Annotated in this window: 49 protein-coding genes, 20 tRNA genes, 2 rRNA genes, 1 pseudogene, 1 riboswitch and 2 other annotated features; of the genes and pseudogenes, 58 read left to right on the top strand and 14 right to left on the bottom strand. The window is 36.8% G+C overall.

Going from position 1 to position 52,576, the window contains the following annotated elements:
• The 25 genes from FG384_RS17015 to FG384_RS16895 all read left to right on the top strand — a co-directional run.
• Window positions 1-103 (top strand): 23S ribosomal RNA (locus FG384_RS17015); the annotation flags it as partial.
• 118 nt (window positions 104-221) lie between these two features.
• A 5S ribosomal RNA gene (gene rrf / locus FG384_RS17010) occupies window positions 222-337 on the top strand.
• A 58-nt stretch (window positions 338-395) separates the two neighbouring features.
• Window positions 396-471: transfer RNA gene (locus tag FG384_RS17005), tRNA-Val, on the top strand.
• Window positions 472-486: 15 nt separating this feature from the next.
• Window positions 487-562 (top strand) — tRNA-Thr (locus FG384_RS17000).
• Window positions 563-572: 10 nt separating this feature from the next.
• Window positions 573-648: transfer RNA gene (locus tag FG384_RS16995), tRNA-Lys, on the top strand.
• A gap of 21 nt (window positions 649-669) precedes the next feature.
• Window positions 670-754 (top strand) — tRNA-Leu (locus FG384_RS16990).
• A gap of 17 nt (window positions 755-771) precedes the next feature.
• Window positions 772-846: transfer RNA gene (locus FG384_RS16985), tRNA-Gly, on the top strand.
• A gap of 15 nt (window positions 847-861) precedes the next feature.
• Window positions 862-950, top strand: a tRNA-Leu gene (locus tag FG384_RS16980).
• 19 nt (window positions 951-969) lie between these two features.
• A tRNA-Arg gene (locus FG384_RS16975) sits at window positions 970-1,046 on the top strand.
• Between the two features lie 6 nt (window positions 1,047-1,052).
• Window positions 1,053-1,129 (top strand) — tRNA-Pro (locus FG384_RS16970).
• A gap of 13 nt (window positions 1,130-1,142) precedes the next feature.
• Window positions 1,143-1,218: transfer RNA gene (locus tag FG384_RS16965), tRNA-Ala, on the top strand.
• Between the two features lie 22 nt (window positions 1,219-1,240).
• Window positions 1,241-1,314, top strand: a tRNA-Met gene (locus tag FG384_RS16960).
• Between the two features lie 6 nt (window positions 1,315-1,320).
• A tRNA-Ile gene (locus FG384_RS16955) sits at window positions 1,321-1,397 on the top strand.
• 10 nt (window positions 1,398-1,407) lie between these two features.
• Window positions 1,408-1,500, top strand: a tRNA-Ser gene (locus FG384_RS16950).
• A 241-nt stretch (window positions 1,501-1,741) separates the two neighbouring features.
• A tRNA-Met gene (locus FG384_RS16945) sits at window positions 1,742-1,818 on the top strand.
• A gap of 3 nt (window positions 1,819-1,821) precedes the next feature.
• Window positions 1,822-1,897, top strand: a tRNA-Asp gene (locus FG384_RS16940).
• A 164-nt stretch (window positions 1,898-2,061) separates the two neighbouring features.
• Window positions 2,062-2,137: transfer RNA gene (locus tag FG384_RS16935), tRNA-Phe, on the top strand.
• Window positions 2,138-2,143: 6 nt separating this feature from the next.
• Window positions 2,144-2,217: transfer RNA gene (locus FG384_RS16930), tRNA-Gly, on the top strand.
• Window positions 2,218-2,222: 5 nt separating this feature from the next.
• Window positions 2,223-2,299 (top strand) — tRNA-Ile (locus FG384_RS16925).
• A gap of 4 nt (window positions 2,300-2,303) precedes the next feature.
• A tRNA-Asn gene (locus FG384_RS16920) sits at window positions 2,304-2,378 on the top strand.
• 3 nt (window positions 2,379-2,381) lie between these two features.
• Window positions 2,382-2,472, top strand: a tRNA-Ser gene (locus FG384_RS16915).
• Between the two features lie 6 nt (window positions 2,473-2,478).
• Window positions 2,479-2,550: transfer RNA gene (locus tag FG384_RS16910), tRNA-Glu, on the top strand.
• Between the two features lie 383 nt (window positions 2,551-2,933).
• Entirely contained in the window at window positions 2,934-3,395 is a 462-nt protein-coding gene (locus tag FG384_RS16905) for a hypothetical protein (protein ID WP_142643885.1), read from the top strand.
• 137 nt (window positions 3,396-3,532) lie between these two features.
• A complete protein-coding gene (locus FG384_RS16900) occupies window positions 3,533-4,084 on the top strand; it encodes an RNA polymerase sigma factor (protein WP_142643884.1) in 552 nt (183 codons plus the stop codon).
• The gene (locus tag FG384_RS16895) at window positions 4,077-4,745 is read left to right on the top strand and encodes an anti-sigma factor (RefSeq protein WP_142643883.1); all 669 of its coding nucleotides are present in this window, start codon (window positions 4,077-4,079) and stop codon (window positions 4,743-4,745) included. The genes FG384_RS16900 and FG384_RS16895 overlap by 8 nt, the downstream gene beginning before the upstream one ends.
• Window positions 4,746-4,941: 196 nt before the next feature.
• On the opposite strand, the gene FG384_RS16890 is transcribed toward FG384_RS16895, so the two are convergent.
• Window positions 4,942-5,850 (bottom strand): 1,4-dihydroxy-2-naphthoate polyprenyltransferase, encoded by a 909-nt coding sequence (locus tag FG384_RS16890; RefSeq protein ID WP_142643882.1) that lies wholly within the window; start codon window positions 5,848-5,850, stop codon window positions 4,942-4,944.
• A gap of 255 nt (window positions 5,851-6,105) precedes the next feature.
• On the opposite strand from FG384_RS16890, the gene FG384_RS16885 reads away from it, so the two are divergent.
• From FG384_RS16885 to FG384_RS16855, 7 genes and pseudogenes are all read left to right on the top strand, one after another.
• On the top strand, window positions 6,106-7,467 hold the full coding sequence (locus FG384_RS16885) for an isochorismate synthase (protein ID WP_142643881.1): 1,362 nt from the start codon (window positions 6,106-6,108) through the stop codon (window positions 7,465-7,467).
• A complete protein-coding gene (menD, locus tag FG384_RS16880; protein WP_142643880.1) occupies window positions 7,460-9,172 on the top strand; it encodes a 2-succinyl-5-enolpyruvyl-6-hydroxy-3-cyclohexene-1-carboxylic-acid synthase in 1,713 nt (570 codons plus the stop codon). Before FG384_RS16885 ends, menD begins: the two co-directional genes overlap by 8 nt.
• Complete coding sequence (menH, locus tag FG384_RS16875) at window positions 9,160-9,981, top strand: 2-succinyl-6-hydroxy-2,4-cyclohexadiene-1-carboxylate synthase (protein ID WP_240793461.1); 822 nt, start codon at window positions 9,160-9,162, stop codon at window positions 9,979-9,981. Before menD ends, menH begins: the two co-directional genes overlap by 13 nt.
• Window positions 9,982-9,983: 2 nt before the next feature.
• Window positions 9,984-10,802, top strand: a complete 819-nt coding sequence (menB, locus tag FG384_RS16870) for a 1,4-dihydroxy-2-naphthoyl-CoA synthase (protein ID WP_142643878.1) — start codon at window positions 9,984-9,986, stop codon at window positions 10,800-10,802.
• Between the two features lie 118 nt (window positions 10,803-10,920).
• Window positions 10,921-12,351 carry an o-succinylbenzoate--CoA ligase gene (locus FG384_RS16865; RefSeq protein ID WP_142643877.1) on the top strand — a complete coding sequence of 477 codons (1,431 nt, stop codon included), beginning with the start codon at window positions 10,921-10,923 and terminating at the stop codon, window positions 12,349-12,351.
• A gap of 940 nt (window positions 12,352-13,291) precedes the next feature.
• Window positions 13,292-13,712, top strand: a pseudogene (locus tag FG384_RS16860) (transposase); the annotation flags it as partial.
• A gap of 373 nt (window positions 13,713-14,085) precedes the next feature.
• Window positions 14,086-14,292 (top strand): hypothetical protein, encoded by a 207-nt coding sequence (locus FG384_RS16855; protein ID WP_142643876.1) that lies wholly within the window; start codon window positions 14,086-14,088, stop codon window positions 14,290-14,292.
• Window positions 14,293-14,394: 102 nt separating this feature from the next.
• On the opposite strand, the gene FG384_RS16850 is transcribed toward FG384_RS16855, so the two are convergent.
• The 3 genes from FG384_RS16850 to FG384_RS20345 all read right to left on the bottom strand — a co-directional run bounded on the left by FG384_RS16850 (window position 14,395) and on the right by FG384_RS20345 (window position 15,911).
• Window positions 14,395-15,453, bottom strand: coding sequence for a metal ABC transporter solute-binding protein, Zn/Mn family (locus FG384_RS16850; RefSeq protein WP_205961813.1), 1,059 nt, complete (start codon window positions 15,451-15,453; stop codon window positions 14,395-14,397).
• 99 nt (window positions 15,454-15,552) lie between these two features.
• Window positions 15,553-15,786, bottom strand: a complete 234-nt coding sequence (gene yidD, locus FG384_RS16845; protein ID WP_142643874.1) for a membrane protein insertion efficiency factor YidD — start codon at window positions 15,784-15,786, stop codon at window positions 15,553-15,555.
• Window positions 15,787-15,788: 2 nt separating this feature from the next.
• The gene (locus FG384_RS20345) at window positions 15,789-15,911 is read right to left on the bottom strand and encodes a hypothetical protein (RefSeq protein ID WP_276612771.1); all 123 of its coding nucleotides are present in this window, start codon (window positions 15,909-15,911) and stop codon (window positions 15,789-15,791) included.
• Window positions 15,912-16,014: 103 nt separating this feature from the next.
• Between FG384_RS20345 and FG384_RS16840 the strand changes: the two genes are divergently transcribed.
• The 8 genes from FG384_RS16840 (at window position 16,015) to FG384_RS16810 (ending at window position 20,548) form a co-directional block, all read left to right on the top strand.
• Window positions 16,015-16,464: a Dps family protein gene (locus tag FG384_RS16840; RefSeq protein ID WP_142643873.1), complete on the top strand. Its 450-nt coding sequence runs from the start codon at window positions 16,015-16,017 to the stop codon at window positions 16,462-16,464.
• Window positions 16,465-16,573: 109 nt separating this feature from the next.
• Window positions 16,574-17,503, top strand: a complete 930-nt coding sequence (locus tag FG384_RS16835) for a c-type cytochrome (RefSeq protein ID WP_142643872.1) — start codon at window positions 16,574-16,576, stop codon at window positions 17,501-17,503.
• Between the two features lie 49 nt (window positions 17,504-17,552).
• A complete protein-coding gene (locus tag FG384_RS16830) occupies window positions 17,553-17,732 on the top strand; it encodes a YjfB family protein (protein WP_142643871.1) in 180 nt (59 codons plus the stop codon).
• 267 nt (window positions 17,733-17,999) lie between these two features.
• Window positions 18,000-18,332 (top strand): transposase, encoded by a 333-nt coding sequence (locus tag FG384_RS16825; protein WP_142643870.1) that lies wholly within the window; start codon window positions 18,000-18,002, stop codon window positions 18,330-18,332.
• Window positions 18,325-18,489 (top strand): hypothetical protein, encoded by a 165-nt coding sequence (locus tag FG384_RS19890; protein ID WP_166462472.1) that lies wholly within the window; start codon window positions 18,325-18,327, stop codon window positions 18,487-18,489. The genes FG384_RS16825 and FG384_RS19890 overlap by 8 nt, the downstream gene beginning before the upstream one ends.
• Before the next feature lie 94 nt (window positions 18,490-18,583).
• Window positions 18,584-19,237, top strand: coding sequence for a CPBP family intramembrane glutamic endopeptidase (locus FG384_RS16820; RefSeq protein WP_142643869.1), 654 nt, complete (start codon window positions 18,584-18,586; stop codon window positions 19,235-19,237).
• Window positions 19,238-19,308: 71 nt separating this feature from the next.
• On the top strand, window positions 19,309-19,782 hold the full coding sequence (locus tag FG384_RS16815) for an NUDIX domain-containing protein (protein ID WP_142643868.1): 474 nt from the start codon (window positions 19,309-19,311) through the stop codon (window positions 19,780-19,782).
• Window positions 19,760-20,548, top strand: coding sequence for an alpha/beta hydrolase family protein (locus FG384_RS16810; RefSeq protein WP_142643867.1), 789 nt, complete (start codon window positions 19,760-19,762; stop codon window positions 20,546-20,548). Before FG384_RS16815 ends, FG384_RS16810 begins: the two co-directional genes overlap by 23 nt.
• A 634-nt stretch (window positions 20,549-21,182) precedes the next feature.
• On the opposite strand, the gene pckA is transcribed toward FG384_RS16810, so the two are convergent.
• Window positions 21,183-22,769: a phosphoenolpyruvate carboxykinase (ATP) gene (pckA, locus tag FG384_RS16805; RefSeq protein ID WP_142643866.1), complete on the bottom strand. Its 1,587-nt coding sequence runs from the start codon at window positions 22,767-22,769 to the stop codon at window positions 21,183-21,185.
• 192 nt (window positions 22,770-22,961) lie between these two features.
• A riboswitch (SAM riboswitch) is annotated at window positions 22,962-23,079 on the top strand.
• Between the two features lie 200 nt (window positions 23,080-23,279).
• Here pckA and metK point away from each other — a divergent pair.
• Window positions 23,280-24,476, top strand: coding sequence for a methionine adenosyltransferase (gene metK / locus FG384_RS16800; protein ID WP_142643865.1), 1,197 nt, complete (start codon window positions 23,280-23,282; stop codon window positions 24,474-24,476).
• Between the two features lie 114 nt (window positions 24,477-24,590).
• Here the strand turns inward: metK and FG384_RS16795 are convergent, their stop codons facing one another.
• A complete protein-coding gene (locus FG384_RS16795) occupies window positions 24,591-25,103 on the bottom strand; it encodes a gamma carbonic anhydrase (protein ID WP_142643864.1) in 513 nt (170 codons plus the stop codon).
• Between the two features lie 105 nt (window positions 25,104-25,208).
• On the opposite strand from FG384_RS16795, the gene FG384_RS16790 reads away from it, so the two are divergent.
• The 3 genes from FG384_RS16790 to FG384_RS16780 all read left to right on the top strand — a co-directional run bounded on the left by FG384_RS16790 (window position 25,209) and on the right by FG384_RS16780 (window position 28,146).
• Window positions 25,209-26,000 carry an alpha/beta hydrolase gene (locus tag FG384_RS16790; RefSeq protein ID WP_142643863.1) on the top strand — a complete coding sequence of 264 codons (792 nt, stop codon included), beginning with the start codon at window positions 25,209-25,211 and terminating at the stop codon, window positions 25,998-26,000.
• Between the two features lie 54 nt (window positions 26,001-26,054).
• Window positions 26,055-26,738, top strand: a complete 684-nt coding sequence (locus FG384_RS16785) for a phosphoribosylaminoimidazolesuccinocarboxamide synthase (protein WP_142643862.1) — start codon at window positions 26,055-26,057, stop codon at window positions 26,736-26,738.
• An 85-nt stretch (window positions 26,739-26,823) separates the two neighbouring features.
• Window positions 26,824-28,146 carry an NAD-dependent malic enzyme gene (locus tag FG384_RS16780; protein ID WP_142643861.1) on the top strand — a complete coding sequence of 441 codons (1,323 nt, stop codon included), beginning with the start codon at window positions 26,824-26,826 and terminating at the stop codon, window positions 28,144-28,146.
• 65 nt (window positions 28,147-28,211) lie between these two features.
• On the opposite strand, the gene FG384_RS16775 is transcribed toward FG384_RS16780, so the two are convergent.
• The 4 genes from FG384_RS16775 to mnmL form a co-directional block, all read right to left on the bottom strand.
• The gene (locus FG384_RS16775; protein WP_142643860.1) at window positions 28,212-28,754 is read right to left on the bottom strand and encodes an isoprenylcysteine carboxyl methyltransferase family protein; all 543 of its coding nucleotides are present in this window, start codon (window positions 28,752-28,754) and stop codon (window positions 28,212-28,214) included.
• A gap of 1 nt (window position 28,755) precedes the next feature.
• Entirely contained in the window at window positions 28,756-29,838 is a 1,083-nt protein-coding gene (locus tag FG384_RS16770) for a type III polyketide synthase (protein ID WP_142643859.1), read from the bottom strand.
• Between the two features lie 221 nt (window positions 29,839-30,059).
• Window positions 30,060-30,629 (bottom strand): tRNA 5-(aminomethyl)-2-thiouridylate-methyltransferase MnmM, encoded by a 570-nt coding sequence (gene mnmM / locus FG384_RS16765; protein WP_142643858.1) that lies wholly within the window; start codon window positions 30,627-30,629, stop codon window positions 30,060-30,062.
• On the bottom strand, window positions 30,626-31,585 hold the full coding sequence (mnmL, locus tag FG384_RS16760; protein WP_142643857.1) for a tRNA modification radical SAM protein MnmL/YtqA: 960 nt from the start codon (window positions 31,583-31,585) through the stop codon (window positions 30,626-30,628). Before mnmL ends, mnmM begins: the two co-directional genes overlap by 4 nt.
• A 316-nt stretch (window positions 31,586-31,901) precedes the next feature.
• Here mnmL and FG384_RS16755 point away from each other — a divergent pair, with 316 nt between their 5' ends.
• The 5 genes from FG384_RS16755 to FG384_RS16730 all read left to right on the top strand — a co-directional run bounded on the left by FG384_RS16755 (window position 31,902) and on the right by FG384_RS16730 (window position 38,508).
• Entirely contained in the window at window positions 31,902-33,083 is a 1,182-nt protein-coding gene (locus FG384_RS16755) for an MDR family MFS transporter (protein ID WP_142643856.1), read from the top strand.
• 102 nt (window positions 33,084-33,185) lie between these two features.
• A complete protein-coding gene (locus FG384_RS16750; protein WP_142643855.1) occupies window positions 33,186-33,875 on the top strand; it encodes a CoA transferase subunit A in 690 nt (229 codons plus the stop codon).
• A 7-nt stretch (window positions 33,876-33,882) separates the two neighbouring features.
• Window positions 33,883-34,542 (top strand): 3-oxoacid CoA-transferase subunit B, encoded by a 660-nt coding sequence (locus FG384_RS16745; RefSeq protein ID WP_142643854.1) that lies wholly within the window; start codon window positions 33,883-33,885, stop codon window positions 34,540-34,542.
• A gap of 47 nt (window positions 34,543-34,589) precedes the next feature.
• Window positions 34,590-34,806 (top strand) — a binding site (T-box leader).
• A gap of 43 nt (window positions 34,807-34,849) precedes the next feature.
• Entirely contained in the window at window positions 34,850-37,261 is a 2,412-nt protein-coding gene (gene leuS / locus FG384_RS16740) for a leucine--tRNA ligase (protein WP_142643853.1), read from the top strand.
• Window positions 37,262-38,049: 788 nt separating this feature from the next.
• Window positions 38,050-38,508, top strand: coding sequence for a DUF2691 family protein (locus FG384_RS16730; RefSeq protein ID WP_142643851.1), 459 nt, complete (start codon window positions 38,050-38,052; stop codon window positions 38,506-38,508).
• Window positions 38,509-39,005: 497 nt separating this feature from the next.
• On the opposite strand, the gene FG384_RS16725 is transcribed toward FG384_RS16730, so the two are convergent.
• The 3 genes from FG384_RS16725 to FG384_RS16715 all read right to left on the bottom strand — a co-directional run bounded on the left by FG384_RS16725 (window position 39,006) and on the right by FG384_RS16715 (window position 43,078).
• Complete coding sequence (locus FG384_RS16725; protein WP_142643850.1) at window positions 39,006-39,599, bottom strand: anthranilate synthase component II; 594 nt, start codon at window positions 39,597-39,599, stop codon at window positions 39,006-39,008.
• Window positions 39,596-40,984 carry an anthranilate synthase component I gene (trpE, locus tag FG384_RS16720; protein WP_142643849.1) on the bottom strand — a complete coding sequence of 463 codons (1,389 nt, stop codon included), beginning with the start codon at window positions 40,982-40,984 and terminating at the stop codon, window positions 39,596-39,598. The genes FG384_RS16725 and trpE overlap by 4 nt, the downstream gene beginning before the upstream one ends.
• 46 nt (window positions 40,985-41,030) lie before the next feature.
• Window positions 41,031-41,258, bottom strand: a binding site (T-box leader).
• A gap of 563 nt (window positions 41,259-41,821) precedes the next feature.
• Window positions 41,822-43,078 (bottom strand): BaiN/RdsA family NAD(P)/FAD-dependent oxidoreductase, encoded by a 1,257-nt coding sequence (locus FG384_RS16715; protein ID WP_142643848.1) that lies wholly within the window; start codon window positions 43,076-43,078, stop codon window positions 41,822-41,824.
• Between the two features lie 103 nt (window positions 43,079-43,181).
• Here FG384_RS16715 and FG384_RS16710 point away from each other — a divergent pair, with 103 nt between their 5' ends.
• Complete coding sequence (locus FG384_RS16710; RefSeq protein ID WP_142643847.1) at window positions 43,182-44,795, top strand: putative polysaccharide biosynthesis protein; 1,614 nt, start codon at window positions 43,182-43,184, stop codon at window positions 44,793-44,795.
• Between the two features lie 9 nt (window positions 44,796-44,804).
• Window positions 44,805-45,527, top strand: coding sequence for a pseudouridine synthase (locus FG384_RS16705; protein ID WP_142643846.1), 723 nt, complete (start codon window positions 44,805-44,807; stop codon window positions 45,525-45,527).
• A 29-nt stretch (window positions 45,528-45,556) separates the two neighbouring features.
• Here FG384_RS16705 and FG384_RS16700 read toward each other — a convergent pair whose 3' ends face one another.
• Window positions 45,557-45,778 carry a DeoR family transcriptional regulator gene (locus tag FG384_RS16700; RefSeq protein WP_142643845.1) on the bottom strand — a complete coding sequence of 74 codons (222 nt, stop codon included), beginning with the start codon at window positions 45,776-45,778 and terminating at the stop codon, window positions 45,557-45,559.
• 271 nt (window positions 45,779-46,049) lie between these two features.
• Between FG384_RS16700 and pepV the strand changes: the two genes are divergently transcribed.
• From pepV to FG384_RS16665, 7 genes are read left to right on the top strand one after another with little or no spacing between them, the layout of a single operon-like run.
• On the top strand, window positions 46,050-47,459 hold the full coding sequence (pepV, locus tag FG384_RS16695) for a dipeptidase PepV (RefSeq protein WP_142643844.1): 1,410 nt from the start codon (window positions 46,050-46,052) through the stop codon (window positions 47,457-47,459).
• The gene (dat, locus tag FG384_RS16690) at window positions 47,459-48,310 is read left to right on the top strand and encodes a D-amino-acid transaminase (RefSeq protein WP_142643843.1); all 852 of its coding nucleotides are present in this window, start codon (window positions 47,459-47,461) and stop codon (window positions 48,308-48,310) included. The genes pepV and dat overlap by 1 nt, the downstream gene beginning before the upstream one ends.
• Window positions 48,307-48,852: an RNA 2',3'-cyclic phosphodiesterase gene (thpR, locus tag FG384_RS16685; RefSeq protein WP_142643842.1), complete on the top strand. Its 546-nt coding sequence runs from the start codon at window positions 48,307-48,309 to the stop codon at window positions 48,850-48,852. The genes dat and thpR overlap by 4 nt, the downstream gene beginning before the upstream one ends.
• The gene (locus FG384_RS16680; protein WP_142643841.1) at window positions 48,852-49,832 is read left to right on the top strand and encodes a nuclease-related domain-containing protein; all 981 of its coding nucleotides are present in this window, start codon (window positions 48,852-48,854) and stop codon (window positions 49,830-49,832) included. The genes thpR and FG384_RS16680 overlap by 1 nt, the downstream gene beginning before the upstream one ends.
• Complete coding sequence (locus tag FG384_RS16675) at window positions 49,825-50,763, top strand: diacylglycerol/lipid kinase family protein (protein ID WP_166462471.1); 939 nt, start codon at window positions 49,825-49,827, stop codon at window positions 50,761-50,763. The genes FG384_RS16680 and FG384_RS16675 overlap by 8 nt, the downstream gene beginning before the upstream one ends.
• A 4-nt stretch (window positions 50,764-50,767) precedes the next feature.
• On the top strand, window positions 50,768-51,409 hold the full coding sequence (gene trmB / locus FG384_RS16670; RefSeq protein WP_142643839.1) for a tRNA (guanosine(46)-N7)-methyltransferase TrmB: 642 nt from the start codon (window positions 50,768-50,770) through the stop codon (window positions 51,407-51,409).
• 14 nt (window positions 51,410-51,423) lie between these two features.
• Window positions 51,424-52,269, top strand: a complete 846-nt coding sequence (locus FG384_RS16665) for a YtnP family quorum-quenching lactonase (RefSeq protein WP_142643838.1) — start codon at window positions 51,424-51,426, stop codon at window positions 52,267-52,269.
• Window positions 52,270-52,576 lie beyond the last annotated feature (307 nt).

The raw sequence follows: 52,576 nt of genomic DNA, 5'->3' as shown, positions 1-52,576 counted from the left end.
AAGTAAGTAAGATCCCTCAAAGACGATGAGGTAGATAGGTTCGGGGTGGAAGCGTGGCGACACGTGCAGCTGACGAATACTAATCGATCGAGGACTTAACCAAATAGAATTTGTTTGTCAAAATGTCGTTTATCCAGTTTTGAAAGAACAAAAAAATAAAAAAAACACTTGTAATATTCTAAAAGAGTGGTTATAATAAAACTTGTCTTTCATTATTCAAGTCTAGTGATGATGGCGAAGAGGTCACACCCGTTCCCATACCGAACACGGAAGTTAAGCTCTTCAGCGCCGATGGTAGTTGGGGGTTTCCCCCTGTGAGAGTAGGACGTCGCTTGGCTTGCAATAAATACATAAAATCGGGTTTACTTTTTATCTTGTTATATTTTTATTGCCCAGGAGGATTAGCTCAGCTGGGAGAGCATCTGCCTTACAAGCAGAGGGTCGGCGGTTCGAGCCCGTCATCCTCCACCATAAATTACTACACTTGCCGGTGTAGCTCAACTGGTAGAGCAACTGACTTGTAATCAGTAGGTTGAGGGTTCAAGTCCTTTCGCCGGCACCAGTCATTTTTAGAGCCATTAGCTCAGTTGGTAGAGCATCTGACTTTTAATCAGAGGGTCGAAGGTTCGAGTCCTTCATGGCTCACCATTTTTTCAAAAAATTAATTATGCGGGTGTGGCGGAACTGGCAGACGCACTAGACTTAGGATCTAGCGCCGCAAGGCGTGGGGGTTCGACTCCCTTCACCCGCACCATTTAATTTAATAACCGAGCGGAAGTAGTTCAGTGGTAGAACACCACCTTGCCAAGGTGGGGGTCGCGAGTTCGAACCTCGTCTTCCGCTCCAAAGATTCATTTAAGTGCCGGGGTGGCGGAACTGGCAGACGCACAGGACTTAAAATCCTGCGGTAGGTGACTACCGTACCGGTTCGATTCCGGTCCTCGGCACCACTTTTATGAAAAAGTATATGCGCCCGTAGCTCAATTGGATAGAGCGTCTGACTACGGATCAGAAGGTTGTGGGTTCGACTCCTGCCGGGCGCGCCATATATACGGGAAGTAGCTCAGCTTGGTAGAGCACTTGGTTTGGGACCAAGGGGTCGCAGGTTCGAATCCTGTCTTCCCGACCAGTTAATTATAAATGGGGCCTTAGCTCAGCTGGGAGAGCGCCTGCCTTGCACGCAGGAGGTCAGCGGTTCGATCCCGCTAGGCTCCACCATGTAGAATAATTTAATATCCTTGGCGGCGTAGCTCAGCTGGCTAGAGCATTCGGTTCATACCCGAAAGGTCGTGGGTTCGACTCCCTCTGCCGCCATCTTAAGGACCTTTAGCTCAGTTGGTTAGAGCAGACGGCTCATAACCGTCCGGTCGCAGGTTCGAGTCCTGCAAGGTCCACCATCAATACCACGGAGGAATACCCAAGTCTGGCTGAAGGGATCGGTCTTGAAAACCGACAGGCGGGTCATACCGCGCGGGGGTTCGAATCCCTCTTCCTCCTCCATTTTTTAAAAACTATTAGCAAATCGCTTTACGAAGAAAGCGATTAACGTCGACGCAAGCGTAGCGTGGAAGACGTAAAACTCACTAAATGCGTAGTAGATTTAAATTGCAACTATAATATTGTCGCGGGGTGGAGCAAATCGTCAAACGAAGATGACGATTAACACCGATGCAGACGAAGTCGAAGCAGGTGTCCTACTTTCTTCGAGCGTAGTAGATTTAAATTGCAACTATAATACTGTCGCGGGGTGGAGCAGTTCGGTAGCTCGTCGGGCTCATAACCCGAAGGTCACAGGTTCAAATCCTGTCCCCGCAACCAAATGGTCCCGTGGTGTAGCGGTTAACATGCCTGCCTGTCACGCAGGAGATCGCCGGTTCGATCCCGGTCGGGACCGCCATTTAATTTTTAGAGATTTGTTGCTTAGCACAAATCGAAATAAAGTTTGGAATAAGCAAACAGGTCAAGGAAGCAATCGAGTGAAGGAAGAAACGTACCAAAGTACGTGACTGATTGAACGAGTGTAGCTGACAAAGAGATGTGCAGCTTAGTGCAAACTGAAGGGGCTCAGTAGCTCAGTCGGTAGAGCAAAGGACTGAAAATCCTTGTGTCGGCGGTTCGATTCCGTCCTGAGCCACCATTTTATGCGGGTGTAGTTTAGTGGTAAAACCTCAGCCTTCCAAGCTGATGATGAGAGTTCGATTCTCTTCACCCGCTCCACTAATGGGCCTATAGCTCAGCTGGTTAGAGCGCACGCCTGATAAGCGTGAGGTCGATGGTTCGAGTCCATTTAGGCCCACCATTATTCCGAAGTAGCTCAGTGGTAGAGCAATCGGCTGTTAACCGATTGGTCGTAGGTTCGAGTCCTACCTTCGGAGCCATATGGGGAAGTACTCAAGTGGCTGAAGAGGCGCCCCTGCTAAGGGTGTAGGTCGGGTAACCGGCGCGAGGGTTCAAATCCCTCCTTCTCCGCCATATGTTGGCCCCTTGGTCAAGCGGTTAAGACACCGCCCTTTCACGGCGGTAACACGGGTTCGAATCCCGTAGGGGTCATAGACTATAAAAAAGGTAATCATTCATTTGATTACCTTTTTTTGTTGTTTAGAAGATAATAGATTATGGATTAACTGAAAGCTTTATTTACCCCAAAGGTTTTGCATTACCCTTCAGCGCTCTTCCGTTCACTCATAGCAAATTCCTCTTAAGGTCAAAAAGCTTTCCTCATAGAAGCCAAAGAACGGTTGGTTCAAGAATGAAAACAAAAATATGCAGAACAGTGTGTTTTCATACTTGTTCTAAATTTTAAATGCGCAAAACGTCATTAGTGATCACTAATGAAATTATTTTCATTTGGTAAAAAATAATTCAAACCGTTTCACTTCTTCAATCGTTTCCTTTAATGAACATAAAAAAGATTGAATTTGGAGGAAAAAAAGATGAAAAAATGGTTGTTTGGTTTATTACTGTTGACTGTTGTTGCAATAGCAACCGGATGCGGGGCTAGTAATTCGGAGGTGAAGAAGGATGCTGATAAAGTACCAGCATCTGCTGGACCGGCTTTACAAGTCTTATCGAATGAAAAAGTGGGAGACTATTTAGCGGATGACAAAGGAATGACACTCTATTATTTTAAAAAAGATGAAGAAGGAAAGAGTAATTGTACCGATGACTGCCTTGCAAACTGGCCGATTGTTAAAGCTGGTAATTATGGTATACCCGAGGGGTATGATAAGAATGATTTCGGGGAGATCATCCGAGAAGACAATGGAGAAAAGCAACTCACTTATAAGGGCTATCCACTTTATTATTTTGTAAAGGATGCAGCAAAAGGGGATGTAAATGGAGAAGGAGTTAAAGACGTTTGGTATATCATAAATAATAGTACTGTGTTTAAATAAAAGCACTACACAGGAGAAATTCGTATGGTTTCTCCTGTTTTTTGTATGTTTATAACGTTTTCTTATGATGAAAAGGCTATCTTCTTGATACAATAGAAAAAATCAGAAAATTATTTAGCGAGAAAGGAGTGTATTAAGTGCAAGCAAAAAATGATGAGGAACTATTCCATTTAGTGCAAAAGAAAAATCGAAATGCACTTGAGGTATTGTATGATCGTTATGGAAAGCTCGTGTATAGTTATGCTTATAAATTTTCTAATAATCAAGTGGAAATGGCAAAGGAAATTACACAGCTTGTCTTCTTAAGACTATGGACGACAAAAAGTAGTTATGAAGCATCAAAAGGAAAATTTATTAATTGGCTACTTACGATAACGAGGAATATTTGTTTAGATTATGTAAAAAAAGAACAGCGTTATAAAATTCAAGAAGACGAAAAACTGATCGAGCATATGGCGGATCCAAAAAATGTATTTGAAGATCATGACAATGTACATATAATTCAACATGCGAAGACTAAATTATCAATGAAACAAAGAAGATTAATAGATTTATTATATTGGAGAGGCTGCACACTTCAAGAAATAGCAAATATTGAAAAAGAACCTTTAGGAACTATAAAAAGTCGATTACATCAGTCATTAAAACAGTTACGTCTGTACATAGGAGAGGGGGAGAGATATGAATAGTGACAAAAAAGAGAAAAGCGAACATATTTGGTTATCAGACTACTCCATCCCTAACCCAAATGACATGTCAGCAGATGAGAAGGAGGTGTGGGAGTCAATGCATTTTGACTTTGAAGTAGTTGACAATCCACCTGGTTTAAAAGAAGACGTTTTAAATTTTGTATTCTCAGAAGAGGCAGTGAATGTAACACCGTTTGAAAAGTTGAAATCAGTATTTCAAACAGTCCGGAGTCAATTCACTCCACTTACAGCAAATCTTAGTATTGCAATGTTGGTGTGTATAATTATCTTGGTTACTCAGTTAATTCCAAACGAGACAAAAGGATTTAGTGAAATTGCTGCTTCGATGACATTGAACTCTTTGGAGGGGGATCTAAGCGAAATAAATGGGCAAGCATTTATGATAAATAACAATGGTCAACAAGAACTTGTTATAAGTGTAACAGGTTTTCCACAAACGGAAGGGAAAGAAGTATACCAAGTATGGTTGATAGAAAATGATCAACGTCAAAGTGCGGGTGTCTTTAAGCCTGATCCAAAAGGAAACGGAATCCTAACGGTGAATACATCAAAATTTAGCAAATTTGACAATATAGGAATTACATTGGAGCCGGATGCAGATGGAAAGCAACCTAGAGGAAAGAAAATTGTAGGTACTTAAGACATTCTAAAAAAAGTGAATTGAATTAAATTCTTTTTCTGATGATAATCGTCTATAGATTAACTGCCTTAACCTATAGACGATTAATATGAATTTATATATTTGGGAAAACAAATTTGAATCCTTCATTTATTAGTTTTTCTTACATAAAAACAGCTAGGAAGTAATTAAACTTCCTAGCTGTTTTATGTGCCATTTAAATGTATCCAATAAGTAAGCCAATACCTAGAAGGAATACAAAAATGGTATTAGTTAAAGCAGTATCCTTCATAGCTGGTGCTACTTCTAGAGGTTTTTCTTTTTCTCTAAATAATTTGATGGCATGCATTGGTTTTTTTATGCTTAAAAGTACTAATAATGTCCAAGGAGTAATAACTTGCAAAATGACGAGTCCGATTATCCATACATACGAAATGATGAAGTATGAAGCTAAAATAGAAACAGCGTTTTTTCTTCCTACTAGAATAGCCATTGTCTTTCTACCACTTTCTTTATCTCCTACAAGGTCTCGAATATTGTTAGAAAGCATAATAGCAGCTACTAAAAAAGCACTTGGTACAGATAGTAAAATAGCAAAGTTAGGTACAGATCCGACTTGAATGAACACTGCAATTAATACAATTAGCATCCCCATAAACAATCCGCTAAACAATTCTCCAAATGGTGTATATGCAATCGGGTAAGGTCCGCCAGTGTATAAGTAACCTACTGCCATAGAAATAGCACCAACGACTAATAATAACCAAGAGCTTTCATAGCAAATATAGAGTCCTAGTAATGCAGCGATCCCGTAAAGTAACAACGCTAATTGCATAACCGTTTTCGGTTTAACTCCATTTCGAACAATTGCTCCGCCAATACCTACTGATTTCTCACTATCGAGCCCTCTTGCAAAATCGTAATATTCATTGAACATATTAGTTGCAGCTTGTATAAGAAGACAAGCAAATAACATTGCAAAAAATAAAGTCCAGTTAATATTTGTGTCATATAGAGCAATCATCGTTCCAAGAAAAACCGGAGCAAATGAAGCAGTTAATGTATGAGGTCTTGTTAATTTCCACCAAATACGCCAGCCTTTGTCGGCTTCAAGTTCATGTGACATAAATTTTCTCTCCTTTAAAAGAATCCAACCTCAATTTTAGCACATATTTGTAGCTAAATGTGTGCCGAAAACCGTAGAAAGATGTATGATTAAGGGTAGAGTATTTTAACCGTATTTAGTTGGGATGTACAAACTTCCAATTGAATAAAGTTAAGCCTCTTGCGTATGCCACAGAATTTCATCTTGGCTCAAATATACCGAGGCGCACATTTAATAGAAAATTATTCAAAAGGTATCTATACGGAGGTAATATTTATGCCGAACACCACCGGTAATAAGAAGTCAACATTGTGTTTTTATACAGAGACAATAGAGGTGTCGAGATTATCGGCCCATGCTTTTTTTGAGGCAGGTGACGAATGTTATAAAGGGAAACGCTTTTACTGGCAAAATAAAGAGAAGACCTTTACTATAGTTGGTTTAGGACATGCACATATTTTGTCAAATGATTTAGATGATACAAGGTACAGTGATATTGCATCCAAGTGGAGAGAACTGTGTCAAACCTCTTTGAAAGAGAAGGTAGATGTGTCACCAATCCTTTTTGGCGGTTTTTCATTTGATCCTTTAAATAAAATAAAATCAGAGTGGGATACGTTCCCTTCAAGCTTTTTTGCAGTTTCTTCTTTTCAATTAGTCATCAAGAATGAACAGGCATTTGTCAGTATTCATTATATTACGGATGAAAAAGATAGTTCCGGAGCATTTGAGCAATTACGGAATGAACGTGATGCATTAATTCACACTGCACAAGTAAAAGAATTAAAGGTCCACGCAAAACCGAAGCTAATTGGAAGAAAAGATCGATTAAAAGATGAATATTTGAAAGCAGTGGAAGATGTTACGAATCAAATTAGAAACAATGAAGTGAATAAAGTGGTCATTGGGCGATCACTCATGCTTACTTTCGACGAATCATTTTCTTCTTCTACAGCCATTTATAATACAGCTATGGAGCAGCCAGAAAGCTATTTATTTGGATTAGAAAAAGACGATAAAATGTTCTTTGGTGCAACACCAGAGAGATTAGTAAAAGTAGAAAATGGAAATGTTCATTCAGCAGGTTTAGCTGGTTCTGTTAGACGAGGGAAGAACTCCGTTGAAGATAAAGAACTAGGGGACAATTTACTTGCTGATCGTAAAAACTTAGGAGAGCATCAATTTGTTGTAGACATGATTCGTACAGTATTTAATCAATATTGTGAAAATGTTAAAGTTCCCTCTAGACCAAAATTAATGAAAATAAGAGATATTCAGCATTTATTTACACCAATTGAAGGGAAGTTAAAAGGAGATGCATCTTTGTTTGAATTTGTAGAAGCATTGCACCCAACCCCGGCACTTGGTGGAGAGCCACGACTAGAGGCAGTTTCTATTATTAGAGAATCGGAGCAGATGAATCGCGGGTATTACGCTGCGCCAATTGGTTGGATTAATACAGAAGGTGATGGTGAGTTTGCAGTTGGCATTCGCTCTGCCTTATTAGATAATGAACACGCTTATTTATACGCAGGCGGTGGTTTAGTTGCGGAATCTACATCATTGGATGAATTTGAAGAGACACGAGTGAAGTTTAGACCAATGCTGCGGACACTTGGAGGCAATATGAATGAATAACAGCTCTTTTTTAACATCGTATGTTAATCAGTTCGTAGAAACAGTGAAACAAGCAGGTGTAAGAGACGTAGTTATTTGTCCAGGATCTAGATCGACACCACTTGCTTATGCTTTTGTAAAAGAAGAAAGCTTTCGTTTTTATCGTCAAATTGATGAACGATCTGCGGCATACTTTGCTTTGGGGATTGCAAAAGTTAAAAAATCCCCTGTAGTTTTACTTTGTACTTCTGGGACGGCTGCTGCTAATTTCTTCCCTGCGATTGTTGAGGCATACTACGCCCGTATTCCGTTATTAGTAGTTACTGCGGATAGACCGCATGAATTACGGGAAGTAGGTGCCCCACAAGCAATTGATCAAATTCATCTTTTTGGGAAGCATGTAAAATGGACAGTCGATTTTCCAATACCAGAGGACAACGATGAAAATTTACCTTTTATAGAACGTCATATTCATCGTGCTATTAGTACTGCAAAAGCTCTCCCAATGGGACCGGTACATATTAATGTCCCTTTTCGCGAGCCTTTACTAATCGATATGGTGCCGACGGAAACTACGACGCAAGTTACATTTACTGAAATGGGACAACTTGTCCCTGGAGATGAATTTGTTACATGGTTCAAAGAAGTTCTTCAAGAAAAGGAAAAAGGGATATTTATCGTAGGCGATTCATTGCAAACAATAGAAGGTTTTTGGAACTTTGCTAAAACAGTTCAATGGCCAGTTTTAGTGGATCCGTTGTCTAATTTAAGAAGCAACATACCAGAGGATTGTATTCATTTATGTATCGATCAGTATGATGCGATATTAAAAGATAATGCATTTAAAGATTCTGTAATACCGGATGTCGTCATTCGATTTGGTGCACAACCTGTTTCAAAACCACTTACGCAATTTCTAAAAGGGTGTAAACCAAAAGTGTTTGTCGCTGTTGATGAAAGTTCACTTTTCCGAGATTCAATTCATGTAGTAACCCACCATGTTCAAGTTGCAGCAGCATCTTTGTGGATTCCAATTAAGGAGAAACAACGAACCTCGTACTTAGACAATTGGTCAAGAGCAAATGATATTGCAACAGAACATATTCATACTTACATTAAGACAGAGGAAGATGAAGGTGCACTTGCAGGGACATTATTTGAATATTTACCAAGTGGCGTAGATTTATTTGCAAGTAGTAGTATGCCAATTCGCGATGTAGATACATTTTTCAATAAAACCTCTAAGGATATACAAATATACTGTAATAGAGGAACAAATGGAATAGATGGAGTTGTTTCCACTTCAATGGGTGTACAAGCTGCAACATCTCGACCAGTGTATCTATTAATTGGGGATTTAGCTTTTTTACATGACGTAAATGGTCTTATTGTGAGTAGATTCCAGCAAACTGATATCACAATCGTTGTAATGAATAATGATGGTGGGGGTATTTTCTCTTATTTACCTCAATCTGCTGAAACCAATTATTTTGAACATTTATTTGGAACTCCAACCGGGCTAGAGTTTTCACATATTGCAGCTATGTATGATGCGCAGTATGATGCAGTTCATTCAAAAGAAGAATTCCAAAAGGTAATAAATCAACCGAAAAAGAATGATATTCGTATTATTGAAGTAGTTACGAATCGTCAAGTGAATACGGAAACACATCGTAAACTATGGACCTCTATTTCGAAGGAGCTAGACTCAATTTGGAAAGCATAAACGTAAATATTCGTTCGATTGAGATGCATATAAAAAGATACAATATTGGAGCAAAAGAAAAAGTCGTTTTGCTCCATGGTTTTACAAGTTCTAGTAGTACTTGGAAGGATGTGATCAACTTTTTACCTTCCGATGTAGAAGTGTTGACAGTTGATTTAATTGGGCATGGTCAAACATCTAAACCGAGCAAACATGAGCGGTACTATGTTGAAGAGCAAATAGAAGATCTCCATGCGCTTTTTCAACAAATTCAATGGACTCATTTTACGCTTGTAGGTTATTCTATGGGTGGTCGTCTAGCACTAGCTTATGCAGCTAAATATCCAGTGGACAAATTAATACTAGAGAGTAGTTCCCCTGGATTAGCGAATGTTAGCGAGAGGTTGCAAAGAAAACAAGCAGATTCTCTACTTGCTGAAAGAATCATAAATGAAGGTATAAAATCCTTCGTAAATTATTGGGAAAATATCCCTTTATTTCATTCCCAAAAAAGTATTCCATATGAAAAACAATTAGCTATTCGTGAGGAAAGACTTACACAGTCGGAAATAGGGCTCTCGAATAGTTTGAAAGGATTTAGTACAGGAGTACAAACGTCATATTGGGATAAGTTAGAACAAATTACTTTCCCAACACTTCTACTAACAGGGGAATTAGATCAAAAGTTTTGTGAAATTGCAAAACAGATGGCATCCTACTTGCCAAATGCAAAATGGAAAGTAGTAACGGGAGTAGGTCATGCAATACATGTGGAAAATCCTGAATTGTTTGCTACAATAGTAGAGGAGATTATTTTAAAGGAGGACTAGTAATGACTCGTGAATGGACAACATTACATACATATGAAGATATAAAGTATGAATTTTATAATGGTATTGCGAAAGTTACGATTAACCGACCTGAGGTACGAAATGCATTTCGTCCAAAAACGGTAATGGAAATGATTGATGCATTTTCACGCGCACGTGATGATAAAAATGTTGGTGTTATTATTTTAACAGGTGAAGGCGAGCACGCTTTCTGTTCAGGTGGAGACCAAAAGGTACGTGGTCATGGCGGTTATGTAGGGGACGATGAAATTCCACGCTTAAACGTATTAGACTTACAACGATTAATCCGTGTTATTCCAAAACCAGTTGTTGCAATGGTAGCAGGTTATGCTATTGGAGGAGGTCACGTATTACATGTAGTTTGTGACTTAACAGTTGCTGCCGATAACGCACGCTTTGGACAAACTGGACCAAAAGTTGGTTCATTTGATGCTGGTTATGGTTCTGGTTATCTTGCACGTATTATCGGTCATAAAAAAGCTCGTGAAATTTGGTACCTATGTCGTCAATACGATGCACAACAAGCGTTGGATATGGGTCTAGTTAATACAGTTGTTCCTTATGCACAACTTGAAGATGAAACGGTTCAATGGTGTGAAGAAATGCTAGAGATGAGCCCAACTGCACTTCGATTCTTAAAAGCAGCGATGAATGCAGATACAGACGGCTTGGCTGGACTTCAACAAATGGCAGGAGACGCTACACTTCTTTACTACACAACAGATGAAGCAAAAGAAGGCCGCGATGCATTTAAAGAAAAACGTAAACCTGATTTTGGTCAATTCCCACGTTTTCCGTGAGGGTTACAGGATGTAGGTCGGTTCGGTATTGCGATTGACGTCGCGTTTTTACCGAACAACCCCATAAGTCTAAGCTGTCCTATTATAGGGCAGCTTTTTTCTAAAGGAGATTGGTATCATGTACCCGAATTTATTAATGAAACGGGCAAGATTAACACCTAACCGAATTGCTTTAAGATTTCAGGAGAAAGAATGGACATTTGCACAGTTATATAATGATGCACTAGAGTTTGCAGAAAAACTTCATGCAAAAAATATTCAACCTGGAATGAGAATCGCTGTCTTAGCTTCTTCTAGTCCGGAATTAGTATTTGTTTTACATGGTTGTATGCAACTTGGCTGTGAGCTAGTTATGTTAAATGAACGTCTAACAGAAGAGGAATTGAGCTATCAATTAAATGATAGTAACTCCGATTTCTTATTAGTAGATTCTCATGAAAAAAGAAACTTAGAATTTGTAAAAAAGTTTTCATTTGGAGATGTACAAGCTGGAAAGCGAAATGTTTTTGAAATAGAAAATGAGTGGTCAAAAAATCGTACAATCACTATCATGTACACATCAGGCACAACTGGAAATCCTAAAGGTGTTAGACAATCGCTTGAAAACCATGTAATGAGTGCGACAGGTTCTGCATTAAATTTAGGTGTTCAGCCGAATGATTGTTGGCTATGTACAATGCCATTATTCCATATTAGTGGCTTTTCTATATTAATGCGCTCAGTTTTGTATGGAATGACAGTCAACCTTCATACGAAGTTTGATGCAGAACAAGCAATAAAAGAAATATTAAATGGATTTGTCACGCAAATGTCAGTTGTTGCTGTGACATTAGAAAGAATTATTACTGTTCTAGAAGAAAAGAATCTTACTTTTCCAAGCTCGTTCCAAACTATGCTTGTAGGTGGAGGGCCAGTGCCATTAAACTATTTAGAAAGAGCAATAGAACGTAATATTCCAGTACTACAAACGTACGGAATGACGGAAACTTCTTCCCAAACGACGACGTTATCGAGTGAAGATGCTATTCGTAAGTTAGGTTCCGCAGGTAAACCACTTTTTTTCGCAGAAGTAAGAATTGATGGAAAAGACAAAATCGGAGAAATTTGTATTAAGGGACCTCATGTGACAAAAGGATATATCGGTGCTGCAGAGTCGAAGAATCCATTAGTAGATGGTTGGCTTCACACAGGAGATGTTGGGTATATTGATGAAGAAGGATATTTATATGTTGTTGATCGCCGTTCGGATTTAATGATTTCCGGTGGTGAAAATATATATCCAGCAGAGGTTGAACAAGCATTAGTCAAGCACTCGGCGGTGAAAGAAGCAGGTGTAGTAGGAAGACAACATGATAAATGGGGTCAAGTACCAGTGGCATTCGTTGTTTTAAAAGATAAGGTATCCGAAGAAGAACTAAAAGAATTTATGAAAAACGTCATTGCACCCTATAAACAACCGGTTGACTATTATTTTGTGGATCAGCTACCTAGAAATGCTTCGAATAAGTTACTCCGAAGAGAATTATTAAAGTATCTAAATGAAAATTAGATGGTATTATTGTGAAAGTATTTTAGGGGATGTTCTAAAAGTGATTGAAAAATGACTTTTGAGGGTAGCCCAATCCATCTTGTTGTTTTCCGAAGCATGCACTCGCTTTCCGCGGACGAACTGTCAAGCCTCCTCGCTCGTACCTCGCTGTGGGGTCTTGTCAGCCCGTTTTTCCGCAGGAGTCTCGCGCATGTTTCTCCAAACAATAAAAACTGAACGAGTTTATGAAATCTCTTAAAAAAGTATAGAGTAAAATCACCACTGTTTGTAAGTTTTAAGTTTCTACATAATTAAGAAGAGGGTAGCTAAATCCTATGTTAGTCATCTTGTTGTTTTCCGAAGCATGCACTCGCTTTCCGCGGACGAACTGTCAAGCCTCCTCGCTCGTACCTCGCTGTGGGGTCTTGTCAGCCCGTTTTTCCGCAGGAGTCTCGCGCATGTTTCTCTAAACAAAAAACTGAACGAGTTTATGAAATCTCTCTTAAAAAAGTATAGAGTAAAATCACCACTGTTTGTAGGTTTTAAGTTTCTACATAATTAAGAAGAGGGTAGCTAAATCCTATGTTAGTCATTCTGTTGTTTTCCGAAACATTGCACTTGCTTTCCGCGAACGAATCGCTAAGCCTCCTCTTGGCTACGCTGAGGGAACTGAAAAAGTCCTCCAAGAGATTTCATAGAGAGTATGGTGAATGACAAGTTGTTCATATACTCTCTTTTTATTGGGAAATCGTTGATTTCCGCCGGCATGGCTTCAGCCGCTTCCCTTGCTCCTGCGCAAGCTCGTCGCAAAAATTAATTTCGCTACGCTCAGTCCAGGGTCTTCAGCTCATTCTATTCCGGCTGGAGTAGCCGCCTTCCCCTCCAATCAACAAGCATCCACCTATTCTTCTAAAAACCTTCTTGTTTATAATAGAGAGACTAGCTAATGGTGGTGTGCAAAATGATTTCTAACCAAAAAACCCTTAATTTAAGCCCATTCATAGCGATTTATAATTTGGTCGTTCCTAAAGATAATATACTTCGTCAAATAACCGAATTGGTAGAATTCTCCTTCGTTTTAGAGGAGTTGAAAAAAAATAATGTTTAGATAATGGTCGGAATGCCGTTCCCCCAATTCGGATGTTCAAGTACTTACTCAATAAAAGGCAATTTTTGATGTATCCGATGTGGATCTAGTAGAACGGTCCAAATACGACATGTCGTTCAAGTATTTCTTAAATCTGGCACCAGAAGATCCCGTGATCGACCCAAGTTCACTCACTAAATTTCGCAGGCTTTGTCTCCAAGACGTAGGCTTATTAGATTTGCTTATTGGGAAAACAGTTGAAATCGCCATCGACCAAAAAATCGTCCAAAGTAGAAAACGTTGAAAAAGGCGAAACTCCTGCGGCAATAGCGTTAGTCGAAGACCCCACAGCGAAGTCAGGAAGGCCACTGAAAAACTCAAAATTATTATTTTTATAGGAACTATTTGCTGTATATCATTTAAAGAATTTAGCGCGACGCATGAGACTCCTGCGGGAAAGCGAGACAGACGAGACCCCGCACGAAGCGAAGCGTAGGAGGAGGCTCGTCGCTCGCCCGCGGAAAGCGAATGCCAAAGCGCTAAATTCTCTTAGGACTATTTGATAGATAATTTATATGAATGACACTTTTTCAGTGCCCTCGAAGCGAAGAGGCTGAAGAAACGGCCGCGGAAAGGGAGCCGAGGGCGCAATAGCTGATATTCTTATATTGAAAGAGAACCCTCTCGAAGATATTCGATATACAAAAGAAATCGATTTCGTTATTAAAGGCGGGAATATATATACCCAAGAACAATTAATTGAACAAGTTCCGAGTGTAGAAGTTCTCATGAAGAATATTCAAGCTTTTATCGATAGTTTTGAAGATACAACAATTCAATTAATGAGCAAAAATAAAGGTTTTCAAAATATTTAACTTGAATCGTAGTATGTTAAAATTGTAAAAAAAACTCCAAAATATATATTGCAAACTAAAAAAGGACCAAGGGAATCTTGGTCCTTTTTAGTGTCTTTTACATTAGTTCAATACGGTTTTCAATGTTTCTAAATTTTTATTCATTAAAGTAAAATACGTTTCATTCTTTTCAATATCTTCTTTGGATAAAACGCCTAAATTGTGTAATACTAAGCTTTCAGCACCAACTTCTTTTCGAATAACTTCAGTAAGCTTAGAGGAAACGTTTTGTTCAAACAAGATGTACTTGATATTTTTTTCTTTTGCCAAATCAATAATCTTTGCTAGTTCTTTTTGAGAAGGCTCATCTTGTGAATTAAGTCCAGAAACTGCGATTTGGGTTAAACCATACGTATTTGCGATATAACCGAATGCTGCATGTGAGACAAAAAACGTTTTACTAGTTGCATTATGTGCCATTTCTTCATAGCTTGCATTCAGCTTTTGAAATTCTGTAATTAGGTCTTCATAATTTTTTTCAAAAGTCTCTTTTTGTTCTGGTGCAGCTTCTACTAGTGAATTTTTTATAGATAAAGCAAGGTTTTGGCTTATTTTCGGAGAAATCCATACGTGAGGATCTATACCTCCATGGTCGTGTCCCTCATGACCTTCGCCTTCATGTTCATGAGCTTCATCGGTTGCCTGATTGTGACTGTGTTCTTCGCTCTCATGTTCGTGTTCATGGGCCGCTTCAGTAGCTTCATCATGCTGTTTTTCCCCTTCGTGATTATGTGTGCTTTCCTGTAGTTGATCATCGCTTACTGAATCAACCGTAGCAACCATTTTCACGTGTTCATTTGCTAAAGTCTTTTTCGCATTTTCAACAAAACCTTCTAACCCTAGCCCAATATAGAAAAATAAATCAGCATCAGCTAGTGCCATCATATCTTTTTGGGTGGGTTCAAATGTATGTTCATTTCCTCCTGCAGGATAGATAGAAGATACATTTACTGCATCTCCACCGATACGCTCGGTAAAATATTGAAGTGGGTAGACGGTTGTATAAATTTGAATTTTATTACCTTTTTCTTGAGTTGTTTCTTTTGGGATTTCTTTATTTCCGCATGCGGCTGTAAATAAAATGAGAGTTAGTACTAGAAAGTATAGTAGTGCTTTTTTCAATCTATCCATCTCCTAAATTGTAACGATTACGTTTTGTGTTTTTGTAACTTTTTTATCTTACAAGACATTCTAAAAAAAAGCAAGAAAAAACCTTTGAAGCTATTTTTTCTTCAAAGGCCATTCTTCTGGAACAGGGTCAAAGCCACCTTCATGAAAAGGGTGACATTTCGATATTCTTTTCATCGTTAAGTATCCACCTTTTAGGGCTCCATGCTTTTGCACAGCTTCTACACCGTAATGTGAGCAAGTAGGATAAAATCGACAGCTTGGAGGAGATAAGGGAGAAATGAACTTTTGGTAGAAACGAAAAATCCATACAATGATATACTTCATTATTACTCAGCGTCCTTAGGTTTAGGATCAATAGATGAAGGTTTTCCATTCATCGCTAATTTATATAAAAATGCAAATCCGACAATACTAAAAATAACTGCAATGCCTAAAATCCAAAATACCATAATATTTTTCACTCCATTATACTATTCGCTAAGTTTATTGTATGAAAATTAGTGGTATATGAAAAGAGATAACAACAATTACTTAAGGGAGAGTGACAACTTTATGTCAACAGAATTGAATAGAGAGCTAAACAAACAAGTTTCATTATGGTCCGTAATGTACACGAAATTGCATAATTTTCATTGGTATGTAAAAGGACCATCTTTCTTTACACTTCATGCAAAATTTGAAGAGTTGTATAACGAAGCAACATTGAACATGGATGAAATAGCGGAACGCCTCTTAACTTTAGGAGCTAATCCAGTAGCTACATTAAAAGAGCATTTAGAGCTTTCAGATATAGAAGAAGCAAATAATAAAGAAACAGCTGACCAAATGGTAGAAACAGTAGTAAAAGATTTTGAAAAAATAAAGAAATCCTTAAAACTGGGGATGGATGAAGCAGCAAAAGATGAAGACGATATGACAGAAGATCTACTCAATGCAATTTATCAAAAAACGGAAAAGCACCAATGGATGCTGAATGCATTTCTGGGTGATTCCAATAAATAAGTCAAAAAACCAACAATTCATGTAATTGTTGGTTTTAATGTGAGAAATCTCACATCAAAATTGTCGCTCTCTTGTTACGCTAAAGTTAGTAGAGAAAGGAGCGACATTTATGAAAAATGGAATAGGAATTGCGATTGGTTTATTGTTTATCGGTACAATTATTGGGGCTGTACAACTTACTCAGAAAATGAGTGTAGAATTACCTGAAAAGCAAGTAGCTGCAGTAAGTAAGTCAAGTAGCAATAGTCTGACTTATAATCCACCGAGTTTAGAAGAAGTACCAGAAGGGCCAATTGGCGAGGCAATTACATATGGATACAAATTAGTAAATGAAACTTATTCAGTAGCAGATCCATACGTTGGAAATAATTTATCTTGTGCAAGTTGTCATGCAGGAGCGGGATTAGATAAAGATTCTTCCTCACTAGTTGGAGTGACTGCGGTATATCCACAATATATAGCACGTTCAGGGAAAATAGTAACAATTGAAGATCGTATTAATGGTTGTATGGTCAGAAGTATGAATGGGGAAAAATTTGAGGCCAACAGTGATGAATTGAAAGCAATGGTAGCATATTTTACTTATATTTCAGAAGGAGTCCCAGTTGGTGCTGATATTCCATGGAGAATGACAAACGATATGGATAACGTACCAACACCCAATGTAGCAAGTGGAGAACAACTATACCAAAAATCTTGTATAGCTTGCCACGCTGCAGACGGTTCTGGTACAGATCCGAATACCGGTCCCGCATTATGGGGTGATAATTCTTTTAATGATGGGGCAGGACTTGCTCGTATATCAAAAATGGCTGGTTATATTAAAAACAATATGCCTGCTGGCAGTGAAGGAACACTTACTAATCAAGAGGCAGCTGATTTGGCAGCCTATGTTCTTTCTCAAGATAGACCAGAGTGGAAAAATCATGACAAAGATTGGCCTAATGGTGGTAAACCGAATGATATTATGAACAAAGAGCGTCGAGAAGAAGTAAAAAATGGAACAATTAATTGGGAAGAAGTATTATCAAAAAATTAAAATTTTCCTATTTCATCCGATAATAACCTTGAAAGAAGGAGGAATGAGTATGGATATCAATTCCATTATGTCTGCACAGTTAATGGAGTTACAACAAACTGTTCAAATGAGTGTTTTAAAAAATGCGATGAACATGGAAACTGTAGCTGCAGTACAACTGTTAGAAGATATGCCTCAAGCATCTGCTCCGCACCCATATAAAGGATCGGTTGTAGACATTCAAGGTTAATGATGAGAAACATGTACCACGTTTGTGGTGCATGTCAGACTGTTGACAAACGCTTTCATTCTTCGTTACTGGCACTCGTTGTAAGCTCATGAACTTTAGTTCTATTCGCTTCCGCCTCGCGCTGGCGTGCCTCGACTGACAAGCGTTTTCAAGCAGTCTGAAGTAGCACCTCCGAAATTTTAATTTGTTTGGAACCTGACATGTACCACATTTGTGGTGCATGTTTTTTTATATTTTGCACATACTTAATAAAAAGGAAGTGAGAAAATGGCATTAAATAAAGTGTATATTTCTGTAAGCAATCAACAAGTATTTACGTATCCAGATGAATCTCCTTGGGAATTTGAAGTGATCACAAATAGAGAAATTATTCCTGTCTTTCAAAAGCTTTTTGAACAGCTAGGCGATGTAGAGGAAAGTAATTTTTGGAGAGCTCATATTCCGTTTCGGTCTTATCACTTAGACAAAGAAAATGATAATTACGATAAAAGAATGAAAAAAGTATATGCATTAATTCATGAATTTGGTGATGAAGAAACAAAAGCATTTATAGAGCAGCTTCCATATTTTAAAGAAAGAAGGAGAGAGTTAATTGAGTAAAAATATTTATCGTAAAGGGAACGAAACAAGTCCGAATTATCGTAATGTTAGTTCGCTATTAAACCAATCGCCACAACAAAAAACAAGGGAAAATATTGCACAAAATAGAGAAGAAGGAAATGCTAATTATAAATTAGACCAACAAAAGGAAGACTAAATCACGAAGGCTTAGCGTTATTGCTAAGTCTTTTTTTATACATATGGTAACATTAATTTGTAAAAAAATCCCTAAAATATTTGGAGGGTATATGATGAAACTATTAATATTACTAATTGGACCCACTATTATGATTTTTATCGGTCTTCCATTACTACATAATATATTAATTACCTTTTTACTCTTTTATGGTTGGTTATTATTTGTACCTCTTTTAGTTACAAACTGGAGCAAGATAAATCATTATCGAATGCAGCTCACTTTTTCAATAAAATCGATTATTCTAGGTACTGTAAGCGGGTTGATTTGTTTGATTTCTGTTTATGGTTTTGTATTTGTCTTTCAATCGTTTGTCTTAGATATACCCAAATTGAATCAATTGCTTATGGAATGGGATTTTACTGGTACGAAGGTTCTGTTACTGGCTTTAGTTCTAATCCTTATCAATCCTATATTAGAAGAGTTTTATTGGCGTGAATTTATTTATCAACGTCTTTTCGAAAAAAATGGTAGTACGAAAACGATTTTAATCACTTCTTTATTTTATAGTTTGTATCATCTTATTGTCGTAGTAAAAATCTTCACCTTTCCTTTTAATGCTTTAGCAGTAATTCCTATTTTTCTTGCAGGTATATTGTGGGGAATTTTTCGTCTAAAGTTAAAGTCAATTGCTGCTCCCATTATTAGTCACAGTCTAGCTGATATTGGAATTATGCTTGTGTATTGGAATATTATTCTTTCAAGTTGATTTTACGTGCAACTTCTTTTCCTTCATATGATAAACTTTTTTTATAAACAAATCAGAAGGGAGAACAGTTTATGGTTTCTTTCTTGGACTTAAATGGTATTCAAGTTGATTTATCCTTTGAACAAGGAACATTTCCGATAGAACCGATGCATGTATTAGTTTTAGCGAAATTTCAAAACAAATGGCTATTAACGAAACATCCAAAGCGAGGAATTGAATTTCCTGGAGGTAAAGTAGAAGAAAATGAAAATCTAACAGAAGCTGCTATTCGAGAAACATTAGAAGAGGCAAATGTCAAAATAATCAATGTAGAGTGGATCGGAGAGTATGTTGTGCACGACGAACAACCATTTTGTAAAGCTGTTTTGATTGCAAATGTAGAGCAGATTTATGAGAATCAGACAAGCTTTGAAACGGAAGGTGCAGTTTGGTTAACGAATGAAGAACTATTAAATAGTAATAATTTAAGTTTTCATATGAAAGATACAGGCATGCAAGCTATTTTAGAAAAGGTGAAAAAGTATGAAGGAAAATGGAACGATTGAAAATAGTAAAATCTATCCATCTCCAAATCCACATATTAAGTTATTGGAGATTACTTATTGGTCATGTGGATATCGTGTAAAAGGATTACTTGCTGTACCAAGGAAAAAAGGTAATTATGAAGCAATCTTGTATTTGAGAGGTGGAATGCAAAGTATCGGTATGGTAAGGCCAGCGCGAATAACACAAATTGCATCGGAAGGTTTTATTGTATTTGCCCCGTATTATCGTGGAAATCGTGGGGGGGAGGGCCGAGATGAATTTGCTGGTGAGGATCGTTGGGATGCTGTATATGCGGTGGAAGTTTTAAAACAATATTGCTATCAAGATCGAATTCATATATTTTCTTTTTCACGTGGTGGAATAATGGCTCTTTGGACGGCTATTTTAAGAAGGGATATTACGTCAGTTATCGCTTGGGCAGGTGTATCTAATATTTACCTAACTTATGAGGAACGAAAAGATATGAGAAGAATGATGAAACGTGTGATTGGAGGAACACCATCAAATAAGGAAGAAGCGTATGAAAATAGAAATGCACTTGTTCATATTCAAGATTTGAAAGCATCTACGCTAATTATTCATGGAATGCATGATACAAATGTTTCATTTGAACATGCAAAGTTTTTAGAAGAAGCATTAATAACGAATAACAAGGTTGTAGAAACATGGTATTATCCTGAGTTTACGCATTACTTCCCAAGCAAAGTGAATAGGCAAATAGTGAAAGATGCTTGTAGTTGGATGAAAAGGCAGAGGGGTATGTAACAGAGATGGTTTGTTGTTGCTATAAAAGAAAGTTTGAACCTGTAGGTAACATTTGGGAAGGTAGCATGGGAGATAAAATGATGGGACTGTCCGGTTGTTTCTATTATTTTAGAAGAAGACATGTTTTTTTATTTATTTTTAATAAAATCTATTTAAACCGTTGATATGATTTGTTTGGAGAAACATGCGCGAGACTCCTACGGAAAAACGGGCTGCCAAGACCCCGCAGCGAGGGACGAGTGAGGAGGCTTGGCGGTTCGTCCGCGGAAAGCGAGTGCATGCTTCGGAAAACAACAGCATTGACTCATATAGGATTTAGCTATCCTCATAACCTTCTTAATCATGTAGAAACTTGAAACTTACAAGCAGTGGAGATTTTAATCTATGTAATATCAAGAGAGACTTCATAAACTTGTTCAGTTTTTTATTTGGAGAAATATGAGCGAGACTCCTGTGGAAAAACGGGCTGACAATACCCCGCAGCAAGGAACGAGCGAGGAGGCTTGGCAGTTCGTCCGCAGAAGACGAGTGCTTGCTTCGGAAAACAACAGAATGACTTGCAGAAGCAGAAAATGGGGCTGCCCTCAAAAGTCGTTTTCCATGACTTTTGGGACAGCCCCATCTATAATCTTATTTATGCTAAAGGTCCGCCCTTAAGCGAGATATCATCTGATACTGTACCGAACTTTTTGAAGTTTTCACGGAATGCTTTTGCAAGTTCAGCAGCTTTAATATCATATGCCGCTTTGTCTTCCCATGCATTACGAGGTACTAATACTTCAGTTGGAACACCTTCAATTTGTTTTGGAATTTCTAATCCAAATACTGAATCTGTTTCAGTTTCTACATTGTTTAGTTTACCTTCAATTGCTGCTCGAACCATTGTACGAGTGTATGACAGTTTCATACGGCTACCAACACCGTACTCTCCACCAGTCCAACCAGTGTTTACTAGGAATACTTGTGCTCCGTGTTCGTCAATCTTTTTCCCAAGCATTTCAGCATAAACAGTTGCATGAAGCGGAAGGAAAGGTGAACCAAAGCATGTAGAGAATGCTGGTTGTGGTGATGTAATTCCGCGTTCTGTACCTGCAAGCTTAGATGTAAAGCCGCTTAAGAAATGGTACATTGCTTGTTCTTTCGTAAGTTTACTGATTGGAGGCAATACGCCAAATGCGTCAGCAGTTAAGAAAATGATTGTATTTGGATGACCAGCAACTGATGGATCCACAATATTTTCGATGTTTTGAATTGGGTATGCTGCACGTGTATTTTCCGTTAATGAATTATCATCATAGTTAGCTACTCGTGTTTCAGCGTCGATAACAACGTTCTCTAACACTGTACCAAACGTGATTGCGTCAAAAATTTGTGGTTCATTTTCACGAGTTAAGTTGATGCATTTTGCATAGCAACCACCTTCGATATTGAATACACCATTATCAGACCAACCGTGTTCATCATCACCAATTAGCTTACGACCAGCATCAGCAGATAGAGTTGTTTTACCTGTACCTGAAAGACCGAAGAATAGGGAAACATCACCTTGTTCTCCAACGTTTGCAGAACAATGCATTGGTAAAATGTTTTGTTCAGGAAGTAAATAGTTCATAATAGAGAAAATAGATTTTTTCATTTCTCCAGCATATTCAGTACCACCGATTAAAACAATACGTTTTTCCATTGAAACAATGATGAAAGTTTCAGATTGAGTACCATCGACAGCAGGATCAGCTTTGAAATTTGGTGCACTAACAATAGTAAAATCAGCAGCATGATATTCAAGTTCTTTTTCTGTAGGACGAATAAATAATTGATGAGCAAAAAGATTGTGCCATGCATATTCATTTACTACTTGAATGCTTAGGCGAGAATCATGATCTGCTCCTGCAAACCCTTTGAAAACGAATAGTTCGTCTTGTTGTTTTAAATATTCTATTACTTTTGTATATAGTGAATCGAAGATTTCAGAAGAAATAGGTTGGTTTACTGAACCCCAATCGATTTTGTCTTTTGATACAGGTTCTTCAACAATATACTTGTCTTGTGGAGAACGGCCTGTATATTTACCTGTTTCTGCTTTCACTGCTCCAGTAGAAGTTAAAACAGCTTCGCCTCTTGATGTTGCTTTTTCCACAAGTTGTGGAACTGATAATTGGATGTTAACATTATTTCCAGCTAACAATTCGTTCAGTTCACTCACAGTATCGATTGAATTCATTTTGTACATACCATCCTTTTTATTATTTTCCCTAGATTTAGGGAGATGTCATTCATATGTGAATTAGTATAACACATTTAACTCAATAGTCTACACTAATTGGTTCATTATTTTTTGTTTGTGAATAAATTGTCAACAAAAAAAGATTGACTTCTATGTGCAAAATACGTATGATGATAAATTGAACGGATACTCTTATCCCGAGCTGGTGGAGGGGTCAGGCCCTATGAAACCCGGCAACCTGTAATTTTTTATACCATTACAAAGGTGCCCAACCTGAGACAAGGTGAGATTCCTTGATTGATAAGAGTGAAAGGTGCTTATGATATTGATGCCTTTCCTCATGTATGACTTACGTGAGTGAAAGGTTTTTTTTATAACATCGCCCTTTATCCTTGTGTGCCAAGTCCGAAACGGCTTCAAGTTAAACTATTTGAAATGGCTTGACATGGGAATGAGTACCGTATCAATTCTTGAGAGAAATCTCGCAGGATATAGGAGGAATATTCTATGACACAACGCCGATTATTTACATCGGAATCAGTTACAGAAGGGCATCCAGATAAAATTTGCGATCAAATTTCGGATGCTATTTTAGATGCAATTTTAGCAGAAGACCCAAATGCACGTGTTGCTTGTGAAACAAGCGTGACAACAGGTCTTGTTTTAGTTGCAGGAGAAATAACTACATCAACTTATGTAGATATCCCAAAAGTAGTACGTTCTACTATTAAAGAAATTGGATACACTCGAGCAAAATATGGTTTTGACTCTGAAACTTCTGCAGTTTTAACTGCAATTGATGAGCAGTCACCTGATATTGCAATGGGTGTTGACCAAGCTCTTGAAGCACGTGAGGGATCTATGTCAGATTCAGATATCGAAGCAATTGGAGCTGGAGACCAAGGACTTATGTTTGGTTATGCATGTAACGAAACACCAGAACTTATGCCACTTCCAATAAGCTTGGCTCATAAGTTATCCCGCCGTTTAGCTGAAGTTCGTAAAAACGATACGCTAGATTATTTACGTCCAGATGGTAAAACACAAGTTACAGTTGAGTATGATGAACATAATAATCCAGTTCGCATTGATACAATTGTTATTTCTACTCAACATCACCCTGAAGTAACATTGGAACAAATTCAAAAAGATTTAAAAGAATTTGTTATCAAACCAATTGTTCCTTCTGAATTAATTGATGAAAATACAAAATACTTTATTAACCCAACTGGTCGATTTGTAATTGGTGGACCACAAGGTGATGCAGGCTTAACAGGGCGTAAAATTATTGTAGATACTTACGGTGGATATGCTCGTCACGGAGGCGGTGCATTCTCTGGTAAAGATCCAACAAAAGTAGACCGTTCTGCTGCATATGCTGCACGTTATGTTGCTAAAAACATCGTAGCAGCTGGTTTAGCTGATCGTTGTGAAGTACAACTTGCTTATGCAATTGGTGTTGCACAACCGGTATCTATCGCTGTAGATACTTTTGGAACTGGTAAAGTAGAAGAAATCGAATTAGTATCATTTATTCGTGATCTATTTGATCTTCGCCCAGCAGGTATTATTAAAATGTTGGACCTTCGTCGTCCTATTTATAAAGAAACTGCTGCATACGGACATTTTGGCCGTACAGATATTGATTTACCATGGGAAAAAACAGACAAAGCAGAAGAATTAAAACAAAAAGCAGGATTATAAATAAGAAGAGGGTGATACAAGGTGAAAAAACCTTGTGTCAACCTCTTATTTTTTGTTAGTATACGCTAAAATTTCGTGTATAAACGTGAAAGGAATAATAATGCGATACTTAAGTTACTTTTGAATTGATTTATAGTATTGCCCTTTTTCAGCATATTCACGAATAATTCGTTGAACATCTTCTTTGTCTACATCTGTTAGCTCACGAACAACTTTTGCTGGGATTCCCATTGCAAGTGAGTTTGGAGGAATTTTCTTACCAGGTGGTACTAAACTTCCTGCTCCGATAAACGCGCCCTCACCAATTTCTGCGCCATCCAAAATGATGGAACCCATTCCAATTAAAGCTCCTTTACGAACAATACAACTATGTAAAGTTACTTGGTGACCAATCGTTACTTCATCTTCTAAAATAAGTGGTTTATTTGGACTTTGATGCAGACAGCATAAATCTTGGACGTTCACTTTTCGTCCAATAATCGTAGGTGCAACGTCCCCTCTAATTACCGTATTAAACCAAATAGTAGACTCTTGTCCGATTGTCACATCCCCTGTAATTGTGACATAATCAGCGATAAAAGCAGAATCATCAATAGATGGATTTTTGTCTTTATATGGATAAATCAATATGTACACACTCCTTGAGAAAATAGAATATAATTAATCGTATCAAACTAATAACATTAAGGAAACAAATGAGAAACAGTTTATGAAATAGATGAGGTGATGTTCATGTGGAAATGGGAAGCAGATGAAAAACCTAAAGCAGTAATCGTTATTGTTCATAGTGCATATGAACATCATAGAAGATACGCATGGTTAATTGAAAAATTTAGAAGTTCTAATTGTCATATTGTTATGGGAGACCTTCCAGGACATGGTGATCATACAAGTAAAAGAGATATTCATAATGAGTCTTTCGATCAATATAAAGACTACATAACGCATGCATTACAAGTTGCTGTAGCTTATAATCTCCCAATATTTATCCTCGGTCATGGGCTTGGTGCAACTTTATTAATGAAAGTAATGAATAAATTACAAATTGAATATGCAGGTGTAATTTTAACTTCGCCATGGCTGCAACTTAAGAAATTACCATCCAAATGGACAAAAGCGTTAGCTAAGCTATCCGTTCAGCAAAAAATACATCATGACATTCAGTTGAAGGAATTAACTAGAAACTATGAAGTATATAAGCAATTTGTAGATGATCCAGCATATGATACCCTTATTTCGAATCATTGGTACAAAGAGTTACAATTAATGATGAAAAGTATTATGCAGGCAACTGAGTCAGTTCCAAATGTTCCTGTACTATTAATGACTGCTGAGCGGGATAAAATTACAGAAAACAATGTAGCGGTTGGGTGGCTAAAAAAGCAAGAGCTCACAGAGTTCCAATACAAACAATGGAAAAATTGTTTTCATGATTTGTATCAGGAACCAGAGAGGGAAGAAATCTTTGCGTATTCCCACTCTTTCATAAATAATGTCTTAAGATCTATAGGGTATATTGTTTGATGAAGTAGTTTAGGTGTAAAATGGTGAGTAATTGTTTGAAAGGTGATGGAGAAGATGAAGCTTACATATGAAGGAAAAACAAAAAATGTATATCAATTAGATAACGGTAATATTGTATTAAAATTTAAGGATGATGTAACTGGAGAAAATGGCGTTTTTGATCCAGGTGCAAATACGGTAGGGTTGACGATAGAAGGAGCAGGTAAAGCTGGCCTTCGAATGACAACATATTTCTTTGAAAAATTGATGGAGAAAAGTATTCCAACACATTTTATCGATTCCAATATAGAGGAATCTACGATGACTGTAAAAGAAGCTAAAGTTTTTGGTAAAGGGCTAGAAGTTATTTGTCGATTTAAAGCTGTAGGAAGCTTTTTGCGTAGATATGGTGCATATTGCGAAGAAGGACAACCTTTAGATGCATTTGTAGAAGTTACGATTAAAGACGATGATAGACAAGATCCACCTATTTCAAAGCAAGGACTTTCTATGCTGTCTATATTATCTGAAGAAGAATATGATACATTAGAAAAACTAACTCAACAAATTTCTACATTAGTAAAGGAAGATTTGGCGTCTAAAGGACTAGAATTATATGACATTAAACTAGAATTCGGTAGAGATGCAAAAACAAAAGAAATAATTCTAATTGATGAGATTTCAGGCGGGAATATGCGTGTATATAAAGAAGGGCAATATATTGAACCTTTAGCACTTGAAGCATTATTGTTCGAATAATAAAAAAACCTTCATTCAGTACGAATGAAGGCTTTTTTGTGTTATAATCTATTAATTGAAATAGAGAAAATGAGGGAATAAAAAAATGCAAAACCAACATATTATTCGGAATTTTATTGTAGAAACACCATCTAAACCAGGTAACTTTGCAAAAGTAGCCACAGCTATAGGTATGGCTGAAGGAGACATTGGTGATATTTCTACATTAAAAAGTGGTGCTTTAACAACTATACGAGACATATCAATCACTTGTAAGTCTGAAGCTCAGCTTCAACAAGTTATTGATAATATAGAAACAATTGGAAATGGTGTTAAAATCCATGCGGTAACAGACGATGTTCTTAAAGCGCATGAAGGCGGAAAAATTGCAATGAAAAGTAGATTAGACGTTCGTTCACTAGGAGATTTACAAAGAATTTATACTCCTGGTGTAGCGAGTGTTTGTATGGAGATAGTAAATTATCCTGAAAAAGCAAACTATTTTACTTCGATTGGAAGCTCTGTTGCCATTGTAACAGATGGGACAGCTATTCTAGGTTTAGGTAATATTGGTTCTGTTGCGGGAATGCCTGTAATGGAAGGAAAAGCGGTGCTACTAGACCAATTTGTTGGATTAAGTGGTGTGCCTATTCTTTTAAATACAAGTGATCCTGATGAAATTGTTGAGACAGTAAAACATATTCATCAAGGTTTTGGAGCAATATTACTAGAAGATATTGGTTCTCCTCATTGTTTTGAAATAGAAGAGAGATTAAAAGCAGAACTCCCTATTCCTGTAATGCATGATGATCAGCATGGTACAGCGGTAGTTGCTCTTGCAGCAATATTATCCGCTTGTAAATCAACAGGAGTAGATCCGAAAAAAGCAGTAATTGGTCAAATTGGACTTGGTGCTGCAGGACTTGCAATTTGTCGTATGTTAATGGCTTATGGTATAGATGAAGTGTATGGCTTGGATCGACAGGAAGAGGCACAAGATCGTTTGATTCATTATGGTGGTAAAACAAAGTCCTCCTTAGAAGAATTAATGCAAACTTGTGATATTATTGTTGCTACAACTGGCGTATCTGGATTAATCAAACCTGAAATGATTCGTTCAGGTCAAATTATTTTAGCATTATCTAATCCGAATCCTGAAATTCTTCCAACAGAAGCGATTGCAGCAGGCGCAGCGTTTGCTGCCGATGGACGTTCAGTCAACAATGTGATTGGATTCCCAGGAATTTTCAAAGGAGCATTAGATGCAGGGGCATCTGATATAACATATCCAATGTTAATTGCTGCAGCTACTGCGATTGTAAACCATACGAAACCAGGTGAATTAATACCTAACCCACTAGATCCTATGCTCCATCATTTAGTTGCTAGAGCAGTAGAAGAAGCAGCTAATATGGAAATGAATAAATAAGAATTTTACTTTTTCTAAGTACGATGATTTTAGGTAAGGAAGAATAAATTAAAAGAAGATTTCGGTTAAGATGCCGAAATCTTCTTTTTAAATTCTTTATGATAATCTGTAGCTTCTGATAAAGCTTTTTCTTCCATAGGGATTCGAACGGAGAGCATTGCTAGATTTAATAGTGTAAAGCATATTGCTGTAAAATAAGCTTGGAACATAAGTGGTAACAATACTATTTCCATACAAACAACGACATAATTGGGATGCTTGAGGTAAAGATAAGGTCCTTTTCTAACAATATTAGCATTCGGCAAAATAATAATTTTCGTATTCCAAAACTGTCCTAAAGTTGTTAGACACCAAATTCGAAATGCTTGAACAAACAAAAAGATTAGAAAAAAAAGAGGAAATAATGGTGAGATCTCTCTATCAAAGAACAAAACTTCAACGATTAGAAAGATAAAAAAACTGAAATGTAGTGCAAGCATAAATGGATAATGGGAAGCGCCTACTTCGTAAGCACCTTGAGCAAGCATTTTCTTTTCATTTCGTTTAGCAATAATAACCTCCGTAATTCTTTGGAGAATGACTAGTGAAATGATCACTAAAAATAACATCCTAATCCCCCCATTTTAATAATACTGCTTCTCCACAAAAACCAGGTCCTAATGCAACTAGTAATCCAATATCTTGTTTAGAGTTTTCTTGGAGCATAAATTGCTCTAATACATAAAGAACAGTTGGAGAAGACATATTTCCGTGTTTTTTTAATACTTCTCTTGAAATAGCTGTCTTGTTTGGTTCGAGTTGAAGTGTTTGTTCGTACGCTTCCAATACTTTTTTCCCACCAGGGTGTGCGATGAAATTGGTTATTTGATTTTTCATCAATTGCTCTTCGGACAGAAATTCATCGATGAATGGTCCTAACCATGTAGATATGACAGAAGGAATACTTTTAGAGAACACAACATGAAGACCATCACTTTTTACGTTCCAGCCCATAACATTTTCTGAGTTTGGCATCCACTTAGATGCTGTATTTATAATAGATGGAATCGATTTTTTATTGATAAGAGGTACTTCATCTCCACAAACTAATACACATGCTGAACCATCCGCAAATAACGAAGCTCCAATTAGATTACTTTTGGAGAAATCATTCGGTTGAAAAGTAAGGCTACAAAGTTCTACACAAACGACAAGTACTTTAGCAGTAGGATGTGCTTTACAATAATCGAAAGCTCTACTAATGCCAGCAGCACCACCAGCACAACCTAACCCCCAAATTGGGATTCGTTTTAAGCGATCCGAAAAAGGAAGTTGATTCATCACACGTGCGTCTATACTAGGAGTAGAAATTCCAGTACTACTGATGAAAATAATTGCATCTATTTCTTCAGGAGAAAATGACTTTTCAAGGAAAATGGGGCTCTCTAAACAAGACTTTATTACTTCAACACTATATTTAGTAGCTAACTCAATATACAAATTATTTCTTTCCTCAAAATCATGGGTTGTTTTATGCCATTCCATTGGAACACAAAAATAGCGTGTTTCGATGTCTCCATTTTCGAATACCTTTAACAAACGATCCAATTGATCTATTTTATCTTGAAATAATTCTTTTGTTAATCGTTCAATATTTTGTTGTTCAAGTGCAAAGGGAGGATTGTATGTACTAATCGAAGCAATTTTTGGCATGGGGATTCTCCTTTTTTAAATTGAACAGCTTTAGGCGTAACTCGTACCAGACTGTCTTTTAACACTGAAAAGCAGGCGCATTACGCGCCTACTCAGTTATCTGTTTAACTTCAGACGCCAACGGCTACTACGTGAGCTAGAAACAAAAAGATTCTGCTACTTTACCTTTTAGTTTCCCCATGCATTTAAAATATATGCATTGCAAAAGAGATAATAAAGTGTTAATTTGCCTTCATTTTTTCTATTGCAATGATAAAGGGCGGATTATTTTGTTGATTTAAAAATTGATACGATAGTACATGAGCGAATGACTGTGGTAATTGTTGTACATAATTCATAAGCGCATCTTTTTCTTCTTTACCTCCAATGTGCCCATGATAAACTACTAAAACTATTATCCCGCCAACTTTTAACATTCCAAGAAGTGATTCTAATGCTTGAATTGTAGATTTTCCCTTAGTTACAATTTCGAGATTACTACCAGGTAAGTACCCTAGATTGAAAATAGCTGCAGCAATTTCACTTTGGACGTAAGTAGACACATTTTCATGACCATCTAAAATAAGTGTGGATCTCGAATGTAAATTTGCTTGTATTAATTTTTCTTGTGTAGATTTTATTGCCTCTGCTTGTACATCAAATGCGTATACGTGACCAGTTTCACCAACTAATTCTGCCAAAAATACGGTATCGTATCCATTACCGGCAGTAGCATCTACTACAATATCTCCTTTTGTAATGACTTTTGACAACAAATCTTTCGCAAATGGTAAAACTCTCTTTAATATCATTTCAAAACACCAGTCTTTTTATAATATTTCCCTTGAAAACTATCTCTTCTTGCTAATTCATTATCTATTCCATTTAGTACATCCCATTTATTCACACTCCACATTGGACCAATCATTAAGTCAATAGGTCCGTCACCAGTTATGCGATGCACAATCATTTCTGGAGGTAGAATTTCTAATTGATCGACAACAAGTTGAATATACGCATCTCGATCCATAAATTCGAGCTTTCCTTTTTCGTATTGCTTCACCATTGGGGTTCCTTTAAGCAGATGAAGTAAATGTATTTTGATGCCTTGCACATCTAGATTTGCAACTTCTCTTGCAGTTTCCATCATCATTTCTCTGTTTTCCAATGGTAACCCGTTAATAATATGTGTACAAATACGAATTCCGTGCTTACGTAATTTATTTACACCTTCTACATATGTAGGATAATCGTGAGCTCGATTCACAAGGTTCGCAGTTCGTTCATGAACTGTTTGTAGACCTAATTCAATCCATAAAAAGGTTCTTTCATTTAGCTCAGCTAAATATTCTACAACATCATCTGGTAAACAATCTGGTCTTGTTGCAATAGATATTCCAACGACTCCTTTTAAAGCTAAAGCCGCTTCAAATTTTTCTTTTAATATTTCTAAAGGGGCATGTGTATTTGTGTATGCTTGAAAATAAGCAATATATTTTCCTGATTTCCATTTCTCATGCATTTTCGATTTTATCTTCTCAAATTGAATTGCAATCGGATCTACTTTATCTCCTGCAAAGTCTCCACTACCCGCAACGCTACAAAATGTGCAGCCACCAAATGCTACTGTACCATCTCTATTAGGGCAATCAAAACCAGCGTCTAATGCAATTTTAAATATTTTCATATCAAATGTATTTCTTAAATAACGATTCCATGTATAATATCGTTTTCCGTCAGATGGAAATGGAAAATTATTTTCGTTCACTTCAAATCACTCCTTAACAGGCTCATTTTATCATTTCTTCGCAAAAGTTGCAGAATCATCTTGTCGATATATAGTAAAAAGAATACAATTGTCTGAGCATACGTTATTTTTATCCAGTGTTATTACAAACGCCCACTGAATAAGGTAAAGCTACCGACGGATGTCATAGATATAGTAAGGAGTTCATCGCGAAAACTCGAGGCATTTTTAATGCAGGGCAGTTACCCGTTGTCGAATGATGGTACAAAATAAGCTAACTCCTTTCGAATTCTGGACGCAAATACGTCGAGGTATATTGATAATGGAGGTGTTGACTATGCCAAAAGCCGTCTGGTTGCTCATAATAGGAATGTTTGTCAATGTTACAGGGAATTCATTTTTGTGGCCTTTACATACAATCTATATGCACGATTATCTTGGTCAATCGTTAACAATGGCCGGTATTGTTCTAATGATCAATGCTGGGACAGGCGTGATTGGAAATCTACTTGGTGGATATTTATTCGACCGAATAGGTGGTTATAAGTCCATTATGTTTGGAATTATTTTAACGATTTTTGCTTTAGTATTATTGACTTTTTGGCATGGTTGGCCAGAATATATTTGGATTGTTGCAATCTTAGGATTTAGTGGAGGAATTGTTTTCCCTAGTATGTATGCGATGGTCGGAAGTGTATGGCCAGAAGGTGGCAGAAAAGCTTTCAATGCAATTTATCTGGCACAAAATGTTGGTGTAGCACTAGGCCCAGCCATTGCAGGATTTATAGCAGCTAAAAATATCAATTATATATTTACTGCCAATTTAGTAATGTATATTATATTTTTTATCATTGCTTTTTTATTCTATCGAAATTTATCTAATTCACCAAGTGCAAGTACTTCTGTTCCAATTGATAAAAAGAGTAACAACCAAAAAGCACCTTTTTATGCGATGATGATTGTGACATTTGGATACTTAATAACTTGGATTGTTTATGTACAGTGGACAACTACCATTTCAACGCACACTTTAGAACTTGGTATTACATTAAAGCAATATAGTCTACTTTGGACTATAAATGGTGCGTTAATTGTAGCAGCTCAGCCTCTCATTAAACCAATTGTTACTCGTCTAGAGCATAAAATAAAAACTCAGCTTATAATCGGTATCGTTATTTTCATGGGTTCATTTGTTGTAGTGGGCTTTGCAGAAAATTATGCCATGTTTATAACAGCTATGGTTATTTTAACAATTGGTGAGATGTTTGTATGGCCTGCAGTGCCAACGCTTGCAGATCAATTAGCTCCTAAAGGAAGAGAAGGATTTTATCAAGGTATTGTGAATAGTATGGCTACAATCGGAAGGATGGTTGGACCGTTAATAGGTGGAGTTCTCGTAGAAGCTCACGGAACGCAAATGATGGTTTTTATCCTTTCAAGTCTTTTAATCTTTTCAATAGTAGCAAGTTTACTATATGACCTTCCGCTAAGAAAAATAAACAAGAAAAATGCCGTCTGATTTGTATCAGCGGTGTTTTTCTTTTTAATTGCGATTGATTAATTGTTTAAAATTTGAGAATATAAAATAGAGTGTGTTTACGAAAGAAGGGGGAAATAGATCATGAAACCAATTTACAGTTCAGCTAGTGAAGCTGTAGCAGGCATTCAAGATGGTATGACACTAATGGTAGGTGGTTTTGGATTAGTAGGTATTCCAGAACAGCTTATTTTAGCTTTAGTTGAAAAAGGGGTAAAAGATTTAACTGTTATTTCTAATAACTGTGGAGTCGATGATTGGGGACTTGGACTACTATTAAAAAATAAACAAATAAAAAAAATGATAGGTTCTTATGTTGGAGAAAATAAAGAATTCGAACGTCAGGTGCTTTCTGGTGAGATTGAAGTAGAGTTAACTCCTCAGGGAACGCTTGCCGAAAAAATTCGTGCAGGTGGAGCTGGAATTCCAGCGTTTTTTACTCCAGCTGGTGTTGGAACCGTTGTGGCAGAAGGAAAAGAAATTCGTGAATATGATGGAAAAGAGTACGTTTTAGAAGAATCACTTCGTGCAGACTTTGCATTAATTCGTGCAGCAAAAGCAGATAAATTCGGAAACTTAATATACAATAAAACAGCTCAAAACTTCAATCCAATGATGGCTGCTGCAGGTAAAATCACCATTGCAGAAGTAGAAGGAATTGTCGAAACAGGAGATTTAGATCCAGCTCAAATACATACACCGAGTATTTATGTACAAGGACTTTTCCAAGCAACACAAGAAAAAAGAATCGAACGTTTAACGACACGTTCATAAGGGGGAGATTCGATTGAATACAAGAGAAAAGATTGCTAGAAGAGCAGAAAAAGAAATCGAGAATGGTAACTACGTCAATTTAGGAATTGGAATTCCAACATTAGTTGCAAATTTCATATCCCCTGATAAGACAGTCGTTCTACAATCGGAAAATGGCTTACTTGGTATCGGACCTTACCCTACTGAACAAGAAGTAGATCCAGATCTAATAAATGCAGGGAAAGAGACAGTAACAACAATCCCAGGCTCCTCTTTCTTTTCAAGTTCAGAGTCTTTCGCGATGATTCGTGGAGGCCATGTAGATGTAGCGATTTTAGGTGCAATGGAAGTATCTGAAAAAGGTGACCTTGCTAACTGGATGATTCCTGGAAAAATGATTAAAGGAATGGGCGGCGCAATGGACTTAGTGCATGGTGCTAAAAAAATCATCGTTATTATGGATCATTGTGCAAAAGACGGTTCTGCGAAGATTAAAAAAGAATGTGAATTGCCTTTAACAGGTAAAGCAGTTGTGAATAAAATAATTACAGAACGTGCAATGATTGAAGTGACAAAAGATGGTCTTGAATTAAAAGAGGTATTTGAAGGGTATACTATAGATGATATAGTAGCTGCAACGGAAGCTACGTTAATTATTAAAGATGTAAAAGAGAATGTAGTTATTTAAGTGCAGCTTGTATTTTATTCCGAAATCCATTAGAATAAATTCTAATAGAATTGACTGTGAAAAGGATTAGTAAATAATCGACGTTTCCAAAGAGAGCTAACGGTTGGTGGAAGTTAGTGTAACGAATTATTGAACTCGCCTTTGAGTCTGTATAAGTGAACTTTTAGTAGCTTATACCGTTTTCCGCGTTAAGGAGTCAAGTTGAGTGGATTTTCCACTAATTTGGGTGGTACCGCGTGAGTATAATAGTCTCTCGTCCCTTAGTTTTTTAAGGGACGAGTTTTTTTATTTAAAGGAGGAATATTTTATGAGCTTTAATCATGAAGCAATTGAGAAAAAGTGGCAAAAGTATTGGCAAGAAAACAAGACGTATAAGATGACAGATGATCCATCCAAACCAAAATTTTATGCTTTGGATATGTTTCCTTATCCATCAGGAGTAGGTTTACATGTTGGGCATCCATTAGGATATATCGCAACGGATATATTAAGTGCATTTAAACGTAAACAAGGATACAACGTTCTTCATCCAATGGGCTGGGATGCTTTTGGTCTTCCAGCGGAGCAATATGCAATTGATACTGGGAATGATCCTGCAGAATTCACTGCGAAGAATATTGCTACATTTAAACGTCAAATGACAGATTTAGGTTTTTCATTTGACTGGGATAGAGAGGTAAATACGACTGATCCTTCTTATTACAAATGGACACAATGGATTTTCATTCAGCTGTACAAAAAAGGTTTAGCGTATGTGGATGAAGTGCCTGTAAACTGGTGTCCAGCATTAGGAACTGTATTGGCTAATGAAGAAGTAATCGATGGTGTGTCGGAGCGTGGGGGACATCCAGTAGAACGTCGTCCAATGCGTCAATGGGTGCTTCGCATAACTGCTTATGCAGATAGACTTTTAGAAGATTTAGATGACCTAGACTGGCCAGAAAGTTTAAAAGAAATGCAACGTAATTGGATTGGACGCTCAGAAGGTGCAGAGCTTACATTTGAAGTGGACGGTACAAATGAATCATTCCGTGCATTTACAACTCGACCTGACACTATTTTCGGTGCAACATATGCGGTATTAGCACCTGAACATAAGTTAGTGGATGTAATTACAACTGCCGACCAAGAAGAAGCGGTGCAAACTTATAAAGATCAAGTAAAATTGAAAAGTGACCTAGAACGTACAGACCTTGCAAAACACAAAACGGGTGTATTTACAGGTGCTTATGCGGTTAATCCAGTAAGTGGTAAAAAAATGCCTATTTGGATTGCCGATTATGTGTTAGCGTCATACGGAACAGGTGCTATTATGGCAGTTCCTGCTCATGATGAGCGTGACTATGAGTTCGCAAAACAGTTTGACTTGCCAATCGTTGAAGTAGTATCCGGTGGGGATATTGAAAAAGAAGCATATACAGTTGACGGTACGCTTGTTAACTCTGAATTCTTGAATGGTTTAAATAAACAAGAAGCCATTGCTAAAGCGATTGAATGGTTTGAAGCAAACGGTAAAGGTGAAAAGAAAATCACGTATCGTCTACGCGACTGGTTATTTAGCCGCCAACGTTATTGGGGTGAACCAATTCCAATTATCCATTGGGAAGATGGCACATCTACAGCTGTAGATGAATCTGAACTGCCATTAATGTTACCTGTAACATCGGATATTAAGCCAAGTGGGACAGGTGAATCACCATTAGCAAATATTACAGAGTGGGTAAATGTTGTAGATCCGGTAACAGGCAAAAAAGGTCGTCGTGAAACGAATACAATGCCCCAGTGGGCAGGTAGCTGCTGGTATTACTTACGCTACATTGACCCAAACAATGACGAAGCACTTGTGGATCCAGAACTAGCAAAACGTTGGCTTCCAGTGGATATTTATGTTGGTGGAGCGGAGCATGCGGTACTACATTTATTGTACGCGCGCTTTTGGCATAAATTCCTTTACGACATTGGTGTTGTGACAACGAAAGAGCCATTCCAAAAATTATTTAACCAAGGAATGATTCTAGGTGAAGGTAACGAAAAAATGTCTAAGTCAAAAGGGAATGTAGTAAACCCCGATGATATAGTGAAAAGTCATGGTGCTGATTCACTTCGTCTTTATGAAATGTTCATGGGACCACTGGACTCTTCTAAGCCATGGTCAACAAATGGGCTAGATGGGTCAAGAAGATTCCTAGATCGTATTTGGCGTTTGCTTGTCGATGAAGATGGTAAATTGAGCGCTAAAGTAACAGACACTTCTTCAGACAATATGGAAAAAGCGTATCACCAAACTGTGAAAAAAGTAACAGAAGACTTTGAAGCAATGCATTATAATACGGCCATTTCGCAAATGATGGTATTTATCAATGAGGGCTATAAAGCAGAGCAAATTTCCAAAGAATATGTAGAAGGATTTGTGAAGCTTATTTCGCCAATCGTTCCGCATATTGCAGAAGAGCTTTGGAGTATTCTTGGACATAACAATACAATTGTGTACGAATCTTGGCCAACTTTCGACGAATCTAAATTAGTAGATAATGAAGTGGAAATTCCTGTTCAGATTAAAGGAAAAGTACGTGCCAAATTGAATGTTTCTAAAGATGCAACAAAAGAAGAATTGGAAGCATTAGCACTAGCTTCAGAGCAAGTTCAGCAGTGGCTGGAGGGGCAAGAAGTGAAGAAAATCATTGCAATTCCTGGTAAAATGGTTAATATCGTAATCTAATTATAAAAAGCTGCTTCCTTTCTCAAAATGAGATGGGAGCAGCTTTTTTTTTAGAAAATACATACAATGGGCAATTGTTTTCCGAAGCTTACCGCGGGCGAACGTCGATCCGTTTTGTCTCTACGTTGACGGTGACTTTATCAGATTGGGTTGTCTACTAGTTATAAATATGAAAATCGTTGAAACGGCTCCCTTTCCGGAGGTCACTGAAAAAGTCACTTTTTTTCAAAAAATAAAAACGAAATCCCATAATTCCTTCACTTTTTAGGGTGTTTATGGGGACGTCATGCCAATTTTGATACAAATATACTTCTCAAGTGGTGACTTTATTTTCTGAATTTTGGTTTTTCAGTGGCCTCCCTTTCCGCGGGCGTTGCCTCAGCCTCCTCCTACGCTTCGCTTCGTGTGGGGTCTTCGACTAACGCTGTTCCCGCAGGAGTGTCGCCTTTTTCAACGATTTTCTACAAGAGAGTGCAACTTTTTAGTAACTCCCAGTTTTCGCTTATCAAGCGTAAAAAAGCGTATTTCGATATGGTTAAAGGCCCTTTGTAAACGCTCAAAGTATGAAAATAAATTACAAGAGTTATCTCCAGTAGAGTTTGAAGAATTTAATAAACGTGCTTTGTACATTGAGGAAAGAACTGAAGTGGAAAGAGAGTAGCTTTTGCTACTTTTTTTGATGAATTATTTTAAATAAAAAAAGAATTAAGAGTATAATTTTTGGAATTGATGTAAAATTAAAACTAGTTATGATTTATTTCGTACTTTAAAAAAAGGGGGAAGAGAAAATGCTGGGGCTTCTTTTTGAAATGAAAAATAAATTTGGTAAGCAATTATCTGATATTTTAGTGGATATAGTTGATCCATCTTGGTGTTGGTCAATCGGTTCTGGAGAAGCGCATAGCATGGAAATCCCAGATCCAGATTTTTTGCCACCTAATGTTATTATGGAGGGGGAAGCGTTTTTTAGTGATATATCGACAGGTAAATACTACGTAATATTTGCCGATTTAAAAGCTTTTCCTACTCGTGAAGACGTAGTGGAAGTCAAAAATTATGAGGAATTTTTGAAAAGTTCCTGCCAACTTGCACTTCTGGTGATTGATTCGGTTTACGTGTCAATCGTTTTAAAAGAACAGCAGATGGTTCATAAATTTTTTGAACGTGCAGAAGCTTTAGGCTATACTAATATTAAGTTCCTTACTGATGAAAATAAAACAAGTCTGTTATTTAATGTATGGGGATAAATAATAAATTTGAAATTCTATTAAAATGTAATGAGAATTATAAAGAAAAAACTATTTTGTATTTTTATTACAACATAGTTTTTATTTTTGTTTCAATTGTTTTTAAAATGTTGCTGGGTAAGCACTAGGTCTCGGAATTGGGTTGTACCAATTGAAATAGTGGATGTGAGGAGATTCGTGACTTTCTGCAAATTGCCTTTTAGAAGGCTTTGCTAAAAAAACGTATCATCTATAAAGGAGCGAATAGCGCACGAAATTGAATCTTTGTGCGTTGCTTTAAGGGTTTGAGAGTATTTTTTCTCTTATTTAGCTAAAGCAAAAGTAACCTGACTCCAGCTGTTTCAAGCGGGCGACGGACAAACGACAACCATAGGATTACTAATAAAGAGGGATGGGATGTGGCTTGCCACTTTCCGTCCCTCTTAAAAATTACCCGGTAATGATACGGTCTAAGTGCTGTCAAGAGCACTTTAAAAATAATGAAGACAGGATGCACTTTAAAGGGTATTTGCGCTTTTCTTATTTATCGTGTTTATAAAGTTTTGCATTAATTGATCACCAAGTGCAGTGCCTATCGATTCAGGGTGGAATTGAAGCCCGAATAATGGGTAGTCTCGATTTTTTATGGCCATGATTTCATTGTCATCTTGGGCTCTAGCGAGTACTTCTAGTTCCTCACTTAATGTATTTTCATCAATAACAAGTGAATGATACCTCATGACGGAAATGGCTTCGTTAAAACCCTCAAATAAGGATGAATTAGTATGTTCTACAGTAGAAATTTTTCCATGCATAATTGTTTTTGCTTGGACGATGTTAGCTCCAAAAGCAGCTCCAATAGATTGATGACCAAGACAAATTCCAAGTATAGGATATTTTTGATACAGTTTTTGAATCACTTTAATTGATATTCCTGCCTCAATTGGTGTACCTGAACCCGGAGAAATAATAATAGCTTCTGGATGGAATTGTTCGATTTTTTCAATCGTTATTGCGTCATTTCGAACAACTTGGACTTCTTTTCCTAGTTCGCTCACTTGTTGAAATAAGTTAAAAGTAAAGGAATCATAATTATCGATTAATAAAATCATCGTTGCACCTCCAAAAGTGCTTTCGCTTTATTAATCGTTTCCTCGTATTCACTTTTCGGAACGGAATCAAAGACAATACCTGCGCCAGCTTGGACATGTGCTTGACTATCTTTTACAACCATCGTACGTATGGCAAGTGCTAAATCCATATTACCAGTTACAGAAATATAGCCTACAGCACCAGCGTACACTCCGCGTTTAGTCGATTCTAGCTCATTTATTATTTGCATCGCACGAATTTTTGGTGCGCCTGAAACAGTTCCAGCGGGTAAACAAGCGGATAATACATCTAGCACATGTAAGTCTTTCTTCAAGCGCCCAGTTACTTCTGAGACGATATGCATGACGTATTTGTAGTATTCAATTGTCATATACTTTTCGATTTGTACGGAACCAATTTCTGAGATTCTTCCAATATCATTTCGTCCTAGATCTACGAGCATACGATGCTCAGCAATTTCTTTTTCATCGACCAGTAATTCTTTTGCGATTTGCACATCTTCCTCAGCTGTTTTTCCTCGTGGTTTTGTACCTGCAATTGGGTTAGTTGTAACTAATCCATTATTTACTTTTATTAAACTTTCTGGTGAAGTACCAAGTATCGTATAATCCCCAAAGTCCATATAAAACATATAAGGAGAGGGATTAGTTGTACGAAGCTGACGGTACAACGAAAAAGGGTTTCCTTCAAAAGGGGAGGTAAAACGCTGAGATAAAACAACTTGAAAAATATCCCCTTTGACAATATGTGCTTTTGCTTTTTCTACCATTTGAACAAATAAATCTTCATCCATTATTGGTTGAAAAGCTAACTTTGTTTCTGTATCTTTTTGATAATTCGTCCCCATTAGTAAATCAGCATAAATTATTTCTATTGCGTCAATCATTTCTTGCCGGCTTCGACCATCTTGGAATAAATCGATTGCTACAATCGTTACCACTTGCTTTAGATGGTCATACACAATAAAAGTATTATAAAACATAAGATGAATATCTGGCATATCCAATTCATCGAGCAACATTTCACCAATTTTTTCATAATAAAAAGCTGTTTCATATCCAAAATAGCCAATTGCACCACCAAAAAATGAAAAGGGGTAACTTTCCTGATGGAATGGGATCATCTTTTTTAGTTGTTCTATTACGGGTGTTGAACCTTTCTCTGTGTCCCCCTCGGTATACGACAATGTATAGCCGGATTGGTCACCCGTTAATTCAGCAATTGGGTTTAATGCAATAAATGAATACCGTCCGCTTTCTTTATGTTTGGCGGACGATTCAAATAGCATTTTTTTATTTCCATTTAGCGAATTATAAATGGAAATAGGTGTCATCATATCGCCTTGAATCTCTTTCATCTCATAGCTTCTCGTCTCAACTGTCATAGCTCATCTCTCCTATTCTCAACTGCATACAAAAAGGCCCTCCATCGTAAAGGACGGAGAGCCGTGGTGCCACCTTTATTGATTACTATTGTAATCCACTTATTAGCAAACAAACATTTACTAGTCTTGTAACGTAGACAAACGCCAAAGCCTACTAAATGGTTCAGCCTTGGAGCTCAGAAGCCCATTCACGATATGTACTGCACTGGCTTGCACCAACCGCCAGCTCTCTATAGCATTTCATATCGCTACTACTCTTCGTCATCACTAATTACAGACAATTGTATTATAAGTTGTTTTAAAATTCAATTTTTATTTTCACGCATTTAACTAAGAGAAGTATCTTTTAGATATAATGCGTCACAGCTTCCGATAGGATTTAGCACTGGGGCAGTTGATTTCCACTTCAGGCGGACGCTTTCCACGGGGCGGTCGGTGAGCCTCCTCGGTCGCTGGCGCTCCACTGCGGGGTCTCACCTGACCGCTGATCCCGCCGGAGTCGCCGCCTTGCGCTATAATCAACGAAATGTGCTTACTAATTATTAGCTAAGATTCATATAGCCACTGCTAAGATGAAGTTTGTAACCTAGTGCTCTATTCGATTTAGTTATTTGTTAGTAAGTAAATTCCATTGATTTTCGCAGCAGGCGGCGACTCCTGCCGGATGAGTGAGACAAATGAGCCAACACAACGAACGCGTAAGCGGCGGTGATGGCTCATCGCTCACCCGGCGGAAAGCGTCCGCCTGCTGAGAAAATCTTAGTAGTCACCTAATAGAACCTCTTTAAGACGCATTATTTCTAAATTGCGTATACTCTCCGCAATGTTGAGAGTAAATTATTTAGTTAGTGCAGCACTCATGCCTGCAATTTTTCCTGTAACGAGGGCAGAAGTAATATTATATCCTCCGGTATATCCATGAATATCTAAAATTTCTCCACAGAAAAACAATCCTGCCTTCTTTTTAGATGCCATTGTTTTTGGTTCAATTTCTTTAATGGACACGCCACCACCTGTTACAAATGCTTTGTCTAATGGTTGTGTTCCATAAACATTGACGGTAAATTGCTTTAATTGATGTGCAAATTCTCTTATTTTATCATGTGCTAGGTTTTGACCATCTTCACTTTCACTTATACCTGCACGTTGTAACAAAAATAAAAGCCATCTTTCTGGAACTAGTCCTTTCCAAACATTCTTAACAGCTTTTTTCGGATCTTCTTTAATGGAAGATAGAAGCGATTGGAATGTTTGCTCTTCGTTTCGATCTGGTAAACTATCTATGCGGACTTGTACAAGTTGTCCGCCATTTTTCTTTTGCTCTTTCACAACGAATTGGCTACAACGTAAAATGGCTGGACCACTTAAGCCGAAATGGGTAAATAGCATGTCCATTTGGTGGGTTATAATAGGTTTACCATTTTTTTTAAGAACGGACACAGCAACATCTCTTAGAGCAAGACCTTGCAGCTCTTTCGATTTTATAAAGCTCTCGCTTGATAATAAAGGAACTTCAGTTGGATATAGATCAGTGACTGTATGTCCCGCTTTTTCAGCCCAAGGATAGCCATCACCAGTAGATCCAGTTTGCGGAACTGCTTTTCCTCCAACTGCTACGACAACAGCATTAGCAACAATTTCTTCCCCAGAGGCAAGGCGAACGCCAATTACTTTTTCATCATTCATTAACAGTTTTCCAACGGGAGAATTAAGTTTTATTTCCACATGAAGTCTTTTTAACTCATCGAGCAGTGCATTTACAACATCCATTGCTTTATTCGATACAGGGAACATTCTTCCGTGATCTTCTTCTTTTAGGGCAACACCTAGATTTTCAAAAAACGTAATAATATCTTCATTATTAAAAACGGAGAACGGACTAAATAAAAATCTTCCGTTTCCTGGAATATTTTTCACGATTTCTTCTAGTGGTAGCCTATTAGTTACGTTACAACGACCACCGCCAGATATAGCAAGCTTTTTACCAAGCTTTGAACCTTTTTCAATTAGTAATACCTTTTTTTTCTCTGCTCCAGCAGCTGCAGCGGCCATTAAACCCGAAGGACCTCCGCCGATTACAATAACGTCATACATATAGATTTCACACTTTCCATTTTTTCTTTATTATACATGATTGAGCTTTTCTTACGACAGTTGTAAACTGTAAGTTAGACATTCAGAAGATTGGGCGGGTTTTATGGCATCGAATTTATTAAAAGGGACAATGATATTAACAGTTGGTCTCTTACTATCTAGAATACTTGGTGTTCTTTATGTAATACCTTTTTATCAAATGATAGGACAGGAGTATGTAGTCCTTTATCAATATGCTTATGTTCCTTACTCCATTATGTTAGCAATTGCAGTTTCAGGTATACCTATTGCAGTTTCTAAATTTGTAGCAAAATATAATGCATTAGGAGACTATGCGACAGGTAGAAAATTAGTTAAATCGAGTATGTTACTAATGACTGTAACAGGTATTTTAGGATTTTTTATTTTATACAGTTTAGCAGAACCGATTGCTCATCTTGTTATTAAAGACAAAGATGCATTTTTCTCTGTTCAGGACGTTGCAACGGTTATTAGATATGTAAGCTTTGCGGTTATTGTCGTGCCTGTTATGAGCCTTGTAAGAGGTTTTTTCCAAGGTTATCAGCATATGACACCTACCGCGGTATCCCAATTATTTGAACAAATTATTCGTATATTATTTGTCCTTGCAGGAGCATTTTTAGTTATGAATGTTTTCGGAGGATCGGAGAAAACTGCTGTTTCGTTTGCTGTATTTGCTGCATTTTTAGGAGCAGTGGCAAGTTTAGTTGTATTGTATTGGTACTGGCAAAAGTTAAAACCAGAGTTTAATGATTTATTAAGTACCAGTGGAAAGAGAACTTCAGATGTTTCACTAAAAGACATTTATAAAGAAATTTTAGTCTACACAGTCCCTTTTGCATTAGTTGGTGTTATTAATCCTTTATTCCAGTTTATTGATATGATTACATTTAATCGTGCAATGACAATGATTGGAAAAGCTTCCGTTTCAGACACTTATCTGGGGATGTTAAACTTTACTACTCATAAGCTTGTTATGATTCCGGTAATGTTAGCAACAGGATTTTCAATGACACTTATTCCACTTATTACTAGTTATTATGCGAAAAAAGATTTTGTTCTCGTAAAAAAGTCTTTAGATCAGTCTTTTCAAATATTATTGTTTTTAACATTGCCAGCTGCCCTAGGTATTTCTGTTTTAGCAAATGAGTTCTATTTTGTGTTTTATGAGCAGAGCGATGTGGGAGCAAATGTTCTTGCACATTATGCACCCGTAGCAATATTGTTTGCTCTGTATCCTGTAACAACGGCTATATTACAAGGTATAGATAAACAAAAGTTAATTATTTTAAATTTATTACTTGGAATACTAACAAAACTAGTATTAAATACTCCACTCATAAAAGCGTTTGAAACAGATGGAGCGATATTAGCTACTTCAATTGGTTATATAGTTGCGATTATATTAAACATAATTGCAATTTCAAAAACACTTCACTATAAATCCACTATAGTTATAAGAAGGACTATGCTAATTACATTTATTAATATAGTCATGCTTTGTCTTGTTTTCATATGTAAATGGGGAATAGGACAATTATTTACAGTGGATAGTAAACTTGAAGCTTTACTTGTTATCTTTATTTCTGCTGCAATCGGGGCAGCTTTCTACGGCTTTGTCTCACTAAGACTTGGGCTTGCTCAGAAGTTATTTGGAGAAAGAATAACGAGGTTTACGAAAAAATTTGGTTTTTAGGAGAATTACATGCGATTAGATAAATTTCTATCTCATATGGGATTTGGTACAAGAAGAGAAGTAAAAGGTTTAATAAAGTCAAAAGCAATTAGAGTGAATGATGTAGTGGTGAAAGATAGTTCTATGCATGTAAATGAAAAAGTGGATCAAGTGTCCATATATGGAGAAGTGGTTGAGTATAAAGAATTTATTTATTTGATGCTCAATAAACCAGCAGGAGTTATTTCAGCAACGGAGGATTCAAGGGATCAAACAGTTATTGATCTGTTGAAAGATGACGTTCGTCATTTTAATCCTTATCCTGTAGGAAGACTTGATAAAGACACTGTAGGGTTACTTTTATTAACGAATGACGGTGCATTAACCCATCGTCTTCTTTCGCCTCATAAAGATGTACCGAAAGTATATTTTGCAGAAATTGAAGGAAGAGTAGATGAATCCGATATGGAAGCTTTTACAGAAGGAGTCATTTTAGATGATGGATACAAGACAAAGCCTGCTATTTTAAACATATTAAGTAAAGGACCGGTATCTGAAATCGAATTAACGATTACGGAAGGGAAGTTTCACCAAGTAAAAAGAATGTTTGAGGCAGTTGGTAAAAAAGTAGTTTATTTAAAGAGACTTTCGATGGGGTCATTAAAGTTAGATGAATCACTCGAGGAAGGTACATATCGGGAATTAACAGAAGAGGAATTAGATTTAATAAAGCAAAAGAATGACCCTGCATAAGCAAGGTCATTCTTTTCATATTGTTGAATCTAAGATGTCATTTTTACTCGTTTATTCGTCGTGGTCCATTTCCCTCTCGTAGGACTAATGACTAAGTCATTAAATGCAAGCACATTCAGGTCTCTTTGAATTGTGCGAGGAGTGATGCCAAATTCATCGACTAAATCCTGTGTTGTGACTGTTCCTTTATCTCGGATGAACATATACACATCTTTAATTCGATTGAGCATCCGATCAGTAGTAGGTTTCATAAGTAACCACTCCTTCATCATCATATCTCGTGACTAGACTAGCGGACGACTTGGGTGAAAAGCAAAAAATAATTGCCATTTACAGCCCCTTTACTAAAATGGTGGTCAATTTTATTATCTGACAATTTAATTATAGTAGATTTCCATGGAAATTACTATAAAAATCAATTTTTTTACAAACACTTAATAATTTTGAAAAAAATTAATGAAAGACGTTGACATCAAATAAGTGTAAAATAGCTGTATCAAAACGATAGTAGGAGGATGTAATATGAATTGGTTAAAACTTGCAGAAGAAAAGAAATCGAATATTATAGCTGAATTGCAAGCATTAATTCAAATACCGAGTGTATTACAGGAAGAATTTGCTACACCTGAAATGCCATTTGGGCCAAAACCTTTAGAAGCCCTTACACATATGTTAAAAGAAGGAGAAAAAGAAGGTTTTCTGACAAAAAACATTGATAATATGGCAGGACATATTGAAATGGGTGAAGGAGAAGATATATTAGGTATCCTTTGTCATGTGGATGTCGTTCCAGAAGGAAAAGGTTGGACGTACCCACCGTTTGAAGGAGTAGTAGTAGATGATAAGCTTTACGGTCGTGGGGCAATTGATGATAAAGGTCCAACAATTGCAGCTTGGATGGCGATGAAATTAGTAAAAGAATCAGGTATTGAACTTTCCAAAAAAGTTCGACTGATTATTGGTACGGATGAAGAAAGTGGTTTTCGATGTGTAGAACGATACTTCGAAAAAGAGCAAATGCCGCATATTGGATTTGCCCCTGATGCTGATTTTCCTATCATTAATGCAGAAAAAGGAATAGCAACACTCGTATTTTCAAAAAATGGAACTTCTGACAAACAGACAATTCAATCATTCCAAGCTGGAAAAAGAACAAATATGGTTCCAGAAGAAGCACATGCTATTATCATGGGTGATTTTGAACAAACAAAAGAGTTATTTGAAATGTATATAAAAGAAAATTCTTTTAAAGGAGAAATTTCTTTAGAAGAAGGGCAAATTAAGCTAGTTATATATGGTAAATCAGCACATGCAATGGAACCAAATGACGGCGTAAACGCGGCAGTACTTCTTGCTAGATTTTTAAATAAGCTGAATTTAACAAGTCATTCAAAAGAATTTGTTGAATTTATAATGATTTCATTTGGACAAGATAGTCGAGGAAAAGCGTTAAATCTTAGTTTTACAGATGATGTGTCAGGTGATACTACATTAAATGCAGGAATTATTCATTATTCTCCGACACAAGGATTTAATATACAAGTAAGTATGCGATATTCCGTTTCGTATCCATTCAATCAGAAAATCGATGATTGTCGAGTATTTTTACAAAAAAGTAGTGTGGCTTTAGATATTTCTACTAACTCTAAACCACATTACGTCGATAAAGAGGATATACTGATAAAATCATTGCAGAAGGTTTATGAAAGGCAAACTGGTGAAAAAGCAAAGCTATTATCGATTGGTGGAGGAACTTATGCAAGAGTACTTAAAAAAGGTGTTGCATTTGGAATGTTATTTCCAGGTAGAATAGATCTAGCACACCAGTTGGATGAATATGTAGATATAGAAGATTTAGTAAAAGCAACAGCTATTTATGCAGATGCGATCGTTGAACTAGCAAATAAATCTACAGAAAAAGGTGAAATCTAATGGCGAAAATTTTATGGAATGATCAAATCATCAACGAAGAGGAAGTAAAAATTGGATATGAAGACCGTGGATATCAATTTGGTGACGGGATCTATGAAGTAATCAAAATTTATAACGGAAATGTATTTACTGCAACAGAACATATCGATCGTCTATATGAAAGTGCAGATAAAATCCAATTAGTAATTCCTTATACAAAAGATGTTATGCATAAAATGCTTCATGAATTAATCGAATTAAATGAAGTTCAAGATGGTCAAATTTATTTACAAGTCACTCGCGGTACTAGCCCAAGACAGCATAATTTTCCAACTCAAACAGTGGAATCAGTTCTAACTGCATATACAAAAGAAACAACTCGCCCGTTAGCTCAACTACAGAACGGAGTAAAAGCTTGTTTCGTGGAAGATATTCGTTGGCTTCGATGTGATATTAAGTCGTTAAATCTACTCGGTAATGTACTTGCAAAGCAAGAAGCAATCAGTAAAGACTGCTTTGAAGCTGTATTACATCGCGGGGAAACTGTAACAGAAGGATCATCTTCTAATATGTATGGAATAAAAGATGGTGTACTTTATACGCATCCAGTTAGTAATTTAATATTAAATGGTATCACACGTAAAGTAATCTTAGATTGCTGTAAAGAAGTTGGTATCCCTGTAGTAGAAGAGGCGTTCACAAAGCAACAGGCACTTGAAATGGATGAGTTTATCATGTCTTCCACAAATGCAGAAGTAATGCCGATTATTTCAATTGATGGTCATGCAATTGGAAACGGCAAACGTGGAGAATTGACTGAAAAAATACAACAAGCGTTTGAGTCAAAAATCCCAATGTCTATTGGAGTATGAAAACACATTATTTTATAGGTATTAAAATACCTAGTTCTATTGCAAATTCCATAGTAGAAGCAAGAGAAAAAACTAATTTACATGAAACCCATAAAACATTACCAGTAGCAGAAGATTTGCATATAACACTTGTTTATTTAGGATATTTAGATGAGCTTGTTATAAATCAAATGATCCAGTCGTTACAAAAAATCGACTGGAACTCGTTTGATTTGCTAACAGATGGACTTTCTCATTTTGGAAACGAGCGAACACCTCGAGTTGTTTACATAGCACTAGAAGAAAGCGAATTCTTACTACGTTTGCAACAAAATGTAATGGAGGCCATTTCAAATTTGGTTGAGGGGCTCAATTCTAATGATTTTAAAGCTCATATTACGATTGCGAAAAAATGGAAAAGTGATGCTTTGCAACTAACAAATGGATTTTTATTAGAAAAACAATCATTTAAGGTGAACAATTTCACACTATATAAAATTAATCCAAATAGTATACCACGCTATGAAGAAGTAAGTTTAATACATTGTAGGAGGGTGACATAATGGCCCAACTAGTAAAGCTTCAAGATTATATTTCCAGATACCAAGTGGACTTAAAGAGATATCCAACTCAATTCGTTCGACTTAAAAAGCAACAATGGGATCGGACCAAAGAGGAATGGGAAAATGGAACATTAGAATCTTCTTGGTTAGAGAAGGAAGATGAAGAAGAAATACCTGAAAAGAAATCACTATTTTCTAAGCTTTTTAATCGCAATAAAGAGGAGCATTCAGAAAAAGAGGTGTGGGTAGAAAATGAGTTACTCGAGGAAGAAATTATTCCGGAGGAGTTCACAACCCTTCATTTTCAACCAAATATTGTGTATAAACCTCAGTCAATAGAAGAGTTAAAACGAATGTATTTGGATCAGCTTTTTCATTTTCAGTTAAAATGGGCAAGTTCCACGCTACGAGAAAAATCATATGTAGATCCAAAATTTATGCGGGATACATTATTACGAAATTTTACACTTCGCCTACCGGATAACTATTTTTTATTTTATTATCCTATTTTAAAACTAAAAAAAGCTCCAGTAGAACTAGATATTCTTCTTATTTTACCAACGGAAATTATTTGTGTTGTTGCGTTGGAAGCAAGGGATCTGGATGCATTTATAGGAAGTAGCGACCGGTTTTGGTTGCGAAAAAGTGGAAAAGATGAGAGCAAAATATTAAGTCCTTTGATCAGCTTGAATCGTATGGAATCTATCTTAATGCAAATTTTTAAGAAAGAAGAAATAGATTTACCAGTTAGGAAAGTAGTTCTTTCCAGAAATGGCTATATTGATTACCCAGGTACTTCATTTAATACCCAATTTATCGATACAAGAAAATATCAAGAGTGGTTTAAGTCACTAGCTTCTTCCCCTTCCCCAATGAAGCACATGCAATTTAAAGCTGCCCAGGCAATACTAGACTTAGCACAAACAACATCATATTCTAGAACTGGGTGGGAGTTAGATGGTGAGGAAGCGGATGAATAACATAATTTTTATTGTTAATGAACATGCTGGAAATGGGAGAGCCAAAAAAATATGGGCTTCTTGGAAGGACAAATTAACTTTTCCTTATACATTTTTTATGACAGAATATAGTGGGCATGCAAAAGAGATTGCCAAGCATTGTGCTGAAAAAAGCAAGGAAGAAATACAAATTATTGCAATTGGTGGAGATGGAACAATTCACGAAATAATTTCAGGAGTTGTTGGATTTAATCATGTTCGAGTTGGAGTGATTTCTGCAGGTAGCGGGAATGACTTTGGTCGAACATTTTCTTCGTTTCAAACGATTGAACAATTGCAGGATTATTTGATTGGCTTTAATACATTGGAGAAAATGGATTTTGGTCAATTAACAACTGAACAAGATTCCTATGGATTTGTGAACAATGCGGGATTTGGTTTTGATGCCAAAGTAGTTTACTCGGTCAATTATTCAAGGTGGAAAAAGTGGTTGAATTCTTATGGATTAGGTAAACTAACTTACATACTTTATGTTATAAAAGAGCTATTAACATTCAATAGATTTTCATTTTCTTTACATACAGAAGAAGATACGATAAAGTTTGATGATGTTTGGTTTTTTGTTGTATGCAATCAAGCATTTTTTGGTGGGGGAATGAAAATATCTCCTAGCTCACTACCGAATGATGAACTAATCGAAATGACATTAGTGAACAAATTGCCAAGATGGAAGTTACTATTCATTTTCGGAACTGTGTTTTTTGGTAAACATACAAAATATAAAGAAGTGATACAATTTCAAGCAAAGAATTTTAAGATTACCATGCATGATCGCGTATATGGCCATGCAGATGGTGAGTTTTCATGTAAAACAGAGATAGATCAGATGTACTCTTTCTCGGTTAAATCGAAAGCTTGGAATTTAGCAAGACCAATAAACAAAAGGAGTTAATATAATGAGGTTAAGACATAAACCATGGGCAGAAGAATTTATTAATGCTCATCCAGAAATTATAATTCCAAATCCGGAGAACCTAAAAGGAAAATGGGATTCGGAGTTTAAGAATAATAACCCACTTCATATTGAGGTAGGTACAGGGAAAGGGCAGTTTGTCACTGGTATGGCAAAGCAAAATCCAAATATAAATTATATAGGGATTGAACTTTATGATAGTGTCATTGTGTCAGCACTTGAAAATGCAATAAGTGCTCAGCCACTTCCGAATTTACGTTTGTTAAAAGTAAACGGAGCAGATTTAGATAAATATTTTGAAAAAAATGATGTAGATCGAGTATATTTGAATTTCTCTGATCCATGGCCGAAAACACGTCATGAAAAAAGACGTTTAACACATGAAGGATTTTTAAAACTATATGAGTCTATCTTGGTAGATCATGCAGAAATTCATTTTAAAACAGATAATCGTGGATTATTTGAATATTCTTTAACTAGCATGTCAGCTTATGGTATGTTAATAAAAGATGTGTCACTTGATTTGCATGCTAATATGCCAGAAGACAATATTATGACAGAATACGAAGAAAAGTTTTCTGCGAAAGGACAACCTATCTATCGAGTTGAAGCAAAATACGTATAAAAGGGGATGGGAGAATGGATACGTATCAATTTCACGATATGACATTTACTTGGTTAAAAGGCGGAACAACCTTTATGGATGGGGGCGCCATGTTTGGTGTTGTTCCAAAACCATTATGGGAAAAGAAATATCCTGTGAACGATAAAAATCAAATTGAGTTACCATCCGACCCATTGTTTATCCAATATAAGGGGCATAATATATTACTGGAGACTGGTCTCGGGTTTGGAAAGTTTACTGAAAAACAACTGCGGAATTATGGTGTATCCGATCAATCGTTAGTAGAAGATAACTTAGCTCAGCTAGGTTTTTTACCTGAGGATATTGATATTATTATGATGACTCATCTTCATTTTGACCATGCTTGTGGGCTAACAAAATGGGAAGATGAAAAGCTAGTTTCTGCTTTTCCGAATGCCAAAATCTATGTTTCGGATGTTGAATGGAATGAGATGAAAAATCCAAATGTTCGTTCTCGAAATACTTATTGGAAAGAAAACTGGGAACCAATCGAATCACAGATAATAACTTATTCTCAATCTATCGATATATTGGATGGCATTGAAATGATACATACTGGTGGTCATAGCGATGGTCATAGTATAGTAATCTTTAAACAAAAGGAAGAGACCATTATCCATTTAGCTGATCTAATGCCAACGCATGCACACCAAAATCCATTATGGGTTTTAGCATACGATGATTATCCAATGACCTCAGTTTTTGCAAAAGAGAAGTGGGTAAATGAAGGGTTACGTAATAATTATTGGTTCAGCTTTTATCATGATGCTTTCTATCGCATGATCAAATGGTCAGAAGATGGAAAAGAAATTATGAATAAATTAGATAGAACAAGATAAAGAAGAAAGTACTAAATATTTACTATTTGGTATTTTCGGACTGTAGACAAACTCAAAAAACGAGTTGTCTACAGTCTTTTTATTTTTAATGATGTTGGTCATGCATTACGAAAATCGTTGAAATGGCTCCCTTTCCGCGGGCGTTGCCTCAGTCTCCTCGCTGCGCTGCGGGGTCTTCGACTAACGCATTCCCACAGGAGTGTCGCCTTTTTCAACGATTTTCTAGAAATAAATAGTGTTTATCTGTGAAGTCCCTATAATCTGCTTTGCCACACGGAGTTGTAAGAAGAAAATAGATAAGAAAATC

The sequence above is a fragment of the Psychrobacillus vulpis genome (genome assembly GCF_006861825.1).
GTDB classification, from domain to species: Bacteria; Bacillota; Bacilli; order Bacillales_A; family Planococcaceae; genus Psychrobacillus; species Psychrobacillus vulpis.
The sequence above is the reverse complement of the archived record's forward strand: the minus strand, read 5'-3'. Positions and strand labels throughout refer to the sequence as shown.

Coding starts and splice junctions, on each gene's coding strand:
- FG384_RS16890 (WP_142643882.1), bottom strand. CDS start 5,850: ATGTCACATGAACTTGAAGCCGACAAAGGCTGGCGTATTTGGTGGAAA.
- menD (WP_142643880.1), top strand. CDS start 7,460: ATGAATAACAGCTCTTTTTTAACATCGTATGTTAATCAGTTCGTAGAA.
- yidD (WP_142643874.1), bottom strand. CDS start 15,786: ATGAAGTATATCATTGTATGGATTTTTCGTTTCTACCAAAAGTTCATT.
- FG384_RS16820 (WP_142643869.1), top strand. CDS start 18,584: ATGAAACTATTAATATTACTAATTGGACCCACTATTATGATTTTTATC.
- menB (WP_142643878.1), top strand. CDS start 9,984: ATGACTCGTGAATGGACAACATTACATACATATGAAGATATAAAGTAT.
- FG384_RS16840 (WP_142643873.1), top strand. CDS start 16,015: ATGTCAACAGAATTGAATAGAGAGCTAAACAAACAAGTTTCATTATGG.
- trmB (WP_142643839.1), top strand. CDS start 50,768: ATGAGGTTAAGACATAAACCATGGGCAGAAGAATTTATTAATGCTCAT.
- FG384_RS16825 (WP_142643870.1), top strand. CDS start 18,000: ATGGCATTAAATAAAGTGTATATTTCTGTAAGCAATCAACAAGTATTT.
- FG384_RS16730 (WP_142643851.1), top strand. CDS start 38,050: ATGCTGGGGCTTCTTTTTGAAATGAAAAATAAATTTGGTAAGCAATTA.
- metK (WP_142643865.1), top strand. CDS start 23,280: ATGACACAACGCCGATTATTTACATCGGAATCAGTTACAGAAGGGCAT.
- FG384_RS16750 (WP_142643855.1), top strand. CDS start 33,186: ATGAAACCAATTTACAGTTCAGCTAGTGAAGCTGTAGCAGGCATTCAA.
- FG384_RS16705 (WP_142643846.1), top strand. CDS start 44,805: ATGCGATTAGATAAATTTCTATCTCATATGGGATTTGGTACAAGAAGA.
- FG384_RS16700 (WP_142643845.1), bottom strand. CDS start 45,778: ATGAAACCTACTACTGATCGGATGCTCAATCGAATTAAAGATGTGTAT.
- FG384_RS16675 (WP_166462471.1), top strand. CDS start 49,825: ATGAATAACATAATTTTTATTGTTAATGAACATGCTGGAAATGGGAGA.
- FG384_RS16710 (WP_142643847.1), top strand. CDS start 43,182: ATGGCATCGAATTTATTAAAAGGGACAATGATATTAACAGTTGGTCTC.
- FG384_RS16790 (WP_142643863.1), top strand. CDS start 25,209: ATGTGGAAATGGGAAGCAGATGAAAAACCTAAAGCAGTAATCGTTATT.
- trpE (WP_142643849.1), bottom strand. CDS start 40,984: ATGACAGTTGAGACGAGAAGCTATGAGATGAAAGAGATTCAAGGCGAT.
- FG384_RS16830 (WP_142643871.1), top strand. CDS start 17,553: ATGGATATCAATTCCATTATGTCTGCACAGTTAATGGAGTTACAACAA.
- FG384_RS16885 (WP_142643881.1), top strand. CDS start 6,106: ATGCCGAACACCACCGGTAATAAGAAGTCAACATTGTGTTTTTATACA.
- leuS (WP_142643853.1), top strand. CDS start 34,850: ATGAGCTTTAATCATGAAGCAATTGAGAAAAAGTGGCAAAAGTATTGG.
- FG384_RS16680 (WP_142643841.1), top strand. CDS start 48,852: ATGGCCCAACTAGTAAAGCTTCAAGATTATATTTCCAGATACCAAGTG.
- FG384_RS16815 (WP_142643868.1), top strand. CDS start 19,309: ATGGTTTCTTTCTTGGACTTAAATGGTATTCAAGTTGATTTATCCTTT.
- FG384_RS16780 (WP_142643861.1), top strand. CDS start 26,824: ATGCAAAACCAACATATTATTCGGAATTTTATTGTAGAAACACCATCT.
- FG384_RS16810 (WP_142643867.1), top strand. CDS start 19,760: ATGAAGGAAAATGGAACGATTGAAAATAGTAAAATCTATCCATCTCCA.
- FG384_RS16755 (WP_142643856.1), top strand. CDS start 31,902: ATGCCAAAAGCCGTCTGGTTGCTCATAATAGGAATGTTTGTCAATGTT.
- mnmM (WP_142643858.1), bottom strand. CDS start 30,629: ATGATATTAAAGAGAGTTTTACCATTTGCGAAAGATTTGTTGTCAAAA.
- FG384_RS16835 (WP_142643872.1), top strand. CDS start 16,574: ATGAAAAATGGAATAGGAATTGCGATTGGTTTATTGTTTATCGGTACA.
- thpR (WP_142643842.1), top strand. CDS start 48,307: ATGAAAACACATTATTTTATAGGTATTAAAATACCTAGTTCTATTGCA.
- dat (WP_142643843.1), top strand. CDS start 47,459: ATGGCGAAAATTTTATGGAATGATCAAATCATCAACGAAGAGGAAGTA.
- FG384_RS16770 (WP_142643859.1), bottom strand. CDS start 29,838: ATGCCAAAAATTGCTTCGATTAGTACATACAATCCTCCCTTTGCACTT.
- FG384_RS16715 (WP_142643848.1), bottom strand. CDS start 43,078: ATGTATGACGTTATTGTAATCGGCGGAGGTCCTTCGGGTTTAATGGCC.
- FG384_RS16665 (WP_142643838.1), top strand. CDS start 51,424: ATGGATACGTATCAATTTCACGATATGACATTTACTTGGTTAAAAGGC.
- FG384_RS16895 (WP_142643883.1), top strand. CDS start 4,077: ATGAATAGTGACAAAAAAGAGAAAAGCGAACATATTTGGTTATCAGAC.
- FG384_RS16905 (WP_142643885.1), top strand. CDS start 2,934: ATGAAAAAATGGTTGTTTGGTTTATTACTGTTGACTGTTGTTGCAATA.
- FG384_RS20345 (WP_276612771.1), bottom strand. CDS start 15,911: ATGGTATTTTGGATTTTAGGCATTGCAGTTATTTTTAGTATTGTCGGA.
- FG384_RS16785 (WP_142643862.1), top strand. CDS start 26,055: ATGAAGCTTACATATGAAGGAAAAACAAAAAATGTATATCAATTAGAT.
- FG384_RS16725 (WP_142643850.1), bottom strand. CDS start 39,599: ATGATTTTATTAATCGATAATTATGATTCCTTTACTTTTAACTTATTT.
- FG384_RS16775 (WP_142643860.1), bottom strand. CDS start 28,754: ATGTTATTTTTAGTGATCATTTCACTAGTCATTCTCCAAAGAATTACG.
- pckA (WP_142643866.1), bottom strand. CDS start 22,769: ATGAATTCAATCGATACTGTGAGTGAACTGAACGAATTGTTAGCTGGA.
- pepV (WP_142643844.1), top strand. CDS start 46,050: ATGAATTGGTTAAAACTTGCAGAAGAAAAGAAATCGAATATTATAGCT.
- FG384_RS16865 (WP_142643877.1), top strand. CDS start 10,921: ATGTACCCGAATTTATTAATGAAACGGGCAAGATTAACACCTAACCGA.